48 protein-coding genes and 1 tRNA gene (1 of these 49 cut by a window edge) are annotated in these 54,964 nt (G+C 68.8%); 31 read left to right on the top strand and 18 right to left on the bottom strand.

The annotated features are described in order from the left end of the window. Positions 1 to 88 precede the first annotated feature (88 nt). From PYV00_RS15810 to PYV00_RS15785, 6 genes are all read left to right on the top strand, one after another. Positions 89 to 1,120: a glycosyltransferase gene (locus tag PYV00_RS15810; RefSeq protein WP_342803818.1), complete on the top strand. Its 1,032-nt coding sequence runs from the start codon at positions 89 to 91 to the stop codon at positions 1,118 to 1,120. A gap of 62 nt (positions 1,121 to 1,182) precedes the next feature. Further along, complete coding sequence (locus tag PYV00_RS15805) at positions 1,183 to 2,652, top strand: oligosaccharide flippase family protein (RefSeq protein WP_275229266.1); 1,470 nt, start codon at positions 1,183 to 1,185, stop codon at positions 2,650 to 2,652. 20 nt (positions 2,653 to 2,672) lie between these two features. Then, positions 2,673 to 3,587, top strand: coding sequence for a beta-1,6-N-acetylglucosaminyltransferase (locus PYV00_RS15800; RefSeq protein ID WP_275229265.1), 915 nt, complete (start codon positions 2,673 to 2,675; stop codon positions 3,585 to 3,587). A gap of 47 nt (positions 3,588 to 3,634) precedes the next feature. Further along, on the top strand, positions 3,635 to 4,558 hold the full coding sequence (locus PYV00_RS15795) for a retroviral-like aspartic protease family protein (RefSeq protein ID WP_275229264.1): 924 nt from the start codon (positions 3,635 to 3,637) through the stop codon (positions 4,556 to 4,558). 91 nt (positions 4,559 to 4,649) lie between these two features. After that, entirely contained in the window at positions 4,650 to 6,470 is a 1,821-nt protein-coding gene (locus PYV00_RS15790) for an ABCB family ABC transporter ATP-binding protein/permease (protein ID WP_275229263.1), read from the top strand. 42 nt (positions 6,471 to 6,512) lie between these two features. Continuing rightward, on the top strand, positions 6,513 to 7,286 hold the full coding sequence (locus PYV00_RS15785; RefSeq protein WP_275229262.1) for a hypothetical protein: 774 nt from the start codon (positions 6,513 to 6,515) through the stop codon (positions 7,284 to 7,286). 31 nt (positions 7,287 to 7,317) lie between these two features. Here the strand turns inward: PYV00_RS15785 and PYV00_RS15780 are convergent, their stop codons facing one another. The 4 genes from PYV00_RS15780 to PYV00_RS15765 form a co-directional block, all read right to left on the bottom strand. Next, positions 7,318 to 7,521: a DUF1737 domain-containing protein gene (locus PYV00_RS15780; RefSeq protein ID WP_275229261.1), complete on the bottom strand. Its 204-nt coding sequence runs from the start codon at positions 7,519 to 7,521 to the stop codon at positions 7,318 to 7,320. Between the two features lie 38 nt (positions 7,522 to 7,559). Further along, a complete protein-coding gene (gene hslU / locus PYV00_RS15775) occupies positions 7,560 to 8,861 on the bottom strand; it encodes an ATP-dependent protease ATPase subunit HslU (RefSeq protein WP_275229260.1) in 1,302 nt (433 codons plus the stop codon). Positions 8,862 to 9,005: 144 nt separating this feature from the next. After that, a complete protein-coding gene (hslV, locus tag PYV00_RS15770; RefSeq protein ID WP_275229259.1) occupies positions 9,006 to 9,566 on the bottom strand; it encodes an ATP-dependent protease subunit HslV in 561 nt (186 codons plus the stop codon). Between the two features lie 71 nt (positions 9,567 to 9,637). Further along, positions 9,638 to 10,126 (bottom strand): outer membrane protein assembly factor BamE, encoded by a 489-nt coding sequence (locus PYV00_RS15765; protein ID WP_275229258.1) that lies wholly within the window; start codon positions 10,124 to 10,126, stop codon positions 9,638 to 9,640. Positions 10,127 to 10,301: 175 nt separating this feature from the next. On the opposite strand from PYV00_RS15765, the gene PYV00_RS15760 reads away from it, so the two are divergent. Together PYV00_RS15760 and PYV00_RS15755 are read left to right on the top strand one after the other, a co-directional pair. Continuing rightward, complete coding sequence (locus tag PYV00_RS15760) at positions 10,302 to 10,814, top strand: ubiquinol-cytochrome C chaperone family protein (RefSeq protein ID WP_275229257.1); 513 nt, start codon at positions 10,302 to 10,304, stop codon at positions 10,812 to 10,814. After that, positions 10,811 to 11,326 carry a YceD family protein gene (locus tag PYV00_RS15755; RefSeq protein WP_275229256.1) on the top strand — a complete coding sequence of 172 codons (516 nt, stop codon included), beginning with the start codon at positions 10,811 to 10,813 and terminating at the stop codon, positions 11,324 to 11,326. The genes PYV00_RS15760 and PYV00_RS15755 overlap by 4 nt, the downstream gene beginning before the upstream one ends. A 156-nt stretch (positions 11,327 to 11,482) precedes the next feature. Here PYV00_RS15755 and ssb read toward each other — a convergent pair whose 3' ends face one another. From ssb to PYV00_RS15730, 5 genes are all read right to left on the bottom strand, one after another. Continuing rightward, a complete protein-coding gene (ssb, locus tag PYV00_RS15750; protein ID WP_275229255.1) occupies positions 11,483 to 12,040 on the bottom strand; it encodes a single-stranded DNA-binding protein in 558 nt (185 codons plus the stop codon). 22 nt (positions 12,041 to 12,062) lie between these two features. Further along, positions 12,063 to 13,904, bottom strand: a complete 1,842-nt coding sequence (feoB, locus tag PYV00_RS15745) for a ferrous iron transporter B (protein ID WP_275229254.1) — start codon at positions 13,902 to 13,904, stop codon at positions 12,063 to 12,065. Beyond that, positions 13,901 to 14,140 (bottom strand): FeoA family protein, encoded by a 240-nt coding sequence (locus tag PYV00_RS15740; RefSeq protein WP_275229253.1) that lies wholly within the window; start codon positions 14,138 to 14,140, stop codon positions 13,901 to 13,903. The genes feoB and PYV00_RS15740 overlap by 4 nt, the downstream gene beginning before the upstream one ends. Positions 14,141 to 14,215: 75 nt before the next feature. Continuing rightward, on the bottom strand, positions 14,216 to 14,890 hold the full coding sequence (locus tag PYV00_RS15735; RefSeq protein ID WP_275229252.1) for a COQ9 family protein: 675 nt from the start codon (positions 14,888 to 14,890) through the stop codon (positions 14,216 to 14,218). Positions 14,891 to 14,894: 4 nt separating this feature from the next. Continuing rightward, positions 14,895 to 15,524: an ankyrin repeat domain-containing protein gene (locus PYV00_RS15730; RefSeq protein ID WP_428981648.1), complete on the bottom strand. Its 630-nt coding sequence runs from the start codon at positions 15,522 to 15,524 to the stop codon at positions 14,895 to 14,897. A gap of 85 nt (positions 15,525 to 15,609) precedes the next feature. Here PYV00_RS15730 and PYV00_RS15725 point away from each other — a divergent pair, with 85 nt between their 5' ends. The 6 genes from PYV00_RS15725 (at position 15,610) to PYV00_RS15700 (ending at position 19,583) form a co-directional block, all read left to right on the top strand. After that, positions 15,610 to 16,245, top strand: coding sequence for an SCO family protein (locus tag PYV00_RS15725; protein WP_275229251.1), 636 nt, complete (start codon positions 15,610 to 15,612; stop codon positions 16,243 to 16,245). After that, the gene (locus tag PYV00_RS15720) at positions 16,233 to 16,727 is read left to right on the top strand and encodes a YcgN family cysteine cluster protein (RefSeq protein WP_275229250.1); all 495 of its coding nucleotides are present in this window, start codon (positions 16,233 to 16,235) and stop codon (positions 16,725 to 16,727) included. Before PYV00_RS15725 ends, PYV00_RS15720 begins: the two co-directional genes overlap by 13 nt. Before the next feature lie 5 nt (positions 16,728 to 16,732). After that, positions 16,733 to 17,458, top strand: coding sequence for a M48 family metallopeptidase (locus tag PYV00_RS15715; protein WP_275229249.1), 726 nt, complete (start codon positions 16,733 to 16,735; stop codon positions 17,456 to 17,458). A gap of 67 nt (positions 17,459 to 17,525) precedes the next feature. Next, positions 17,526 to 18,011, top strand: a complete 486-nt coding sequence (locus PYV00_RS15710; RefSeq protein ID WP_275229248.1) for a hypothetical protein — start codon at positions 17,526 to 17,528, stop codon at positions 18,009 to 18,011. Next, complete coding sequence (gene ribD, locus PYV00_RS15705; protein ID WP_275229247.1) at positions 18,004 to 18,981, top strand: bifunctional diaminohydroxyphosphoribosylaminopyrimidine deaminase/5-amino-6-(5-phosphoribosylamino)uracil reductase RibD; 978 nt, start codon at positions 18,004 to 18,006, stop codon at positions 18,979 to 18,981. Before PYV00_RS15710 ends, ribD begins: the two co-directional genes overlap by 8 nt. Beyond that, positions 18,966 to 19,583 (top strand): riboflavin synthase, encoded by a 618-nt coding sequence (locus PYV00_RS15700; RefSeq protein WP_275229246.1) that lies wholly within the window; start codon positions 18,966 to 18,968, stop codon positions 19,581 to 19,583. Before ribD ends, PYV00_RS15700 begins: the two co-directional genes overlap by 16 nt. A gap of 30 nt (positions 19,584 to 19,613) precedes the next feature. On the opposite strand, the gene PYV00_RS15695 is transcribed toward PYV00_RS15700, so the two are convergent. The 3 genes from PYV00_RS15695 to PYV00_RS15685 form a co-directional block, all read right to left on the bottom strand. Then, complete coding sequence (locus PYV00_RS15695) at positions 19,614 to 20,156, bottom strand: GNAT family N-acetyltransferase (protein WP_275229245.1); 543 nt, start codon at positions 20,154 to 20,156, stop codon at positions 19,614 to 19,616. Positions 20,157 to 20,172: 16 nt separating this feature from the next. Further along, on the bottom strand, positions 20,173 to 21,351 hold the full coding sequence (locus PYV00_RS15690) for an aromatic amino acid transaminase (protein ID WP_275229244.1): 1,179 nt from the start codon (positions 21,349 to 21,351) through the stop codon (positions 20,173 to 20,175). A 101-nt stretch (positions 21,352 to 21,452) separates the two neighbouring features. Continuing rightward, the gene (locus PYV00_RS15685; protein WP_275229243.1) at positions 21,453 to 22,241 is read right to left on the bottom strand and encodes a DUF1134 domain-containing protein; all 789 of its coding nucleotides are present in this window, start codon (positions 22,239 to 22,241) and stop codon (positions 21,453 to 21,455) included. Between the two features lie 269 nt (positions 22,242 to 22,510). On the opposite strand from PYV00_RS15685, the gene PYV00_RS15680 reads away from it, so the two are divergent. The 3 genes from PYV00_RS15680 to PYV00_RS15670 all read left to right on the top strand — a co-directional run bounded on the left by PYV00_RS15680 (position 22,511) and on the right by PYV00_RS15670 (position 24,826). After that, positions 22,511 to 22,602: transfer RNA gene (locus PYV00_RS15680), tRNA-Ser, on the top strand. Between the two features lie 284 nt (positions 22,603 to 22,886). Continuing rightward, positions 22,887 to 23,204 (top strand): 2Fe-2S iron-sulfur cluster-binding protein, encoded by a 318-nt coding sequence (locus tag PYV00_RS15675; RefSeq protein ID WP_275229242.1) that lies wholly within the window; start codon positions 22,887 to 22,889, stop codon positions 23,202 to 23,204. 62 nt (positions 23,205 to 23,266) lie between these two features. Next, positions 23,267 to 24,826, top strand: coding sequence for a cytochrome P450 (locus PYV00_RS15670; protein ID WP_275229241.1), 1,560 nt, complete (start codon positions 23,267 to 23,269; stop codon positions 24,824 to 24,826). A 66-nt stretch (positions 24,827 to 24,892) separates the two neighbouring features. Here the strand turns inward: PYV00_RS15670 and PYV00_RS15665 are convergent, their stop codons facing one another. Both PYV00_RS15665 and PYV00_RS15660 read right to left on the bottom strand, forming a co-directional pair. After that, positions 24,893 to 26,284: a sensor histidine kinase gene (locus PYV00_RS15665; RefSeq protein ID WP_275229240.1), complete on the bottom strand. Its 1,392-nt coding sequence runs from the start codon at positions 26,282 to 26,284 to the stop codon at positions 24,893 to 24,895. After that, positions 26,281 to 26,937 carry a response regulator transcription factor gene (locus PYV00_RS15660; RefSeq protein ID WP_275229239.1) on the bottom strand — a complete coding sequence of 219 codons (657 nt, stop codon included), beginning with the start codon at positions 26,935 to 26,937 and terminating at the stop codon, positions 26,281 to 26,283. Before PYV00_RS15660 ends, PYV00_RS15665 begins: the two co-directional genes overlap by 4 nt. 115 nt (positions 26,938 to 27,052) lie before the next feature. Here PYV00_RS15660 and PYV00_RS15655 point away from each other — a divergent pair, with 115 nt between their 5' ends. The 5 genes from PYV00_RS15655 (at position 27,053) to PYV00_RS15635 (ending at position 36,934) form a co-directional block, all read left to right on the top strand. Beyond that, a complete protein-coding gene (locus tag PYV00_RS15655) occupies positions 27,053 to 28,192 on the top strand; it encodes an efflux RND transporter periplasmic adaptor subunit (protein WP_275229238.1) in 1,140 nt (379 codons plus the stop codon). Positions 28,193 to 28,196: 4 nt separating this feature from the next. Next, positions 28,197 to 31,334, top strand: a complete 3,138-nt coding sequence (locus PYV00_RS15650) for an efflux RND transporter permease subunit (protein ID WP_275229237.1) — start codon at positions 28,197 to 28,199, stop codon at positions 31,332 to 31,334. Then, a complete protein-coding gene (locus PYV00_RS15645) occupies positions 31,327 to 32,562 on the top strand; it encodes a TolC family protein (RefSeq protein WP_275229236.1) in 1,236 nt (411 codons plus the stop codon). The genes PYV00_RS15650 and PYV00_RS15645 overlap by 8 nt, the downstream gene beginning before the upstream one ends. Before the next feature lie 84 nt (positions 32,563 to 32,646). Next, a complete protein-coding gene (locus PYV00_RS15640; RefSeq protein WP_275229235.1) occupies positions 32,647 to 33,963 on the top strand; it encodes an Hsp70 family protein in 1,317 nt (438 codons plus the stop codon). 352 nt (positions 33,964 to 34,315) lie between these two features. Further along, complete coding sequence (locus PYV00_RS15635) at positions 34,316 to 36,934, top strand: TonB-dependent receptor (RefSeq protein ID WP_275229234.1); 2,619 nt, start codon at positions 34,316 to 34,318, stop codon at positions 36,932 to 36,934. Between the two features lie 19 nt (positions 36,935 to 36,953). On the opposite strand, the gene PYV00_RS15630 is transcribed toward PYV00_RS15635, so the two are convergent. Next, positions 36,954 to 37,850 (bottom strand): LysR substrate-binding domain-containing protein, encoded by an 897-nt coding sequence (locus PYV00_RS15630; RefSeq protein WP_275229233.1) that lies wholly within the window; start codon positions 37,848 to 37,850, stop codon positions 36,954 to 36,956. Between the two features lie 254 nt (positions 37,851 to 38,104). On the opposite strand from PYV00_RS15630, the gene PYV00_RS15625 reads away from it, so the two are divergent. The 3 genes from PYV00_RS15625 to PYV00_RS15615 are packed head-to-tail and all read left to right on the top strand — an operon-like array spanning position 38,105 to position 43,932. Continuing rightward, positions 38,105 to 41,299: an efflux RND transporter permease subunit gene (locus PYV00_RS15625; RefSeq protein ID WP_275229232.1), complete on the top strand. Its 3,195-nt coding sequence runs from the start codon at positions 38,105 to 38,107 to the stop codon at positions 41,297 to 41,299. Beyond that, a complete protein-coding gene (locus PYV00_RS15620) occupies positions 41,292 to 42,536 on the top strand; it encodes an efflux RND transporter periplasmic adaptor subunit (RefSeq protein ID WP_275229231.1) in 1,245 nt (414 codons plus the stop codon). The genes PYV00_RS15625 and PYV00_RS15620 overlap by 8 nt, the downstream gene beginning before the upstream one ends. Continuing rightward, the gene (locus PYV00_RS15615; protein ID WP_275229230.1) at positions 42,526 to 43,932 is read left to right on the top strand and encodes an efflux transporter outer membrane subunit; all 1,407 of its coding nucleotides are present in this window, start codon (positions 42,526 to 42,528) and stop codon (positions 43,930 to 43,932) included. Before PYV00_RS15620 ends, PYV00_RS15615 begins: the two co-directional genes overlap by 11 nt. Before the next feature lie 29 nt (positions 43,933 to 43,961). On the opposite strand, the gene PYV00_RS15610 is transcribed toward PYV00_RS15615, so the two are convergent. Next, positions 43,962 to 44,855, bottom strand: a complete 894-nt coding sequence (locus PYV00_RS15610) for a LysR family transcriptional regulator (RefSeq protein WP_275229229.1) — start codon at positions 44,853 to 44,855, stop codon at positions 43,962 to 43,964. A 129-nt stretch (positions 44,856 to 44,984) separates the two neighbouring features. Here PYV00_RS15610 and PYV00_RS15605 point away from each other — a divergent pair, with 129 nt between their 5' ends. After that, entirely contained in the window at positions 44,985 to 45,968 is a 984-nt protein-coding gene (locus PYV00_RS15605) for an aldo/keto reductase (protein ID WP_275229228.1), read from the top strand. Positions 45,969 to 46,002: 34 nt separating this feature from the next. After that, the gene (locus PYV00_RS15600) at positions 46,003 to 47,067 is read left to right on the top strand and encodes an NAD(P)-dependent alcohol dehydrogenase (protein ID WP_275229227.1); all 1,065 of its coding nucleotides are present in this window, start codon (positions 46,003 to 46,005) and stop codon (positions 47,065 to 47,067) included. Positions 47,068 to 47,157: 90 nt separating this feature from the next. Here PYV00_RS15600 and PYV00_RS15595 read toward each other — a convergent pair whose 3' ends face one another. Then, on the bottom strand, positions 47,158 to 47,790 hold the full coding sequence (locus tag PYV00_RS15595) for a TetR/AcrR family transcriptional regulator (RefSeq protein ID WP_275229226.1): 633 nt from the start codon (positions 47,788 to 47,790) through the stop codon (positions 47,158 to 47,160). Positions 47,791 to 47,895: 105 nt separating this feature from the next. Between PYV00_RS15595 and PYV00_RS15590 the strand changes: the two genes are divergently transcribed. The 3 genes from PYV00_RS15590 to PYV00_RS15580 are packed head-to-tail and all read left to right on the top strand — an operon-like array spanning position 47,896 to position 53,674. Continuing rightward, positions 47,896 to 49,044: an efflux RND transporter periplasmic adaptor subunit gene (locus tag PYV00_RS15590; RefSeq protein ID WP_428981647.1), complete on the top strand. Its 1,149-nt coding sequence runs from the start codon at positions 47,896 to 47,898 to the stop codon at positions 49,042 to 49,044. 6 nt (positions 49,045 to 49,050) lie between these two features. Next, positions 49,051 to 52,236, top strand: a complete 3,186-nt coding sequence (locus tag PYV00_RS15585) for an efflux RND transporter permease subunit (protein ID WP_275229225.1) — start codon at positions 49,051 to 49,053, stop codon at positions 52,234 to 52,236. Between the two features lie 4 nt (positions 52,237 to 52,240). After that, a complete protein-coding gene (locus tag PYV00_RS15580; RefSeq protein ID WP_275229271.1) occupies positions 52,241 to 53,674 on the top strand; it encodes an efflux transporter outer membrane subunit in 1,434 nt (477 codons plus the stop codon). Positions 53,675 to 53,963: 289 nt separating this feature from the next. On the opposite strand, the gene PYV00_RS15575 is transcribed toward PYV00_RS15580, so the two are convergent. Further along, positions 53,964 to 54,344: a hypothetical protein gene (locus PYV00_RS15575; RefSeq protein WP_275229224.1), complete on the bottom strand. Its 381-nt coding sequence runs from the start codon at positions 54,342 to 54,344 to the stop codon at positions 53,964 to 53,966. A 215-nt stretch (positions 54,345 to 54,559) separates the two neighbouring features. Between PYV00_RS15575 and lptB the strand changes: the two genes are divergently transcribed. Then, a protein-coding gene (gene lptB, locus PYV00_RS15570) for an LPS export ABC transporter ATP-binding protein (protein ID WP_275229223.1) crosses the window boundary here: on the top strand, positions 54,560 to 54,964 show its 5' portion. 396 nt of this gene lie beyond the right edge of the window; 405 of the gene's 801 nt are visible here — the first part of the coding sequence; its start codon is at positions 54,560 to 54,562; its stop codon lies beyond the right edge, outside the window.

The raw sequence follows: 54,964 nt of genomic DNA, 5'->3' as shown, positions 1-54,964 counted from the left end.
ATCCCGGCGGTCGAATCGCGCCTGCCCGCGGGGCCCCGGGATCATGGTTTGTTTACCCTGTTCGCGTAGGGCCCAAGGCTCGGGACGTATGACGAAAACCCTAGGAAATCCGGGACAAAACGCAGGCATGACGATACCGGCGATCAGCGTTGCAATGAGCGTCTACAATGGCGAGCGCTTCCTTGCCGAATCCATCGAGAGCGTGCTCGCGCAGGGATTCGGCGATTTCGAATTCCTGATTCTCGATGATGGCTCGCGCGATGCCACCCCGGACATCGTGCACCACTATGCGGATCGCGATTCCCGCATCCGCCCGATCATCCGCGAGAACCGTGGCCTGATCGCCAGCCTCAACGAGATGCTGGCCCGCGCCCGCGCGCCGATCATCGCGCGCATGGACGCGGACGACATCTGCCGGCCGCAGCGCTTCGAGAAGCAGATCGCCTTCCTGGCCGATCATCCCGACTACGGCGTGGTCGGCACCTGGACCGAGGACATCGACGAGGCCGGCGCCCCCTATTCGCTTTCGGGCAACGATCACCCGACCAGCCACGAAGGCTTCCTTCGCGCGATCGAGACCGGATCGCCACTGATCTGCCATCCCGCCGCGATGTTCCGGCGCGAGGTCGTGCGGTCGGTCGGCGATTATCACGCCGCCTTCCGCCACTGCGAGGACTACGACCTGTGGCTGCGCCTCGCGAGCGTGACCAAGCTGTGCAGCATTCCCGAACGGCTGATGCGCTACCGCCATTACGAAAACCAGGTTTCCAGCCGGCACGCCACCGAACAGCAGATCGGCGCCGCCGTTTCCTACCTTGCCTATCGCGAGCGCCTTGCCGGGCGCCCGGACCCGACCGCGAATCTGGAGCGGCTGCCCCCCATCGACGAGCTCGACGCGCTGTTCGGCCGCGAGGGCATCGCCCGCCAAGTGCGCGCCAGAGTCGCGCCCGGCCTGCTCTATTCGCGTGCCAGCCTGCGCGATGACGGTTTCGACCTGCTCTGCCGCTATCTGCGCGAGGGCGGGCGGCGCGACGGGATGTGGCGCGTCGTCGCCCGGCTCGTGCGCTTCGGCGAGCCGGTGCGCGCGGCGCGGCTGGCCGCCACGCTGGCCATGGGCTGAACCGCATGGACACGTCCCCACCGCCGCCCGAAGCGCCCCGGCCACCCGCTGAGGAGACGGCGATGAGCGTGCGCGGCGCGGCGGTCTGGGCCATGGTGGCGCAATACGCCTCCTTCGCCATCCAGTTCGCCAGCTCGGTGATCATCTCGCGCTTCTTCATGGCGCCGGCGGAAGTCGGGCTGTTCTCGATCGCGCTGGCGGCGGCGCTGCTGGTCGCGATCCTGCAGGACTTCGGGCTGTCACGCTATATCTCCGGGCTCGCCGAGCTGGATCGGGACGAAGTGCGCCGCTGCAGTTCGGTGGCGCTGCTGTTCTCGCTCGCCATCGCGGCCGCCATCGCCGCGCTCGCCTGGCCGATGGCCGCGACCTACCGGCAGCCAGATCTCGGCCCGATCCTCGCGATCATCGCGGCGAGCTATCTGTTCCTGCCGCTTTCGGTCGTGCCGATGGCGCTGATGGCCCGGACCATGCAGTTCCACCGGCTTGCCGCCGTCAATGTCGGCGCGGCGGCGATCCAGGCCGGCGTCGCGCTGACGCTCGCCGCGCTGGGCTTTTCGTCCTTCGCGCTGGCCTGGGCCACGGTTGCGGCGGGCATCGGGCGCGGCCTGATCGCGCAGGCGCTGCGCCCCGCCCCGCCCTGGCCGCTGCGCTTCGACAGCCTGCGCGAAGTGCTGAGCTTCGGCACGCGTTCCAGCGTGCTCTATCTGTCCGGCGCGCTCGGCACGCGCACGCCGGACCTCATCGTCGGCAAGCTGCTGACGCTGACCGCCGTCGGCCTCTACAGCCGCGCCACGAGCCTTTCCGACCAGTTCCGCCAATTGATCTCGGGCGCCATCGGCAGCGTGATGTATCCCGCCTTCGCGCGTATGCGGGACCGGGGCGAGCCGCTCGGCCCCGCTTACCTGCGGGTCTGCGCCGGCTATTCGGCGGTGATCTGGCCGGGGATGACCGGGCTGGCGCTGGCGTCAGAGCCGATCGTGCGGCTGCTCTATGGCGAGCTGTGGATGGGCGTGGCGCCGCTGCTGGCGATGATCGCGCTTACCGAGCTGATGCTCGTCGCGCTGCCGCTGGTGATCGACTTGCCGATCCTGCTGGGCAAGCTCAACCGGCTGCTGGCGCTCAACCTGGTCGATACGCTGCTGTCGATATCGCTGCTCGCGATCGGCTGCCTGTGGGGCGTCGAAGGCGCGGCGGCTTCGCGGCTGATCTACGGCGCGGCGTGGCTGTGCCTCTATGCGCGCTTCATCCACCGCCTCGTCGGCTTCGACGCGCGGGCGCTGCTGGCGATCTATGCGCGCAGCGGCGCGGCCACGCTGGTGGCGGTAACGCCGCTGGCGCTGGCCTATCTCTTCTGGATGCCGCCCGCGACGATCACGTTTCCCGTACTCCTGGTCGCGGTGGCGCTGGGCGTGGCCGGCTGGTTCGCGACGCTGTTCATCGTCCGCCACCCGGCGCTCGACGACTTGCTGGGGCTCGCCGCCTCGCTGCCGGTGATACGCGTCATCGGCCGGCGGCTGGCCGCGCTGCACTGACCGGGGCCCGGGCGATGCGGATGGCCTACCTGATCCTGGCGCACGAGAACGCAGCGCAGCTGGACGCGCTGCTGTCCGTGCTGGTGCCGCCGGCATCGCCCGACGTGGCCATCGTCCATGCCGACAAGCGATCGGCGCTGTGGCAGGCGCTGCGCCGGCGGCCGGCCGATCCGTCCGGGCGCGTGCGCGTGATCGCCGATCCGGTCGCGGTGCGCTGGGGCCACATGAGCCAGGTGGAGGCGATCGCCCGGCTGGTGCGCGATGCCGCCGGCACCGGCTGCGACTATGCCCACCTGATCAGCGGGGCGGACTGGCCCGCCGTGACGCGCGCCGACCTGGCAGCGCAGCTCGCCAGCAGCGGCGGGCTCTGCCATGTCGAGGCCATCCCCGGCCATCACGAGGAGCGGATGGAAACGTTCCGCTTCGATACGCCCTGGCTGCGGCTCGATCCCCGGCGCGATGCCCGCGCCTATGCGGTGACGTGGGAGCTGCGCCGCCTGGCCCGCTGGCTCGATGCGGCACGCGCGGCGATCGGCGCGCGCCGATCGCTGCCTTACGGGCGCTGGCACTACGGCTCGCAATGGTGGTCGCTGCCGGCCGACGCGCTGGCGCTGCTGGCGCGCGAGTTGCCGCGCCTCCTGGCCTCGACGCGGCTGTGGGGCACGGTCTGTTCGGACGAGCACGTCGTGCCCACGATCATCGCCCAGGCCTTTCCGGCAAGGCTGGCCGGCCACCGCCGCTTCATCCGTTTCCCACCCGGCCAGTCGAGCCCGCGCCTGCTCGATGCGGGCGACCGCCACGCCATCGCCGAGAGCGAGGCCTGGTTCATCCGCAAGGTCGCGACCGCGCACGATCCTTTCTTCCTGACCATGCCGGCGGCAATAACCCTGCCCGAACCGATCTCGGTTCGTGACGAAAGCATCTTCAGGGTGTAATCTGCGCTCTCCCCCGGCCACGATGCCACGTGGGAGGGAGAGAACCGATGTCGGGAATTGCCGCAGCGCTTGCCTTGCTGATCGCCGACCCCGTGATTCTGGGCGCCGATCAGGTGCCGCTGACCGGGGAAAGCGAGCCGCAGGACATCATCCAGACGCGCGACGACGGGCACGAACGGATGACCGTTCCCGTCGCGGTCGAAGGCAGCGGACCATACCGTTTCCTGATCGACACCGGATCGCAGCGCACCATCGTCTCGAGCGCGCTGGCCAGCAATCTCAAGCTGGCGCCCGGGCCGACCGTGCGGGTGATCGGCATCGCCGGATCGGACCATGTCGCCACCGCGCAAGTCGGGCAGATGGCCTTTGGCGAACAGACGCTGTTCGGCCTCACCGTGCCGCTGCTGGAAGACCAGCACATGGGCGCTGACGGCATCGTCGGCACCGACAGCCTGCAGGACCGGCGCGTGCTGCTCGATTTCGCGCGCGATACCATCGCCATCGGCGATGCCAGGACGCTGGGCGGCAATCGCGGCTATGAGATCGTGGTGCGCGCGCGGCGCAAGTCGGGCCAGCTCATCATGACCGACGCGATGATCGACGGGGTCCGCACCAACGTGGTGATCGATACCGGCGCCAGCGTCACGGTGGCCAACCGGGCCTTGCAGCGCGCGCTGCGCGAGAAGCGGTTCGGGCAGGCGACGCTGGCCAGCGTCACCGGCCAGACGCTGGTGGCCGACGTCGGCTTCGCGCGCGAGCTGCGGATCGCCGGTCTCAACATCAACAACATCCTGCTGGCCTTCGCCGATACCCCCGCTTTCGCCCAGCTCGATCTGGAAAAGCGCCCCGCGATCTTCCTGGGGATGCGCGAACTGCGCGCGTTCAACCGCGTCGCGATCGATTTCGATACGCGCCGGGTGATGTTCGACGTCGAGAAATCGACGCCGAGAATACCGCCCCTGGATTTCTGACGGATAAGACGCGCGCCCGAAATCCGGCCTGGGACGCATGGCCGCGCCGGCCTGCCTTTCGCTTTTCCGCGCGCGGCTTACATTAAGGGCCATGCCACCCGAAACCGTCGCCCCCAATCCGAACGCCCGCCATGACGGCTGGCACACGGTCGCCCGCTTCCTGCCCTACCTCTGGCCGGCCGACAACGCGGGGCTGCGCGCGCGAGTCGCCATATCGGTCGGGCTGATCCTGGCGGCCAAGGGCATCACGCTGGCCCTGCCTTTTTTCTACAAGCGCGCGGTCGATACGATGACCGTGGGCGGCGGGCCGGTGCTCACCGTCGCGCTGGCCTTCGTGCTGGCCTATGCGCTGGGCCGCTTCGCCTCGGTGCTGTTCGAGAACCTGCGCAACATCGTGTTCGAGCGAGTCGGGCAGGAAGCGACGCGCGCGCTGGCCGAGGACGTGTTCGGCCGGCTGCACCAGCTCAGCCTGCGCTTCCACCTGGGCCGCCGCACCGGCGAAGTGACCAAGGTGGTCGAACGCGGAACCAAGAGCATCGACGTGATGCTCTATTTCCTGCTGTTCAACCTGGCGCCCACGGTGATCGAGCTGATCGCGGTGGCGGTGATCTTCTATTTCCACTTCGGCCTGGGGCTGGTCGTCGCCACGGCCGTTTCCGTGATCGCCTATGCCGCGATCACGCGCTGGATCACCGAATGGCGTTCCAAGCTGCGCGAGAAGATGAACCGGCTCGACGGGCAGGCGCTGTCGCGCGCGGTCGATTCGCTGCTCAATTACGAGACGGTGAAATACTTCAACGCCGAATCGCGCGAGATCGCGCGCTATTCGCAAGCGACCAGCGCCTATGCCAAGGCGGCGGTGACGTCGGAGAACTCGCTGGGCCTGCTCAACATCGCGCAGGCGGTGATCGTCAACCTGCTGATGGCGGGCGCGATGGGCTATACCGTGTGGGGCTGGTCGCAAGGGCGGATGAGCGTGGGCGATCTCGTCTTCGTCAACACGTACCTGACGCAGCTTTTCCGCCCGCTTGACATGCTGGGCACCGTCTATCGCACGATCCGGCAAGGGCTGATCGACATGGCCGAGATGTTCCGGCTGATGGATACCGATGTCGAAGTGAGGGATGCGCCCGGCGCCCCCGCGCTCGTCATCGCGCGGCCGAGCGTCGCCTTCGAGGACGTGGTGTTCGGCTATGAGCCGGACCGCACGATCCTGCACGGCCTGTCGTTCGAAGTGCCGGCGGGGCAGCATTTCGCCATTGTCGGCCCGTCGGGCGCGGGCAAGTCCACCATCGCGCGGCTGCTGTTCCGCTTCTACGATCCGCAATCCGGCCGCATCCTGATCGACGGGCAGGATATCCGCGCGGTGACGCAAGCCTCGCTGCGCGCGCAGATCGGCATCGTCCCGCAGGACTCGGTACTGTTCAACGAATCGATCGGCTACAACATCGCCTATGGCCGCGACTGCGCGAGCGCGGCCGATGTCGAGGCGGCCGCGCAGGGTGCCGCGCTGATGGGGCTGATCGAGCGCTTGCCGCAAGGCTTCGATACCGAAGTGGGCGAACGCGGCCTGAAGCTTTCGGGCGGCGAGAAGCAGCGCGTCGCCATCGCGCGCACGCTGGTCAAGAACCCGCCGATCCTGCTGCTCGACGAAGCGACCAGCGCGCTCGACACCCGCACCGAGCAGGACATCCTGGCCACGCTGCACCGTGTTTCGGCCAACCGCACCAGCATCTCGATCGCGCACCGGCTCTCCACCGTGGCGGACGCCGATCGCATCCTGGTCCTGCAGGATGGCCGGCTTGCCGAAAGCGGCAGCCATGCCGCGCTGCTGCGCCGCGATGGACTTTATGCCGAAATGTGGGCACGGCAGGCAGCGGACGCGGAAGAACTCGGCGAAGCGGCCGAATAAGGGCCCAAGCTCGGGCCAGAGCGCCGGATAAAGGTAAAATACGTGTCACGACTGATTCTGGCCACGGCGCTGATCGCGCTGGCGGTGTCCGCCTGTGACCAGGCCGATCCCTTCGGGGAGACCACCGGCCCCGCATCGCAGGCGCCCGGCCCCGCGCCGACCGACAACGGCATCGTCACCCGAAGCGGCGAGGGGCACTGCTCCGACGATGGCCCGCGCCTGGCCGGCAGCGGCATCTGCGTGAGCCGCGCGGTCAATTACATGGACTATCCGGCCGCCGAGGTGCCCACGCCGCCGGGCTGCGCATGGGTGGTCAACGAAACCGCGCTGCCCGATGAAGAATGGCTGATCTACCGCGCGCTGAGCTGCAAGGGCGTGACCACCACGCTCGCCTTCTCGGGCGGCAAGCGGCGCGCCCAGCTGACTTACGTGAAATCGGCGCTGGCCGGCGATGCCCGCAAGAACGAACGCGCCGCCAGCGTGATCGGGGCCGATCCCGACGCGAAGAACGCGATTCGCAATTTCGCCCGCGCCGCGATCGGCAACCCGGCGCAGGCGCGCGATTGCGACGTCCGCCCCGCCGGTGTCGAGGGCTGGCCCGCCGATGCGCTGGTGGTGGATGTCAGCACCGCCGCAGGCGCCACCGCCGATGGCCCCCGCGCCGCTTGCGGCCCTTATGGGCTGGACGAAGACGCGATGTCGTTCTGGCGCCCGATCGGCGAGATGGCGGTGTTCTTCACGCTGGGGCAGGATGCGATGGAAGTCGAGCCCGGCTCCTTCGCGATTGTCGAAGCGGAGCGGAAGGAACCGAAGTAAGGGCCCGGCGCGAGGCGCCAGGCCGCGAATCTCAGGACTTCACGACGTCCGCGTCCTTCCACACCACGGCCTGCGCCGCCTTCATGCAGTTTTCGGCCGTGTCCCAGCTGATCGTGGGCGAGCCATAGAGCCGCCAGCCCTGTTCCAGCGCTTCGGACACCCGCTCGCAAAAGGCGCGGTCGTCCTTGCCGGTAAGCAGGCGGTACACGGGGCGATCGTCGGGCGGGATGGACATGGGAGAGGTCTAGCGCGTTGGCGCCCCTCCCCCAAGTATCAAAGGATATACTTCGACAAGTCGCTGTCACCCGCCAGGCTCGCCAGCCGGTCGCGCACATAGGCCGCGTCGATCGTCACGGTTTCGCCCACACGGTCCTCGGCCTCGAAGCTCAGCTCTTCCAGCAGCTTTTCCATCACCGTCTGCAAGCGGCGCGCGCCGATGTTCTCGACGCTTTCGTTCACTTGCGCGGCGATCCGGGCGACTTCGCGCACCGCGTCGGCGCCGAATTCCACCGTCACTTGCTCGGTGCCGAGCAGCGCCTTGTACTGCGCCACCAGGTTCGCGCGGGTCTCGGAAAGAATCCGCACGAAGTCCTCCTCGCTCAGCGCCTTCAGCTCGACGCGGATCGGCAGGCGGCCCTGCAGTTCGGGCAGCATGTCCGAAGGCTTGGCGATATGGAACGCGCCGCTAGCGATGAACAGCACATGGTCGGTCTTCATCGGGCCGTACTTGGTCGAAACCGTGGTGCCCTCGATCAGCGGCAGCAGATCGCGCTGCACGCCCTCGCGGCTGACCGAGCCACCGCGCACGTCGGACACCGCGATCTTGTCGATCTCGTCAAGAAAGACGATGCCGTTGGTCTCGGCATTGGCCAGCGCGACGCGCGCGACATCGTCCTGGTCCATGCGCTTTTCGGATTCCTCCTCCAGCAGCTTTTCCCAGGCTTCAGGCACGCGCAGCTTGCGGCGCTTGAGCTTCTGCTGGCCGAAGGCCTTGCCCATGATGTCCGACAGGTTGATCATGCCGACCGAGCCGCCCATGCCGGGGATCTCCATCGGCATGGAGGGGCTGTCCTCCACCTCGATCTCCACCTCGGTCGCGTCCATCGAGCGATCGCGGATGCGCGCGCGGAAGCTCTCGCGCGTGGCTTCGGAGGCATTGTCGCCCACCAGCGCGTTGAGCAGGCGCTCCATCGCCGCCTTGGACGCGGCGTCCTTCACCGATTCGCGGCGCCGGTCCTTTTCCAGCCGGATCGCTTCCTCGACCAGATCGCGCGCGATCTGCTCGACATCGCGGCCGACATAGCCGACCTCGGTGAACTTGGTGGCTTCCACCTTGACGAAGGGCGCGTCGGCCAGCCGGGCGAGGCGGCGGCTGATCTCGGTCTTGCCGCAGCCGGTGGGGCCGATCATCAGGATGTTCTTGGGCGTCACTTCGTCGCGCAAGTCATCGGACAGGCGCTGGCGGCGCCAGCGATTGCGCAACGCCACGGCGACCGCGCGCTTGGCCTCGGTCTGGCCGATGATGTGCTCGTCGAGCGCGGCGACGATCGCCTTGGGAGTCAGGTTGTCGTTCATTCTTTTCTCGATGCTCTCTCCCCGGCCAGGGGAGAGATACGCAGACTTTCCCGCATCGCGGGCCAGTCGAAGTTGAGAGGGGGGCGGCTTGGCGCGTTCCCCTCTCCCAACCCTCTCCCCTGAAGGGGCGAGGGCTTTATCGGGTCAAACCGTTTCCACGGTCACGCGGTCGTTGGTGAAGACGCAGACTTCGGCCGCCACCTGCATCGCGCGGCGCGCGATCCGTTCGGCATCGTCCTCGTAATCGGTCAGCGCGCGCGCGGCGGACAGCGCATAGTTGCCGCCAGAGCCGATCGCGGCGATGCCGCCTTCGGGCTCCAGCACGTCGCCATTGCCGGTGATGACCAGCATCGTCTCTGCATCGGCGACGATCATCAGCGCTTCCAGATTGCGCAAGTACTTGTCGGTGCGCCAGTCCTTGGCGAGTTCCACCGCCGCGCGGGTCAATTGCCCGGAATACTGCTCCAGCTTCTTTTCCAGCCGCTCGAACAGCGTGAAGGCATCGGCGGTGGCGCCGGCGAAACCGGCGATCACCGACTCGCCCTTGCCGATGCGGCGCACCTTGCGCGCGTTGGGCTTCATCACCGTGTTGCCCATCGTGACCTGCCCGTCACCGGCGATGACGGTCCTGCCGCCCTTCTTCACGCCGATGATGGTGGTTCCGTGCCACTGGAGAAGGCCGTGGCTCGCCCCGTTGTTATCCATGCGCGGGATATATGCCGCGCCGAGCGCGGTTCAAGCCGGGGCGGCCCAGGTCTTGACCCCGGATCCTGACGCTAGCTTCCGTTCGGCCCCGGCCCGGTCGGCGTCTGGCCCATGCCGCCGGCCCCCACCGAGCCGACATTGCCGAACAGATCCTCAAGGAAGCTGCGATGGCGGCCCAGCGTCGGCGTCTTGTCGCCTTCAGGGCCGATCCGCGCGACCTGCTCCACGCCGCGCTTGTCGACCCCGGTGACATTGCCGGCCGGATCGAAGCGCACGCGCATCACCATCTGCGAGGCGGTGCGCGGCCGGCTGAACGGCGGCGTGCGGACGTTCTGCGAAACGTAGTACCAGTCCTGCTGGCCGAACTGGCTGACGAAAGTGGGGCGGCCCAGCGTGCGTTCCACCGAGGTGCGATTGTCGATGCCCGGCTGGACCGCGTCGATCAGCATGGAATCGACGATATAGCCGCGATGGTCCCGGATGGAGGTGCAGCCGCCGGCCAGCACCGCAAGCCCCAGCGCCAGGCCCGCCGCCCATGCCTTTTGACCGTTGATGCGCATCCGAATACTCCAAACCCGGCGCGCGCCCCCGAATGACCATATTGGGAATGGCCATATTGCCAGAGGGTACGCCGCCCATATATCGGCATGGAGCCTTAGGGCCCCGTGCCGCCTCGCGCAATGGCGTTGGGGCCGCCCGATTGAATTGCCGCTGAACGAAAGGTCGCCCATCCCCGTGACATTCCTGACTCGCCTCTTCGCCAAGCGTGACGACCGCGCGACGGTCCGCCCGCTGTGGCATCGCACGGTGGAGATCGCGCGCGAGAAAGCCTGGTATGCCGAATGCGGCGTGGCCGATACGGTGCCCGGCCGGTTCGACGCGGTGACGCTGGTGCTGGCGCTGGTGATGCTGCGCATGGAGCGCGACAAGACGCTGATCGCCCATTCAGTGCGGCTGACCGAGCTGTTCGTTGACGATATGGACGGCCAGTTGCGCCAGAGCGGCGTGGGCGATCTCGTGGTCGGCAAGCGCATGGGCAAGCTGATGGGCGTGCTGGGCGGGCGCATCGGCGTGCTGCGCGAAGCGCTGGCGCAAGGCCGCGAGGCGCTGGTGCCGGTGCTCGAACGCAATGTCACGCTGATCGCGGGCGCGGACAAGGACAGGCTGGCCGCCGCGGTGCTGGCCCTGGCCGGCCAGCTTGACGCGGCGAGCGACGAGGATCTGCTGGCCGCAAGGATCGCGCGGTGACGACGCCCGAATTCTCGCGCCCGATCGATATCCGGCAGGCCGACGGCAAGGACATGCATATCGCGGCCGATGCCTCCGAACGCGCGGCGCTGGCCCGGCGCTTCGGGCTGGTGCGGATCGATCGGCTGGAAGCCCGGGTCTCGCTGTCGCGGCGCGACCGCACGGTCGATGCCACGGGCCGGCTCAGCGCCGACATCGTCCAGAGCTGCGCGGTCTCGGCCGAGGATCTGCCCGTCGCGGTGGCGGAGGACTTCGCCTTCCGCTTCGTGCCCGAGGCAAGCGGCCACCTGCCGGACGAGGAAATCGAGCTGGATGCCGAGGACTGCGACGAGATCGAATATGCCGGCACCCATTGCGACATCGGCGAAGCCGTCGCGCAAAGCCTGGCACTGGCGATCGACCCGTTCCTGACCGGGCCGAACGCGGACGAAGCCCGGCGCAAGGCCGGCATCGTCGCCCCGGAAGACAACAGCCCGTTCGCGGTGCTCAAGGGATTGCAGCCGAAGGAATAGGGCGCGCGGAGCGGGTTTACTGATGCGCCATCGGCGCATGGCGGCACCTGCCCCCGCCCGGCCTCCCACAGCGTGTCATTCCGATGGGACGCCGGGTGGGGGCGCGGGCCGGTGCCGCCAGGAAATGCGCTCTTCCGCGCATTTCCCGACAACCTCTCAGAACGGGATATCGTCGTCCAGGTCGTCGCCAAGGCCGCCACCGCCGCCGGTGCGGCCCCAGTCGCCGCCACCTGACGAGGAACCGCCCGCGCCGCCGGACGAACCGCTCGAACCGCCCCAGTCGTCACCGCCCGAGGAACGGCCACCGCCGCCGCCAAAGCCGCCACGCGCGCCGCCGCCCCCGCCGGCACCACCGGCACCGGGCGCGCCGTCCAGCATGGTCAGCACACCGCCGATGCCGCCGACCGAGATTTCGGTGGTATAGCGATCCTGGCCGGACTGGTCCTGCCATTTGCGAGTGCGCAGCTGGCCTTCGATATAGACCTTGGAACCCTTGCGCAGGTAACGCTCGGCCACGCCGACCAGCCCGTCGGACTGCAGCACCACGGTGTGCCACTCGGTGCGCTCCTTGCGCTCGCCGGTCTGGCGGTCCTTCCAGCTTTCCGACGTGGCGATCCGCAAGTTGGCGATGCGCCCGCCGTTCTGGAACGACTTCACCTCGGGATCGGCGCCGAGATTGCCGATAAGAATGACCTTGTTGACGCTGCCTGCCATGAATTCCTCTCTTCGCGGGAACCTACAATCCGAGCGCGACCGCGCTCCAGTAGGTGATTCCGGCGAAGATATAGGCGAGCCCGAACAGGTAAGCCAACATGAACGCCGGCCATTTCCACCCATTCGTTTCGCGGCGGGTGACGGCGATGGTCGACATGCACTGCGGCGCGAAGACGAACCAGGCCAGGAAGGCCAGCGCGGTCGGCAGGCTCCAGCTCGCCTTGAGCCGGTCGGTCAGCGCCATCGCCTGCGCGTTCTCGTCGTCGTTCGAAACGGCATAGCTGGTCGCGAGCGAGGACACCGCCACTTCGCGGGCGGCCATCGCCGGGATCAGCGACAGCGCGATATCGCGGTTGAAGCCGATCGGCCGCACCACCACGGCCAGGCCATTGGCGAGATGCCCGGCGATCGAGGCGTCGACCTGGTCCTGCCCCGGCTCGGCGCGCGGGAAGTTGAGCAGGATCCAGAGCACCACCGTCACCGTGAAGATGATCGTGCCGGCGCGGCGCAGGAAGATCCACGCGCGCTGCCACAGGCCGATCGCCAGATCGCGCAGGCGCGGAAGCTGGTACTTGGGCAGTTCCATGATGAAGCCGCTGGCCGCGCCTTTGGTCAGCGAACGGCGCAGCACCAGCGCCGCCAGCATCGCGCCGACGATGCCGATCACATAGAGCCCGAACAGCACCAGCCCCTGCAGGCCGATGCCCAGTCCGACCGTGCGCTGGGGAATGAAGGCGGCGATGATCACCGCATAGACGGGCAGCCGCGCCGAACAGGTCATCAGCGGAGCGATCAGGATCGTGGTCAGCCGGTCCCTGGGATCGGCGATGCTGCGCGTCGCCATGATGCCCGGAATGGCGCAGGCGAAGCTGGACAGCAGCGGGATGAAGCTGCGGCCCGACAGGCCGACGCCGGCCATCATCCGGTCCATCAGGAAAGCCGCGCGCGCCATGTAGCCGGACGCTTCCATCGCCAAGATGAAGGCGAACAGGATGATGATCTGCGGCAGGAACACCACGACCGAACCGACGCCGGCCAGGATGCCGTCGGTCAAGAGATCGCGCGCGAGGCTGGGCGGGACGATCTCGAGCACGACGCCGGTGAGCCAGCCGACGGCAGCTTCCAGCGCATCGGCGAACGGCGTCGCCCAGGCGAACACCGCCTGGAACACCACGAACAGCAGCGCGAACAGGATCAGCGGCCCCACCCAGGGATGGAGCAGCAGCCGATCGAGCCGGGCGTGCAGCCGGTGGCGCTTCGATTCGGACAGGATCGCGCCTTCGGCCATCGCATGGGCGGCCACGCGCCGCTCGGTCAGCCCCAGCGCGGTCTGCCCCGGCCCCGGATGGCGCGTTTCCGCCTGGGCCAGCGCTTCGGCCAGCTCGGCCAGGCCGCGCCGGCGCACCGCCACGGTGGGCACCACGCGCACGCCCAGTTCCTCTTCGAGAATCGTGGGATCGAGCACCAGCCCGTCCCGCTCGGCCAGATCGACCATGTTGAGCGCGACGACGGTGGGCTTGCCCAGCGCGATCACTTCCTGCGCGAAGACCAGGTGCTGTTCGAGGTTCGAGGCATCGAGCACCACCACCAGCGCATCCGGCTCCGCCTCTCCCACGAACTGGCCGCGAATGACCTTGCTGGTCACTTCCTCGTCCGGGCTGGTGGGATCGAGCGCATAGGCGCCGGGCAGGTCGGTCATCTCCACCGGCTCGCCTGTGGGCAGCACCATCCGGCCCGATTTGCGCTCCACCGTGACGCCCGGATAATTGGCGATCTTCTGCCGCGCGCCGGTGAGCGCGTTGAACAGCGCGCTCTTGCCCGCATTCGGATTGCCGACGAGGGCGACCTTGCGCTGGCGGCTCACAGCTCTTCCACCTGCATCGCGGCGGCGTGGGCGCGGCGCAGCGCCACCGTCATCCGCCCGACCGCGACCGCGATCGGATCGCGCCCGCCGAACACGCCGCGATGCGAGACCGAGACCTTGGCCCCTTCCTCCAGCCCGAGCGCGCGCAGGCGGCCAGCCTCCTCCTGCACGAGACTCGGCCAGTCAACGGCAACGATACGGGCGGGCCGATCGGCGGGAAGCATATCGAGAGTCATGGGAATCGCGCTGCCAGATTACACGGGGCCTTGCAACTAATTCGCAATAACCCATGCGGCCGTCATTGATGGGCGTCAATTCGCCGGATAGCGCAGCCGGCCCAGGAAACGCGCCATGCTGAAGCGCTCTTCAGGCCGGCGCAGCAGCGCGGCCTTGGTCTTTTCGAACCGCATGATCCCCGCGATCCGCCGGTCGAGGAAGGCCCATGTCTCGGCCTTGCCCTCGCTCTCGTCGCTGGCGAACACGCTCAGCGTCGCGGCGTAGATCGCAGCCAGGATCGCGCGCTTGGTATAGTGGTTGTAATCGGTGGCGGTATCGCCCGCGAGCCGCCACATGCGATCGGCGCTGCGCCAGCCGAGCCGGGCCGCCCGCGCCGCGTTGCGCGGCAGCGCCATCGTCGCCAGCGCGCGCGAAAGCGCTTCCTCCAGCCCGATCTGCGCATCGAGCCGAAACCGCACCAGCCGGCGGATCCGTTCGCGCACCGGCAGCGTGGCCAGCTGTTCGGGCGGAAAGGCGATCGCCATCGCGACATCGAGGTGGCCGATCCACGCCCCGATCATCTCCATCGCGCCACCCCGGAAGGCATAGGCGGCGACATCGGCATCGACGCCGGTGGCATCGGCCGCCTGCTTCACCGCGTCCGCGCTCCAGCCGTCGAACACGGCGGCGGCGGCGATCGCGGGCGCGAGGCGTTCGCGGATCGCGTCCAGCGTCCGATCCTCGCGCGGCTGGCTTTCCCCCGGCGCCATCGGCCTAGAACACCGGGCCGTAAGTTGCTTGCGAGGCCGCCTTGGCGCCCTTCTTCGCGTATGTGTCGATCGCCTGGAGCAAGGCGCTGCCCTTGCCGTCCAGCTTGGCATAGTCGCGCGCGCTGCGGCCCGAATTGTCCGCCCGGTCAGGATCGGCGCCGGCTTCGAGCAGGATGCGCATCAGTGCGGTATCGCGCTGGTGCACCGCGCTGATCAGCGGCGTTTCGCCAGCGTTGTTCGTCTCGTCCAGCTTGGCCTTGCGGCCCACGAGGTATTCCACCCCTTCGCGCCAGCCCAGGCTCGTGGCGATCTGCAGCGGCGTCTGCCCGCGCCCGTCGCGCGCGTTGACGTTGGCCCCGCGCCCGGCGAGATATTGCAGCCAGGTCAGGTCGCGCCGCTGCGTGACGATGTGCAACGCGGTTTCCCCGTTCGACACGTCGCGCGTGTTGATGATCGTGGTGCCCGGCTCGTTGAGCGCGTCCTCCACCTTCTGCCCCTCTTTCTTGCGCACCGCGTCGAGGAACTTGTACCCGTCGGAAAACTGGGCCTGCGCCGGGCTGGCCAGGCACGCCATGCCCACCAGAACCGGCAGGACGACCCGCGCCAGGGCCTTCATCCAGGAAACCCGCCGCATCATCACCTTGCCAACCCTTTCGCCTGTTGCTCACCAGCGCGCACTTCGCCGCGCGGCCACCTTGCATACGGGCGCTTAGCAGAGCATGAACCGCCACGCCATGACCTACCACCGCACTCTTGCCGCGCTGCTGCTGCCCCTGCTGCCGCTTGCGCTCACCGCCTGCGGATCGGGCGGCGCGCCCACCGCCCCGGCCCAGCGCCCCCCGCTCGAAGGCGCCGCGATCGGCGGACCGTTCACGCTGGTCGACAAGGATGGCAAGACGGTGCGCTGGCAGGATTTCGCCGGAAAATACCGCATCGTCTATTTCGGCTACACCTTCTGCCCGGATGCCTGCCCGTTCGATGTCCAGGCCATGATGATGGGCTTCAACCGCTTTGCCCAGGCGCATCCCGGCGAGGCGGCGAAAGTCCAGCCGATCTTCATCTCGATCGATCCGCGGCGCGATACGCCCGCGGTGGTCGGCCAGTGGACCGCGGCCTTCTCGCCGCGCCTGCTGGGGCTCACCGGCACGCCCGAGCAAGTCGCCGGCGCGGCCAAGGCCTTCGCCGTCTATTACGCCAAGGGCAAGGACACCACGGGCGGATACCTGATGGATCACAGCCGCATCGCCTACCTGATGGACCCCGAAGGCAAGCCGCTGGCGATGCTGCCGGTGGACAAGGGCGTTGCCGACAAGGGTGCGGCGGTTGCCGCCGAACTGGAAAAATGGGTGAAGTAGAAACCCCCGCCCCGTTCTGGGAGCGTCCGATCGAACTGCTCGATCGCGCCGAATGGGAAGCGCTGTGCGACGGCTGCGGCCAGTGCTGCCTGCACAAGCTGGAAGATGCCGATACCGGCGAATTCTATAACACCAATGTCGCCTGCAAGCTGCTCGACCTCAGGACCGCGCAATGCAGCGACTATCGCCACCGCCGCACTTACGTGCCCGATTGCATGCGCCTGACCCCGCGCAATGCGGCCAGCCTGGAATGGCTGCCCCGGACATGCGCCTATCGCCTGCGCGCCCATGGCGAGCCCTTGCCCCCATGGCATTACCTGGTGTGCGGAGACCGCGCGGCGGTGCACGCGGCCGGTATCTCGGTGATCGGCAAGGTGGTGAGCGAGACCGTGGCCGGCCCGCTGGAGCACCACATCGTCTGGCCCGGCGAGGATGACGAGGACGAGGACGACGGGGCCCGCGACGAAGCCGGCGAGGCGTGACCGCGATGCTCGAATGGCTGCGCCGCGATCCGCGCGCGGAACCGGCGATCGAGATCGGCGACCGGCGCTTGCCGGTGGTGGTGCGCCGGCTCGCACAGGCCCGGCGCATGACCATGCGGCTGGCGCCCGACGGCAGCGAGGTGCGCATCTCGATCCCGCGCTGGGGCCGCGCCGCCGATGCGCTGGCCTTTGCCGAATCGCGCCGCGAATGGATCGCACGCCAGCTGGCCGCGCTGCCCCGCGCCGAGCCGCTGGGCACGGGCGGCGTGCTGCGCTTCCGGGGCGAGGCGCTGGCGCTGCGCCATGATCCCGCCGCGCCGCGCCGCCCGGTGGTGGAGGCCGGCACGATCCGCATCGGCGGCCCGGAAACCGCGCTCGCCGCGCGCCTGCGCCGCTGGCTGCATGGCGAGGCGCGCGAGCTGCTCGCCGCCGACCTTGCCGAATACTGCGCGCGCGCCGGCCGGCCGGTGTCCGCCCTGGCGCTGTCCAACGCGCAGCGCCGCTGGGGAAGCTGCGCGCCCGACGGCACGATCCGCATCAACTGGCGGCTGATCATGGCACCCGATTTCGTCCGCCGCTCGGTCGTCGCGCATGAAGTGGCCCATCTCGTCCATTTCGATCACTCGCCCGCGTTCCACGCCGCGCTGGCGCGGCTGTTCGAAGGCGACATCGCCGAGGCCAACCACTGGCTGAAGCGCGAGGGGCGCGGGCTTTACCACCCGCTGGGCTAGAGTCCGAGTTCAGCGCTTCAAGCTCCGCGGGCTGGCGCTCCGCCGCGCAAGGCTCTATCTAGCGCGCATGAGCCTCTTCAAACGCTCCGGTTACTGGCAGGACGTCAATCCCACCGGCATGATCGCCGACTTCCGCGAAGTCTGGCGGCAGGCCGGCCGCAACCGCTGGCGCTTCGCCGCGATCTCGGCCGCCTGCACTTTCGCGGTGTTCTACCTGATGAGCACGCAGGAAGCCAAGGCACCGCACCTGCCGCCCAAAGTGACCTATATCACCGTGTTCCCCGCGCACCGCACCGACGCGGAAATCATCGCCTCGAACATCGAGAACCAGAAGCGCAAGGAAGCCTTCGCGCGCGAGCAGGCCAAGCGCGACGAGGAAGTGCGCGCCATCTACAAGTCGATCGGCCGCTGGTCGGGCATGGATGTCGACAAGATCGCGCGCGAAGCCGATGCCGAACGCGCCGCCGAGGAACAGGCCGAGCGCGATGCGATCGCGAAACGGCGCGCGGCGGCCAACGCGGCGCAGCAAAAGGCGCAAGCCGCGCGTGAATGACGATGCCCGCTGGCTGGCCGCCGCCGCCAGCCTGGCCGCGCGCGCCCGTCCGCTGAGCCGCCCCAATCCCGCCGTCGGCGCGATCGTGGTCAGGGACGGCAAGGTTGTCGCGCGGGGCTGGACCCGGCCCGGCGGGCGCCCCCATGCCGAAGCTGTCGCGCTGGCCGCCGCCGGCGAGGCGGCGCGCGGCGCCACGCTCTACGTCACGCTCGAACCTTGCGCGCACCGCTCCGAGCGCGGGCCGGCCTGCGCCGATCTGGTCGCGGCATCGGGGCTGGCCCGCGTCGTCGTCGGCTGCGGCGATCCCGATCCCCGCACCGCCGGCAGCGGCATCGCCCGCATCCGCGCGGCGGGAATCGCGCTCGACCTGCTGGCCTCGCCGCAAGCCGAAGCCAGCCTGTCCGGCTACCTGACGCAAAAGCGCCTTGGCCGCCCCGAAGTCACCCTCAAGCTTGCCATGTCGCTTGACGGCTGCATCGCGCTGGCGAACGGCGAGAGCCAGTGGATCACCGGCGAGGCCGCGCGCGCGCATGTCCACGCGATGCGCGCGCGGGCCGACGCGATCCTGGTGGGCGGCGCCACGCTGCGCGGCGACGCCCCCCGGCTCGACGTGCGCCTGCCCGGCCTGCAGGCCCGCGCCCCCGAACGCTGGGTGCTGACGCGCGGCGAAGCGCCAACGGGATGGCGCGCCCTGCCCTCGCCCGAGGCGATCGCCGGGATGGCGGGCGTGCAGTATCTTTTCGTCGAGGGCGGGGCGGATGCCGCCGCCGCCTTCCTGCGCGCCGGGCTGGTCGATCGCCTGCTGCTGTACCGCGCGCCGATCCTGATCGGCGGCGGCCGGCCCGCGCTGGCCGATTTCGGCCTTGCCGCGCTGGCGCGGGCGCACGGGCAATGGCGGCGGGATGCACAGCACCCGCTTGGCAGCGACACGCTCGAAGTCTACACGCGCATCCCATGTTCACCGGAATAGTCACCGCCATCGGCACGATCCGCGAAGCGCGCAAGACGGGCGATCTGCGCGCGGTGATCGCGTGCCCGTTCGATCCCGCGACGATCGCCATCGGCGCCTCGATCGCCTGTTCGGGCGTGTGCCTGACCGTCGTCGACAAGGGCGGCGTGGCGGGCGACGCATGGTTCGCGGTCGATATCTCGGCCGAATCGGTCGCGCGCACGGTGCCGGGCCGCTGGGAGGAAGGCACGCGCCTCAATCTCGAACCGGCGCTGCGGCTGGGCGATGAGCTGGGCGGGCACATCGTCACCGGCCATGTCGATGGCGTGGGCGAAGTCCTGGGCCTGTGCCCTGAAGGCGATTCGCGCCGGATCGGCTTTGCCATCGGCGCGGAGCTGGCGCCCTACCTCGCCCCCAAGGGCTCGATCACGGTGGACGGCGTTTCGCTGACGGTGAACGAAGTGGCCGACCAGCCGGACGGCACATGCCACTTCGCGGTCAACATCATTCCGCACACCGCCGAAGTCACCACGCTCGGCGCGCTGGCGGCGGGCGACAAGGTCAATCTGGAGATCGACGTGCTGGCGCGCTATCTCCAGCGGATGCAGAGCCTGCGCGGCTGAGGTTCGCCACCCGCGCGCGGCGGCCCGGCTTCAACCCGCCAGCGGCCCCGCCGCGAAGCTTTCGCGCGTGATCGCATAGATCACATGGTCCACCATCACGCCACAGCGTTCATAGCGGCGCGCACGGTCGGTCAGCTCGCCGCCGATGTTCGCCATCGCCTTGCGCGAGATCACGTTGTCCGCGCCCACCTGGAAGATCACCCGCCGGTAATGCGCCAGCGCATGGGCGAGCATCAGCCGCTTGAACTCGGCATTGTAGCCGCGCCCCCAGAAGGCGCGCGCCAGGAACGACCAGCCGATCTCGATCTCACCAGCCGCTCCCGCCTCCGGCGCGCCATAGCGCGAGGAGCCGATCACCGCGCCGCTCGCCTTGTCGATCACCGCGTAGGCGCTGCCGCCGGCCATGGCCTCGGCGAAGAACACGCGGAACACCGGCTCCTGCCAGCGATCGTGCGAAGGGTGGCGCGCCCAGATCTCCGGGTCCGACGCGACGGCGAACAGCGCATCCCAATCGTCATGGCGCAACGGGCGCAGCAGCAGCCGCTCGCCCTCCAGCGTCGCCTGGCGATCCACCGTTGCCCGCCCGCCGTCAGGCGGCCACGGCGGCGACGGCGGCGATGAACTTGTCGATATTGCCCGCGGTCAGCCCGGCGATGTTGATGCGGCCCGAACCGGCCATGTAGATGCCATGCTTCTCGCGCATTTCGAGCACCTGCTCCTTGCTGAGCGGCACGATCGAGAACAGCCCGTTCTGCCCGCCCATCGGCGCGAGATCGACCGTGCCGGCCTTGCCGGCGGCGGCCAGCCGGGCGCGCACCTGGCGCATCCGCTCACGCATCTGGTCCAGCTCGTCGAGCCACTGCGCGGTGAGCGTCTCGTCCTCCAGCACCAACCGCACCGCGGCGGCGCCGTGATCGGGCGGCTGCGACCAGTTGGCGCGGGCCAGCGCGTGGGCGTTCGACATGATCCGGGGCAAATCCGCCGGCTCGGCCGCCATCACGTAGAACGCGCCGACGCGATCGCGATAGAGGCCGAAGTTCTTGTCGCACGAATAGCACACCAGCGCCTCGGGCACCGCGACCAGCACGCGGCGCAGGCCATAGGCATCCTCGTCCATGCCCATGCCCAGCCCCTGATAGGCCAGATCGATGATCGGCAGGATCTTGGCTTCGGACACCAGGCCGGCGATCTCGTCCCAGTCGCCGGGCGAATAATCGATGCCGGTGGGGTTGTGGCAGCAGCCGTGCAGCAGGATCGCGTCCTCGGCGCCGGCGCCCGCCAGCGCGGCGCGCAAGGCATCCATGTCCACCGTGCCGTCGGCCCGCGCATGGTTGAACTCGACCACCTCGAGCCCGAGATCGGCGCAGATCTGCGCGTGGTTCGGCCAGCTCGGCACGCCGACAATGATCCGCTTCACGTTCGCGCGGCGCGCCAGCGCCAGCGCCAGGCGCAGCGAGCCGGTGCCACCGGGCGCCTGCATCCCCTCGATCCGGCCACCCATGTCGGGGCTGTCCTTGCCGAAGACATAAGGCATCAGCGCCTCGACAAAGCCCATATCGCCCTCGGGGCCGAGATAGGCCTTGGAATCCTGCTCTTCCACCAGCTTGCGCTCCGCCGCCTTGATCGCGCCGAACACGGGGGTTTCGCCCTGCCCGGTGCGATAGACGCCGACGCCCAGGTCGATCTTGTCGGGCCGCGGGTCCGCGTTGTGGAGCTTGATCAGCGCAAGAAGCGCGTCGGCGGGCTGTTGCTGGAGGTTGGTAAGCATGGCGCGCGGGCCTTAGCGCCGGGGCCGGTGGCGTGCAAGGTGGTGGGTGGGTTTGGCTCGCCCGCGGCGACCGGATGGACCAGCGCCCCGCCCTCACTCCGTCAGAACGGCAGCCACTTCTGGTCGTGCGAGAACTTCATGTAGCCGATGTTCGCGCCCAGCCGCACGCCGGCGCCCATGCGCACCGGGATCAGCACCACATCGCCGCGCCGCAAGTAGCTGACATTGAAGCCGCCGACGAGATAGGCCTGCCCCTCGCCCGCCGCATAGCGGTGGTAGAGGTCTTCGGTATCGTAGAGATTGTAGACCAGCACAAAGGCATTGCCCGCGTTCAGCCCGACATCGAAGCCCAGCGAGGGCCCGGTCCAGTAGACCGGCCGGGTGCCTTCCACCTTGTGATGCAGCGTGCCCGAGCCATAGCGCAGGCCGAAGGCGATCGCGCCCGAACCTTCGCGGCCGATGATATAACCATTCGGCTCGCCCTGCTTGCGCAGCAGATCCTCGATCACGCCGGCGAGCCCTTCGGCGCCCTTGCCGAACACGCCTTCGGCCGCGCCGATCAGATCGTCCTTGCGATAGGTCTGCTGGCTGGCCGTGGTGGCCGTGCCGTCCGCACCGAGATCGCGCGCTTGCCAGTTCTCCACGCCGCTGGCCGATTCGGTTGGCGTTCCGTTGCCGGCGACGGGATCGGCACCGACGGAGATCGACGGCGCGGGTGCCGGGGAGGCCACCGGCGCCGGCGCGCTGGTACGGCTCGACAGGTCCCCGTCGATCGCCGCCGCGTCGGGATCGACCGGACGCACTTGCGCCAGCGCCGGCGCGGACAGCGCGAAGGCGGCCAGCAGCGCCAGCGCCTTTGCCACGAGCGAGTTGTTCTTGCGGACTAGCATTTTCCCGAGGATCCTCCACGCAACCGCCATCAGGCGCAGTGGCCCGCGCGGCTTCCGATCGCACAAGACCGGCCCCCTTAAAGAATCCAGCGGGCCTGACCCCGCAATGAACGGTCGACAGAGCGAGTCCGTTTTGCGGCCAGCCGAATCCCGAGCGCGGCAAAAGCCCGCATCTGCAAGACGAACGCAAAACATCGCCACCGCCCCTCGCAGGCCCTTGCCGCTCCTGAACACCATCGCTATAGCCCGGCGCTCGCAGGCCGCGAACCGGAGACGTGGGTGAGTGGCTGAAACCAGCGGTTTGCTAAACCGTCGTGCCCTTAAGGGGGCACCCCGGGTTCGAATCCCGGCGTCTCCGCCATATTTTCGCTCGCGGCAAATTCGCTTCGCTCATTGCCTCCGCTGGGGCGGGCGAAAGCCCGGGCCGCAGTCGCGGCCCTTGGCTCAGAATTCGAACTTCGTCCCGAACTCTCCGCCATTCCCCTGATCGCATGACAATTCGCCTCGGTCATCCCCGCGACGCCTTCGCGGGCGATCCGGCGCGCTGGCCATGCGCGGCGCGAATTCCCCGTTGACGCGCCCACCCTCGCACAGATATGAGCCACAATGTCTCACAGACTTGCGAGACGTCTGCAGGAGTATCTCATGCCATCTCTCGTCATTGTCGACCGTTCGGGAGCGGAGCGCGCGGTCGCGGCAGGGCCGGGGCTCACGGTCATGGAAGTGATCCGCGATGCCGGTTTCGATGAAATGCTGGCGCTGTGCGGCGGCTGCTGTTCGTGCGCGACGTGCCATGTCCACGTCGATCCCGCCTTCGCCGGCCTGATCGACGCGATGGGCGCGGATGAGAACGACCTGCTGGACGGCTCTGCGGATCGGGACGCGAATTCCCGCCTGTCCTGCCAGATCCGCTTCACGCCGCAACTCGACGGAATGCGCGTCACACTGGCGCAGGACGACTGACCGGCCCCTTATCCCAGCCCGCCTGCCGGCACCGGCGGCACTCCCATTCGAGGCGCTTTGACATGACCCAACTGGCCGACCGCGACTATTTCACCGATTACCAGATCCTCAAGGACCCTTACGCCTATTTCGAGGCGGTGCGCGAGCACGGGCCGGTCTACCAGCCCGAAGGCCGCGACTTCCTGATCGTGACAGGCTTCGAGGAACTGCTCGAAGTGATGCGCAACTCGGCCGATTTCTCGGCGATCATCGGGCTGCAGGGCGCCGCCTTGCCCTTGCCCTTCACGCCCGAGGGAAGCGACATCACCGACCAGATCGAGCAACACCGCCATGCCTTCCACGGCGGTGACCTGCTGGTCAATCTGGACGACAAGCCGCACACCAACATGCGCGCGCTCGTCAACACGCTGTTCACGCCTTCGCGGCTCAAGGCGAACGAAGCCTATATGGCCGATTTCGCCGATCGCATGGTGCGCGGCGCGGTGGCGAAAGGCGCGATCGACCTGGTCGATGAGATCGCCACCCCGTTCGTGACCTGGGTGGTGGCCGACCTGCTCGGCGTGCCGAACGAGGATCGCCAGATGTTCATGGACAAGATCCGCGAAGCCCCCTGCCCCGGCAACCTCGAAGGCGACATGGCGCTGGACGAGGCGGATCATCCGTTCGCCGTCATGGGCGCCTACTTCGCCGGCTATGTCTTCGACCGGGTGGCCCATCCGCGCGAGGACGTGCTGAGCGAACTGGCCAATGCCACTTATCCCGACGGAACCCGGCCCGATCCGGCCGACATCGTCAAGCTGGGCATGTTCATGTTCGGCGCGGGCCAGGACACCAGCGCCAAGCTGCTGAGCAACGCGATGCGCTACATCGTCGATCAGCCGGGCCTGCAAGCCCGGCTCCGCGCCGACCCGTCGTTGATTCCGGCACTGCTGGAAGAAGTGCTGCGCCTCGAAGGCTCCACCAAGCAGACCGCGCGGCTGGCCCGGCGCGACACCAGCATCGGCGGGCGGCCAGTCAAGGCCGGAACCAGGGTGCTGCTGGCGATCGCCGCCGCCAACCGCGATCCCAAGCGCTGGGACCAGCCGGAAGCCTTCATCCTCGGCCGCCCCAGGATCAAGGAACACGTCGCCTTCGGCCGAAGCGCCCACACCTGCGCGGGCGCGCCGCTGGCCCGGGCCGAAGTCCGTGTCATCCTTGAGAAGTTCCTCGAACACACCGCGCATATCGACATCGACGAGGCCCGGCACGGCCCCGCCGGCGCCCGCGCGCTCGACTACGAGCCGAGCTTCATCATTCGCGGCCTGTCCGAACTCCACGTCAAGCTGACGCCTTCGGCCAGCTTCACGCCACTCGAACCGGCACCGGCCGACGCCGAGCGCAAGGCCGACACGCCGGCTATCGCCGCGATCTCGACCGGGGACACCAGGCTGGCCGACCTGCTTGACAACCCCTCGGCACGAGAACTGATCGACCGGCATTTCCCCGGCATCAGCGAGGACCAGCGCATCGGCATGGCCAAGGGCATGACCCTGCGCTCGATCCAGAAATTCGCGCCGGACCAGTTCACCGACGCCGCGCTGGATGCGCTCGATGCGGACCTTGCCGCGATACCCGCGCAATGACCGCCTTCAGGCGCCGGGCCTGAGCAGGAGGGGACCGGCCGCCGCGAGCGCGCGGATCGAAACGCCTCAGGCCCCGTCCGGCAAGGCGCTGAGGCGGGCTTCCAGGCCGCTGGCTCCATCTGCGCGGGGGGAGAGGGTCAGGCGCAGGCCGTAGGCGCCGGCGATCTCGCGAGCGATGGCCAGGCCCAGGCCGGAGCCGGGCATGGCGGTGTCGAACCGCGTGCCGATGTCGCAGGCGCGGGCGATCTGGTCGGGAGTGAGGCCGGGGCCATCGTCGATCACGGCAAGCTCGGGCAGGTCCGGCTCGGCGGCCAGCTCGACGCGCACCTGGTGCCTGCTCCACTTGCCGGCATTGTCCAGCAGGATCGAGAGCAGCTCGGCAAGGTCCACCGGATCGACCGGCCAGACCGCGCCGGTGCCCGTCGGCGCGCGCAGCAGGAATTCGCGGTCCGGGTGCAGCCGCCGCATCGCCGAGAGAATGGGCGTGAGCACCTCGCCGATCTGGCTGGCCGTGCCGGGACCGCGCGCGCCGGCGGCGGAACTGGCGCGGGCAAGCTGGTATTCGATGTGCTGCGCCATCACCTGCCCCTGTTCAAGCAGGATGCGGCCCGCATTGCGCGTCGTCTCCCTGTGCGCCAGCCGCTCCGCCTCGTCGGTCATCACGGCCAGCGGCGTGCGCAGCGCATGGGCCAGGTTGCCCGCTTCCACCCGCGCGCGCTCCACGGTCTGGCGGTTGTGGTCGATGAAGGCATTGAGATCGCCGACCAGCGGCGCCAGCTCGGTGGGATAGTCCCCTTCGAGGCGCGCGGCCGCGCCGGCGCGCAGGCGCGCGGTTGCCCGCGCCAGCCGGTCGAGCGGCCTGAGCCCGACCGAGACCACCGCCAGCCCGGTGGCCACCAGCGCCAGCGCCAGTGCGCTGAGCCAGACGGTAAGCTCACGCGTGAAGCGGGTGATCGCCTCGTCCAGCAGGCGCTCGTCGGTGGCGATGGCATAGTGCACCTGGCCCGCGCCGGGCGCATCGCGCAGGAAGCCGTAAGTGATCGCGGGGCCGGTCGGCCCGTCCTCGATGTGGTGGTGGATCGTGCTGTCGTGCGCGACGCTCTGGTCCAGCCGGCCGCGCGTCATCGAGGCCGAACGGATGGTCTCGCGCCCCGGCAGGCTGACTTGCCAGTAATAGCCCGAAAGCGGGACGAGGTAGCGCGGATCGGACAGCGGGCGGTCCATCCTCAGGCGCCCGTCCGGCGCCACGCGCACCAGCCCGGCCAGTTCCTTGATGTGGACTTCCAGTTCCTCGTGATACTGCTGCTCGACATGCTTGGCGAACAGGCGCGTGGCGGAAAACCAGATGCCGCCGATCCCCAGCGAGACCCACAGCAGCACCGCCAGCAGGATGCGCAGGCGCAGCGAGCGCCAGTGCCAGCGGCGGGCCGGGCCGGCAGGCGCGAAAGCGGCGCTCATTTGCCGAACCTGTAGCCCAGGCCCCGCAAGGTCTGGATTCGCCCCGTCCCGATCTTGCGGCGCAACCGCGAGACGAGCACTTCGACGGCGTTGATGTCGCGGTGGCTTTCGAGGTCATAGAGATGCTCGACGATATCGCCTTGCGACAGCACCTGCCCCGGCCGGCGCATGAACAGGTTGAGCAGGCGGAACTCCTGCTTGGACAGCGAAAGCGCGCGCCCGTCGCACTCCACCTCGCGCGCGATGGGATCGAGCCGGATGCCGGCTTCCTCGATCCAGGTGTCGCGGCTGCCCGACTGGCGGCGCAGCAGGGCATGGAGCCGGGCGAGCAGCTCCTCGAAGCGCACCGGCTTGACCACGAAATCGTCTGCCCCGGCATTGAGCCCGACGACCTTGTCCTGCCAGCTTCCGCGCGCGGTCAGGATCAGGATCGGGCAAGCGAGGCGCCGCTCGCGCCAGTGCCGGAGCAAGTCCATGCCGCTGCCGTCGGGCAGGCCGAGATCGAGCACGACGGCGGCCATCTTGTCCATGTCGGGCCAGGCCGCGCCCTCTTCGCGCCCGCGCGCGACGTCGACCGCGAAGCCCGCGTCGCGCAGCCGGTCGGACAGGCGGGCCGCCAGTTGCGCGTCGTCCTCCACCACCAGAAGCCGCAAGCTCCACCCTTTCCCGTTCGCATTCCCGTTCGCACCGGCCCCAGGCAAGTGCACCGCTTTTACGAAACTGACGATAGACAGCCAAACTGACAAGGTTCTGTCAGTTTGGCCCGCCATGTCCACGCGCATGGACAAGAAGATCATGGCGGGCGCCGGCACGGCGCTGATCGCGCTCGCGTGCCTGGGGTACTATTTCGTCGGAGGCACCGGCCAGCCTGACGGCGCGCCCGCGCCGCAGGCCCCGGCGGCACAGCCCGGCGCGCTGAGCGCGCAGCAGATCGCCAGGCTGGGCATCCGCCTGGAAGCGGCGGCACCGGCCGAAGGCGTGCCGCTGGGCACCGTGCCGGGCCAGGTCACGCTGCCGCCGCAAGCGCGCGTGGCGGTGACGGCGCCGTTTGCCGGCGTGGCCGTGCGCGTGCTGGTGCTGGAAGGCGAACAGGTGGCGGCGGGCCAGCCGCTCGCGATGGTGCGCGCCGCCCAGCCCGTGCAGTTCGGCGCCGAGCTGGCCCGCGCGAAGGCCGATCTGGCGGTGGAGCGCGCGCAGGCGGAACGGCTGGCGATGCTGGCGCGCGAAGGCATCGTCGCCGGCGCGCGCGCCGACGAGGCGCGCGCGGCTATGCGGCGCACCGAAGCGACGATCGCGGAAAACCGCCGCCTGCTCGCGCTGGGCGGCGCGGGGCGCGACGGCAGCGCCGTGCTCCACGCGCCAATCGCCGGGCGCGTCGCCAGCGTCGCGGTCGAGACTGGCGGGCCGGTCGGCGGCGACAAGGCGCCATTCGTGATCGAGAACACCGCGCGCCTGACGCTGGACCTCCAGCTTCCCGAGCGGCTGGCCAACACCGTGCGGCCGGGCATGGCGGTGGACGTGCCCGCGCCCGGCGCGGCCGGCGGCAAGCTGACCGGCCGGATCCTTTCGGTCGGCGCTTCGCTGGACCCGGCCACCCGCTCGATCCTCGCCAAGGCGAGCCTGCCGGCCGCGCCGGGGCTGGTGCCGGGGCAAAGCGTGATGGCCGTGATCCGCGCGACCGACAGCGCGCCCCGCCGGCAAGGTGTCTCGGTGCCCGTGGAGGCGGTGACGCGGATCGACGGGCAGGACTGCGTCTTCGTGCGCCAGGGCACGCGCTTTGCCCGCCGCAAGGTCACGGTCGTTGCGCAGGCCGATGGCCGGGCGGTGATTTCCACCGGACTGAACGCCGGGGAAGCGGTGGCGGTCAGCGGCGTCGCCGAGCTCAAGTCGCTGCTGGGCGGGGAATAGGGCCATGCTCGCCAAGCTCGTCGAACGCGCGCTGGCCTTGCGGCTGGCTGTCATCGGCCTCGCGCTGGGGCTGGCCGGGCTGGGCGCCTGGGCATTCCTGCGCCTGCCGATCGATGCCTTTCCCGATATCAGCTCCACCCAGGTCAAGATCATCCTCAAGGCGCCCGGCATGACGCCCGAGGAAGTCGAGAGCCGCGTCATCACGCCGATCGAGATGGAAATGCTGGGCATCCCGCAACAGGCGACGCTGCGCTCGGTGGCCAAGTACGCGATCGCCGATATCACGATCGATTTCGCCGAAGGCACCGACATCTACTGGGCGCGCAGCCAGGTGGCCGAACGGCTGAACGGCGTCACGGGCGATCTGCCCGCGAGCGTGAGCGGCGGCATGGCGCCGATCTCCACCCCGCTGTCCGACATGTACATGTTCACGATCGAAGGGCCGCAGAGCCTTGCCGAAAAGCGGCGCACGCTCGACTGGGTGATCCGCCCCGCGCTGCGCACGGTTCCCGGCGTCGCCGATGTCAACGCGCTGGGCGGCTATGTCGAGACGTTCGAGGTGGTTCCCGACGTTTCCGCGCTGGCGGCGGCGGGCCTGGCCGTGACGGACCTGGCCGCCGCGATCGAGGCATCGAACCGCAACGACGGCGCGGGCCGCCTGGTTTCCGGCGAGGAAGCGCTGATCGTGCGCGCCAGGGGCGCGATCGCCACGCCGGACGATCTCGCCGCCATCGTCGTGCGCGGCGACGGCGGCCGGGTCGTGCGGGTAAGCGATGTCGCGCGCGTACGCACCGGCAGCCTGACGCGCTATGGCGCCGTTTCGCACAACGGCAAGGGCGAGGCCGTGGAAGGGCTGGTGATCGGCCTGCGCGGCGCCGACGCGGCGCTGGTCGTCGCCGGCGTCAAGGAGCGGCTGGCCGAAGTGGAGGCCAGCCTGCCCAAAGGCATGACGGTTTCGGTCTTCTATGATCGTTCGCACCTGATCGAGCACGCGGTCGGCACGGTGGAGGAAGCGCTGCTCGAAGCGACGCTGCTGGTCGTCGTGCTGCTGCTGCTGTTCCTGGGCGACGTGCGCGCATCGCTGATCGTGGCGCTGGCCCTGCCGATGGCGGCGCTGCTCACCTTCATCTTCATGCACGCCATCGGGCTGACCGCCAACCTGATGAGCCTGGGGGGCCTGGCCATCGCCGTGGGCATGTTGGTGGATGGCGCGGTGGTGGTGGTGGAGAACGTGGTCGAGCGGCTGTCCGATCCCAGACACGCGCGCATGGGCAAGCTGCACAACGTGTTCGTCGCCGCCACCGAAGTGGCCAAGCCGGTGGCATCGGGCATGGCGATCATCGCGCTGGTGTTCCTGCCGCTGTTCACGCTGCAGGGGCTGGAAGGCAAGCTGTTCTCGCCCGTGGCGCTCACCATCGTGCTGGCGCTGCTCTCGGCGCTGGTGCTCTCGCTCACGCTGGTGCCGGTGCTGGCCTTCTACGTGCTGAAAGTGAAAGCCGGCGATGCGCATCACGAACCCTGGCTGATGCGCCAGATCGGCCCGCGCTATCACGCCTTGCTGGCGGGCGCCTTCCAGCGGCCCAGGCTGGTCTACACCGTTGCCGGGATCTCGCTGCTCCTCACCGTCGGTGCCTATTCGGTGACGGGCAAGACCTTCCTGCCGACGATGGACGAAGGCTCGATCATCGTCCAGCTCACCAAGCTGCCGTCGATCTCGCTCGATCACAGTGTCGAGGGCGATCTCAAGGTGCAGCGCGCGATCCTGTCGCAAGTGCCCGAAGTCACCGAGGTGGTCGCCCGCGTGGGCTCGGACGAACTCGGCCTCGATCCGATGGGCCTCAACGAGACCGACAGCTTCCTCAAGCTCAAGCCGCGCGAGGAATGGCGCGTGGCCGACAAGGACTGGCTCGTCGAGCAATTGCGCCAGGCGCTGGCCGGGCTGCCGGGGATCGAGCCCAGCTTCACCCAGCCGATCGAGATGCGGATCTCCGAAATGCTCACCGGCGCGCGCGGCGATCTGGCGATCAAGATCTTCGGGCCCGACCTTGCCGAGCTGGCCCGGCTGGCCGGCCAGATCCAGACCCGGCTGGAAGCCATACCCGGCACCAGCGAGGCGATGACCGTGGCCAACGACCGGGTCGACTATCTCCAGCTCGATATCGACCGCGTCGCCGCCGGCCGCGCCGGAATGCCGGTGAGCGACCTGCAGGACGCGATGCGCGCGCAAGTCGAAGGTGTGCGCGCCGGCGTGGTGGCCGATGGCGTGCGCCGGGTGCCGATCGTGATCCGGGGCGAAGGGCAGGCGCTGGGCGCGCAGGACTTCGCCGACCAGCTCTATCGCACGCCCACCGGCCAGCTGGTGCGCGCCAGCGACGTCGCCCGCGTGGAGCGGACCGAAGGCCCGGTGAAGCTGGAGCACGAAAACGGCTCGCGCTTCGCCATGGTGCAGGCGTTCGTCTCGGGCCGCGACCTGGTCGGCTATGTCGAGCAGGCCAAGGCCGACGTCGCCACCCATGTCACGCTGCCGCAGGGCTACCGCATCGTCTGGGGTGGGCAGTTCGAAAACCAGCAGCGCGCCTCGGCCCGGCTGATGGTGGTGCTGCCGATCTCGCTGGTGATGATCTTCATCGTGCTTTACGCGACGCTCGGCTCGGTGCGCGCCTCGCTGCTCATCCTGGTCAACATCCCCTTCGCGCTGGTCGGCGGGATGCTGTCGCTGGCGGTTTCGGGCGAATACCTGTCGGTGCCCGCCTCGGTCGGGTTCATCGCCCTGCTCGGCATCGCCGTGCTCAACGGCCTGGTCATGGTCAGCTACTTCCGCCAGTTGCGCGAGGGCGGCGTGCCGCTGGCGCAGGCGGTGCGGCGCGGAGCGGAACGGCGCCTGCGCCCGGTGCTGATGACCGCGACGATCGCCGCCTTCGGCCTGGTGCCGCTGCTGTTCGCCAGCGGGCCCGGATCGGAAATCCAGAAGCCGCTGGCGATCGTCGTCATCGGCGGGCTGATCTCCTCCACGCTGCTGACGCTGATCCTGCTGCCGATGCTGTACGAACGCTTCGGCGAAAGCCGGGCCGAACGCGAGGCGGGCGACCGCGCGCACCCGCTGACGACCGGCGACACGAGCGGGGAGACGGCCGATGCGTAAGGCGATCCTGCTGGCCGCCGCCGCGCTCACCCTCCCCGCCGCGCTGCGGGCCGAGCCCGGCCTGCCCGATCCGGCCGCGGTCATCGCCGCGCTGGATGCGCATCCCTCGGTCCAGGCCGCGCAGGCGCGAACCGGGGCGGCCAGGGCCGAGGCGCGGGCCCTGGCGCGCGGCAGCCACGAGATCACGCTGAGCGGCAGCTACGTCAACCGCGCGGTCGATCGCGAAGGGCATTACGACGAATACGACGCGCAGCTCCTGCGCGCGGTCCGCCTGCCCGGCAAGGCCCGGCTCGATCGCGAGATCGGCGCGTTCGGCGTCGCCGCCGCCGAGAACCGGGCCGAGGACGTGCGCCACCAGACGGCGGTGCTGCTGTCCGAAAGCTGGTGGGACTGGCTGGGCGCCGCGCAGGAAGCGCGAGTCGACCGGCAGGCGGTGGAAAACTACGCCAAGCTGCTCGACGCGGTGCGCCGCCGCGTCGCCTTGCGCGACGCGGCGCAGCTTGAGGCCGACCAGACCGAAGCGCTGCTAGGTTCGGCGCGGCTGGCCGCCGAACAGTCGCAAGGGCGCGAGGCGCTGGCCCGTGCGCGGCTGGCCGCGCAGTTCCCCACGCTGCCGCTGCCCGCAAGCCCCGAGCCGGTGCCCCAGCCCAGCCTGCCCGAAGCCGGCCTTGCCGCGCTGGGGCAACTCGTCATCGCGCGCAGCCACGAGATCGCCGCCGCCGACGCGCAGGCATCGCGCACCGATGCCGCCGCCCGACGCGCGCGGGCCGATCGCGTGGCCGACCCCTCACTGGGGGTGCGGCTGTTTTCCGAGCGCGAGGGCGCCGAACGCGGCGCGGGCGTGCTCTTCTCGATCCCGCTGGGCGGCGGCCACCGGCAAGCGCTGGCCGACCAGGCCGAGGCCGAAGCCAGCGCGGCCCGCGCCGATGTGACCGCGACGCATTACGCGGTGACGGAAATGGCCGAAGGCGACATGGCGCTGGCGCGATACAGCTTCGCCGCCTGGCAGCGCGCCCGCGAAGGGCTGGACGCCCAGATCGCCGCGCTGACCAAGCTGCGGCTGGGCCACAAGGCCGGCGAGATCGACCTTGCCGACGAACTGCTGGGCGAACGGCAAGTCCACGATGCGTTCCGCGCCGAAGCCCAGGCCCGCACCGAGGCCATGCGCGCGCTCACCCGGCTGCGCATCGATTCGCATGAGATATGGATCGGCGAGGAGGCCGGATGAACCCGCGCCGGCCGGCACGGTTGCGCGATCGCCGCCACGCTGCCATAGGCGCCGGCCGCTCCGCTTGTAGAAGGACGTTCAGCCATGCCCGTGGGCCGGCCGGGTGCACGCACCATCGGGATCGATTTCGGCACCACCAATTCGGTCGTCGCGCTGGCGACGGGCGACGGGGACGCGCGGCTGGTGGACTTCGCCGCGCCCGATGGCACGGGTTCGGTGTTCCGCTCGGCACTGTGCTTCTGGCAGGATGAGGCCCGGCGCGGCGGCCTTGCCCATGAAGCCGGGCCCTGGGCCATCGCCGAGTTCCTGGATTTTCCGCAAGGCAGCCGCTTCCTGCAATCGTTCAAGTCGATGGCCGCCAATGCCACGTTCGAGCACGCGACCGTGTTCGAAAAGCGCCTGCGCTTCGAGGAGCTGGGGCGCATCTTCCTGGAACACCTGCTGGCCCATGGCGGCGCGGACATGCGCGCCCGGCCCGAGCGCATCGTGGTGGGCCGCCCGGTGCGCTATGTCGGCGCGCGCCCGGACCCGGCGCTGGCGCGGGCGCGCTATGACGCGATGTTCGCGCTGTTCGGGTGCGAGATCCACTATGTCTACGAACCGCTGGGCGCGGCCTATGGCTTCGCCTCGCGCCTGAACGATGCGGCCACCCTGCTGGTGGCGGACTTCGGCGGCGGCACCAGCGACTTCTCGATCGTGCGCGTCGAGGCGCCCGGTGCCGCGCGCCGCTGCGTTCCGCTCGGCTCGGCCGGCGTCGGCATCGCCGGGGACAGGTTCGACTACCGGATCATGAACCAGCTTGTCCTGCCGATGCTGGGCAAGGGCGGCACTTATCGCTCGTTCGACAAGGTGCTGGAAATCCAGGAAGGCTATTTCACCGATTTCGGCGACTGGTCGCGCCTGGCGCTGATGCGCAACCGCCGCACGCTGGCCGAGCTGGCGCGGCTGCAGCGCAGTGCCACCCAGCCGGCCGCGATCGGGCGCATGATCGCGGTGATCGAGAACGAGCTGGGCCACGCGCTCTACGAAGCGGTGGGCCAGGTGAAGCGCGCCCTTTCGAGCGAGACCCACGCCGTCTTCCGCTTCGCGGGGCCCGACCTGGCGATCGAGGCGGAGGTGAGCCGCGAGGAATTCGAAAGCTGGATCGCGCCCGATCTCCAGCGCATCGCCGAAGCGGTCGATACGGCGCTGGCCGGCGCCGGCTTGCGCGCCGACCAGATCGACCATGTGTTCCTGACCGGCGGCTCATCGCTGATCCCGGCGGTGCGCCGCCTGTTCGAAAGCCGCTTCGCGCAAAGCCGGATCGACAGCGGCGACGAGCTGACCTCGATCGCCCACGGCCTGGCGCTGGTGGGCGAAGACCCAGACTTGCCAGCCTGGACCGCGCCGGCCGGGGACTAGTCGGGCTGGCGCAGTGGCTCTGCCGGCCAAGCAATCCCCCATATACAATAGGTTATTCGTGACGGCCGGCGATCCTAAGCGACTGTCAAAATTCCTTCTCGACAACACCGGCTTTCTGATCCAACCTGACGCATATGAGACGGGCGACAGCCCGCATTGGGAGAGTGGATGCCTTGCGCGGATTCGGTGGCGGAGCCAGCCGGATCGCCATGCATCCCGGATACATTCGTGGGGGCCCCGGCCCTGCCCCGCCTGTTCGTGAGCGGGCAAGGCATGGGACATCGACGCATGTAGCCGCGCGCCGCGCAAGGGCGGCTTCTCCCCGGTGAGGTTCTTGCAAGGGAGAGGCGAGATGCATTCCAACATGACCGTGACGGGCGGGAAACGCCGTAACGCAAGCTGTTTTGCGATCAGGGCCGCGCTGCTGGGCGCCGGCTCGCTCGCCGCGTTCGCGTCCGGCGGCGCGGCGCTGGCCCAGGAGCGTCCCGCCAGCGACCGGGAGAGCCGCCCGGCGGCCAGTTCCAGCCCCGGCGAGATCATCGTCACCGCGCGCAAGCGGCAGGAGACCATGCTCGACGTGCCGGTGATCGAAAAGGTCGTGACCAGCGAGATGCTGGCGCGGCAGCAGACGCTGGACCTCAAGGATCTGACCAAGCTCACGCCCGGCCTGATGATCGGCACGGCGGTGCTTTCGATCGGCCAGCAGGTGACGCTGCGCGGCGTGGGCACCAGCTCGTTCGATCCGGGCATCGACCAGTCGGTGACACTCAACATCGATGGCCTGCCGCTGGGCCAGGGCCTCGCCTTTTCCAGCGGCATGTTCGATGTCGGCCAGGTCGAAGTGCTCAAGGGCCCGCAATCGCTGTTCTACGGCAAGAGCAGCACCGGCGGCGTCATCTCGATCCACACCGCCGATCCGACTTACGAGCTGGAAGCCAAGGCGACCGCCGCCTACGAGGCCGAGGCCCATACCCGGCGCTTCGAAGGCTTCGTTTCGGGGCCTGTCTCCTCCACGCTCAGGATGCGGCTTGCCGGCATGTATTCGAAGAGCGACGGCTATTACTACAATCGCGCGGTGGTGCCGGCCGACGCGACCTTCAGCCCGGCGCCGGGAGTGAACCTGCCGGTATCGGCGCTGGGCGGGATGACGCCGCGCCACAGCCGCACGGGGCATGGCGAAAACTACCAGATCCGCGGCACCGTGATCTGGGAGCCGAGCGAGGACTTCTCGGCCAAGCTCAAGGTCAACTACGTCCACGACAACACGATCAACGCGGAAAACGGCCAGCTCAAATCGTGCCCCGATGGCGTCGCCGGGGTGCCGGCCTTCGGCAATGCCCCCTTCATCAACCCGAGCGACACCTGCAAGCTGGACCGCGTGGGCTACACCGTCGACATGAACCCGGCCAATTTCGTCAACATGGAACCGGCGAACGGCATGTCCTTCGTGGAAAGCAGCCAGCGCTACGGCACGCTGGAGCTTAACTACAACCTGCTCGACCGCGTCACCGTGACCTCGCTGACGGGGTACTACAACCTGCATTCGCACAGCCTGTTCAACACCTCGTTCGCGGCCCTTTCCGGGCCGCTGCTCTCGGTCTCGAACCCGCGCTTCCGGCGGCGTGACTTCACCGAGGAAGTGCGCGTCAACAGCGATTTCGAAACGCCGTTCAATTTCACCATCGGCGGCTTCTACCAGACGGGCAAGGTCTCCGATCGCATCACCTTGTTCCCCAACACCTTCTTCATCGCGGCGGGCGCCTCAGGCATCCCGCTGCAGGACGGGGTGAACCGCTTCACCATCTCGTCCTGGTCGGCCTTTGGCCAGGTGCGCTACCGGATCGTGCCCGATGTCGAGCTTTCGGGCGGCCTGCGCGTGACCAACGAGACCCGGCGGCAAGACCCCTACCTGTTCAACTCGCTGACCCTGCTCGGCAATATCGCCGCCGGCCTGGCGCCGGCCAGCGCGGCCGGCGGCTATGCCCCGCCGACGGCGACGCCGCGGATCGGATCGACCCGGACATCGCCCGAACTGACGATCACCTACAAGCCGACGCCGGACCTCAACCTGTTCGCCTCCTACAAGATCGCCTACAAGTCCGGCTCGTTCAGCATCGCCACGCCGCCGACGCTGGAAGGGCTGAACACTTATCTCGACAACTCGTTCGGCGACGAGAAGGTCAGCGGCATCGAAGGCGGCATCAAGGGCCGCGCGCTGGACAACCAGCTCAATTTCAGCCTGGGCGCGTTCAACTACAAGTACACTGGCCTGCAAGTCGGCGGCATCGAGCCGACGGTGGGATCGCTGCCGGTCATCCGCACGGTCAATGCCGGCAGCGGGCGCAGCTATGGCGCCGAGATCGAAGCGCATTTCAGCCCGCGCGCGATCGACGGGCTGACGCTGAACGGCGCGGTCAACTATACCCATGCGCGCTTCAAGCGGCTGGACAACGTGCCCTGCTATGGCGGGCAGACGTTCGAGGCGGGCTGCAACCAGCAGCTTGCGTCCAACGGGCTCTATTTCGCGCAGGATCTTTCGGGCGCGCCGTTCCTGCGCGCGCCGGACTGGAGCGGCAATGCCGGCTTCGATTACGAGCTGCCGGTGGGCAACACGATGAACCTGGTGCTGAGCAACAACACCTACTTCACCTCGAAATTCCTGTCCGGCCCCGGCATCCGCGAGGACTTCTACCAGAAGGGCTATGTCAAGTTCGACGCGGGCATCACGCTGAAGGACAAGGACGATCGCTGGGAAGTGGCGCTGATCGGCAAGAACCTGACGCGCGAATACACCGCAAGCAATTGCTCCCCCTCCAACTTCCAGAACGGCCTGCTCGGCGGCGAGATCACCGGCGCCTCGGCCAGCACGCCGGGCGGCCAGGTGGGGCCGGCGGGCACCGACGAGATGCTCTGCTACATGGACCCGGGCCGCGAGCTGTGGATACGCCTGACCCTGCGGCCGTTCGGCTGAAGCGCCGGCGGATCGGCCCCTAGAGCCGCTCGCCGCTGGCGGCCATGGTATCGCGGAAGGCCTGCGCGGTGGGCGAAAGCTCGTGCTTGTGGATCATCCACAGCCGGCTCATCACCGGGACGGAGAGCGAGCGCAGGACCAGGTTGTCCATCTGCAGCCGGGCCAGCGATTGCGCCAGCACCGTGGGTCCGAAACCGGCCGCGACCAGCCCGAGCAGGGTGGCGAAGCTGCTGGCCTCCAGCGCGACGCTGGGGCGGAAGCCGGCCTGTTCGCACAGGGCGAAGAAATGCTCGTTGAAGCCGGCGCCGTTGGCCGCGTTGTACAGCACCAGCGGCACCCCGGCGAGATCGGCGATGGCCGGGTCGGCCTCGCACCGCGCCAGCGGATGGTCCTGGCGGACGGCCAGCAGCATCTCCTCCTGGACCAGGCATTCGAACGCCATGCCCGCCGGCAGCAGCGGCGGCTCGAACGTGCGGATGATGCCCATGTCCAGCTCGCCGCGCTCGATCCGGGCGATCTGCGCGTCGCGCCCCAGTTCCTGCAAGGCCAGCTCCACTTGCGGGTGTGACTGCCGGTACCGGTAAAGCGCGTCGGCGACGCGCGCGACGAACGGCGCCGAGGCGGTGAAGCCCAGCGCGAGCCGCCCCAGTTCGCCGCGATGCGCCAGCCGCGCCACCTGCACCGCACGCTCGGCCTGGGCCAGCGCCTGCCGCGCTTCGGGCAGGAAGCGGCGCCCGGCCTCGGTCAGCCGGACCCGGCGGCTGGTGCGTTCGAACAGGCGCGCGCCCAGTTCCTCCTCCAGGGCGCGGATCTGCTGGCTCAGCGGCGGCTGCGACATGCCGAGCCGCTGCGCGGCGCGGCCGAAATGCAGCTCTTCGGCAACGTGGAGGAAATAGCGAAGGTGGCGAAGGTCCATGGTATCCAGACTTGTTGCATATCAATCAAGCCATATTAGATATTGGACACAAAACAACCGGTCACGCATTGGCGTTCACGCAGCGGTGTTGCGCAACGCGTCCGCAGCCAATCATCATAAGATCGCGGGCACGGCTGGCAAAGCCAGTGCAATCGGATGCCCGCGCGGTCCGTCTTGGAGGATGCCGCTGAGAAGTGGCCAAATTCATGCCTCCCGGTGGCTTGGGCCAACGGCGATGGCGGCGGGAGTCGTGAATGATCGGGATTGTCAGGATAGCGCTGCATCGCCCGCTGACCTTTGTGGTGATGGCCATCCTCATCGCCATCGGCGGAACGCTGGCCGCGCTGCGCACGCCGGTGGACATCTTCCCCGACATCCGCATCCCGGTGATCGGCGTCGCCTGGCAGTACGCCGGCCTGCCGCCCGAGGACATGGCCAGCCGCATCCTCAACCCCTACGAACGCAGCCTGAGCACCACGGTCAACGATATCGAGCATATCGAAAGCCAGTCGCTGCCGGGCATCGGCGTGGTCAAGATCTACCTTCAGCCCAATGCCGATATCCGCACCGCCACGGCCCAGGTCACGGCGATCTCGCAATCGGTGCTGCGGCAATTGCCGCCGGGGGCGACGCCGCCGCTGGTGATCAACTACAGCGCTTCCACCGTGCCGATCGTGCAGCTCGCGCTGTCGGGCCAGGGCCTTTCGGAGCAGGAACTGTTCGATATCGGCCAGAACCAGATCCGCCCGCAGCTCGTCACCGTGCCGGGCCTGGCCATGCCGTTCCCGTCGGGCGGCAAGCAGCGCCAGATCCAGGTCGATCTCGACCCGCTGGCGCTGCAATCGAAAGGCCTGACCGCGCAGGACGTGGGCGCCGCCATCGCCGCGCAGAACCAGATCAATCCGGCCGGCTTCGTCAAGATCGGCCCCACGCAGTATGCCGTGCGGCTGAACAATGCCCCCGATTCGATCGAGGGGCTCAACGACTTGCCGGTCAAGGTGGTGAACGGCGCCACGATCTACATGCGCGATGTCGCCCATGTGCGCGACGGCAACACCCCGCAGACCAACATCGTCCATGTCGATGGCCGCCGCTCGGCGCTGCTGACCGTGCTCAAGAACGGGCAGACCTCCACGCTCGCCATCGTCAACGGCGCCAAGGCGGCGCTGCCCAAGATCGCCGAGACGCTGCCCGTTACGCTCAAGATCCTGCCGGTGGGCGATCAGTCGCTGTTCGTGAAGGCGGCGGTGGCCGGCGTCATCAAGGAAGGCGTGATCGCCGCGGCGCTGACCTCGCTGATGATCCTGCTGTTCCTGGGATCGTGGCGATCGACCGTGATCATCGCGCTGTCGATCCCGCTGGCCATCCTGGCCGCGCTCGGCGCGCTGGCGGTGTTCGGCCAGACCCTGAACGTGATGACGCTGGGCGGGCTCGCGCTCGCGGTCGGCATCCTGGTCGACGACGCGACCGTGACGATCGAGAACATCAACTGGCATCTCGAACAGGGCAAGGGCGTGAAGCAGGCGATCCTCGATGGCGCCGCGCAGATCGTCACTCCGGCGTTCGTCTCGCTGCTGTGCATCTGCATCGTCTTCGTGCCGATGTTCTTCCTGCCGGGCGTCGCAGGCTTCCTGTTCGTGCCGATGGCGCTTTCGGTGGTCTTTGCCATGATCGCCTCGTTCGTGCTGTCACGCACGCTGGTGCCGACGCTGGCGATGTACCTGCTGCGCCCGCACGGCCACACCAGCGAGGAACTGCACCTTGCCGGCAAGCCCGGCTCGCACAATCCGCTGATCCGCTTCCAGCGCGGGTTCGAGCACCGCTTCGAACGCGTCCGCCTGGGCTATGTCGGGCTGCTCCAGCGCGCGCTGCGGGCACGCCGGCCGTTCGTGCTGGGCTTCATGGCCGTCACCCTGCTTTCGTTCGGGCTGATGCCCTTGCTGGGCAGCAACTTCTTCCCCAGCGTCGATTCGGGCCAGATCGCCATGCACGTGCGCGTGCCGGTGGGCACGCGGATCGAGGATACCGCCGCCCGGTTCGATCGCATCGCCGGGGCCGTGCGCGAGATCGTGCCGCCCGATGAGCTGGCCTCGATCACCGACAACATCGGCCTGCCGGTCAGCTCGATCAACACCGTCTACAACAACAGCGGCTCGATCGGTTCGCAGGACGGCGACATGATGATCACGCTGAAGGAAGGCCATCGCCCCACCGACGAGATCGTCGCCACGCTGCGCCGCGAACTGCCCCGGCGCTTCACTGGCACGACGTTCGCCTTCCTGCCCGCCGACATCACCAGCCAGATCCTGAACTTCGGCGCGCCGGCGCCGATCGACGTCCAGATCTCCGGCAAGAACGTCGCCGCCAATCGCGCTTATGCTCAGGAACTGCTCGCCCGCATGGCCAAAGTGCCGGGGTTGGCCGATGCCCGCATCCAGCAGCCGGCCAGCTCGCCGCAGATCAGCGTCGATGTCGATCGCTCGCGCATCGGCCAGTACGGGCTGACCGAGCGCGACGTGACCAACAACCTGGCCACCACGCTGGCCGGCTCGTCGCAATCCGCGCCGGTGTTCTATGTCGATCCCAAGAACGGCGTGTCCTATCCGGTGGTGTCGCAGGCGCCCGAGCACCTCGTCGGCTCGATGAGCGACCTGACCAACGTGCCGGTCGCCGGCGCGGGCGGCGCCGTGTCGCAGCCGCTGGGCGCGCTGGCCGAGATCAGGCGATCGGCGACGGTGCCGGTGGTCAGCCGCTACAACCTCTCGCCGGTGATCGACATCTATGCCACGCCGCAGGGCCGTGATCTGGGCGCGGTGGCGGGCGACGTGCAGGACATCATCGCGTCGATGAAAGACAAGGAGCCCAAGGGCTCGACCATCGCCATCCGCGGCCAGTTCGAAACGATGAACACCGCCTTTTCGGGCCTGGGCTTCGGCCTCGCCGCCGCGATCCTGTTCATCTACCTGCTGATCGTCATCAACTTCCAGAGCTGGGTCGATCCCTTCGTCATCATCACCGCGCTGCCGGCGGCGCTGGCCGGCATCGTCTGGGTGCTGTTCGGCACCGGCACGACGCTGTCGGTGCCTGCGCTCACCGGCGCGATCATGTGCATGGGCGTCGCCACCGCCAACTCGATCCTGGTGGTCAGCTTCGCGCGCGAGCAGCTGGCCCAGCACGGCGACGGCCTTCGGGCCGCGATCGAGGCCGGGCGCGTGCGCTTCCGCCCCGTGCTGATGACGGCGCTCGCCATGGTCATCGGCATGGCGCCGATGGCGCTGGGCCTTGGCGAAGGGGGCGAGCAGAACGCCCCGCTCGGCCGCGCCGTGATCGGCGGGCTGATCTTCGCCACGATCGCCACGCTGTTCTTCGTCCCCACTGTCTTCAGCCTTGTCCACCGGCGCCCCCGCGCCGATGCTTCGTCCACGGAACTTCAGCCCAGCCATGCCTGAGACCCTCCCTCCCCAAGATCCCGCCACCGACGATGCGATCCCCGCCGGCCCCGATGGCCGCACGCTGCGGCGCATCGGCATCGGCGCCGCCGCCGTCGCGCTGGCGGTTGTCGTCATCGGCACCGCATCGCGCATCAACGCGGTGGACGAACAACGCGCCACCGCCGCGCAAGCGGCCATCCCCACCGTGACCGTGCTGACCCCGGAGGCCGACGCGGGCGGCGGCACGCTGGTGCTGCCCGGCACGATCCAGGCCTTCAACAGCGCGCCGATCTATGCCCGGACCAATGGCTATGTCCGCCGCTGGCTGGTCGACATCGGCGATCACGTGCGCGCCGGCCAGACGCTGGCGATCCTCGACGCGCCCGAGATCGACCAGCAGCTCGCCCAGGCCGAAGCCGATTTCCAGACCGCCCGCGCCAACCAGGGGCTGGCGGCCACCACGGCCCGGCGATGGGACGCGCTGCTGGCGCAGGATGCCGTCTCGCGGCAGGAAGCGGACGAAAAGCGCGGCGATCTGGCCGCCCGATCGGCGCTGTCGAACGCCGCGCTGGCCAATGTCCGCCGGCTGCGGGCGCTGCAGGGCTTCACCCGCCTGTCCGCGCCCTTCGCCGGTGTCGTCACCAGCCGGTCGGCGCAGATCGGCGCGCTGGTGGTGGCCGGCAATGCCGCCTCGCAGCCGCTGTTCACCGTGTCCGACGTATCGAGGATGCGGATTTTCGTGCGCGTGCCGCAAGGCAATTCCGCCTCGGTCAAACCGGGGATGAGCGCCACGCTCTCGCTGCCCGAGTTCCCCGGCCGCAGCTTCACCGCGACGATGACGCGCAGCGCCCAGGCGGTCGACGCGCAATCGGGCGCGGTGCTGGTCGAACTGCAAGCCCCCAATCCCGACGGCGCGCTGAAGCCCGGTGCCTATGCGCGGGTCAGCTTCGCCACCAGTGCCGGAACGGGCCAGGCGGCAGGCGCGACGCTGTCGCTTCCGGGCAGCACGATCCTTTACGGCAACGACGGTCCCAGGCTGGCGGTGGTCGATGGCCGCAACCGGGTCTCGCTCAAGCCGATCACCATCGTGCGCGACGATGGCGCCAAGGTGTTCGTCTCGGGCGCCATCTCGGCCAGGGACCGCGTGATCGACACCCCGCCCGATTCGATCCGCGACGGCGACGAGGTGCGCGTGCAGAAAGCGCCGGCGGCCCCAGAGAAGAGCCCAGCGAAAGGCCCGGCGAGTGCGCGGTAAGCGGCTGGCGGCGCTGGCGCCGGCCCTGCTTGCCGGCTGCTCGCTGGCCCCGGACTACCGCCCCCCGGAAACCGCCGCACCGGCCGCCTACAAGGAAACCGCCGGCTGGACCGCCGCCACGCCGATGGACACCGCCTTGCGCGGCGACTGGTGGCGGATGTTCGACGATCCGGTGCTGGACGATCTGGAAGCGCGCGCCGCTGCCGCCAGCCCGACGCTGGCTGCCGCGCTCGCCCGCTATGACCAGGCGCGCGCCGCCGCCCGGATCGACCGCTCGGAGCTTTTCCCGCAAGTCGCCGCCACCGGCGATGCCAGCCGCCAGCAGGTTTCCGGCAATCGCCCGCTCGCCGACGGCACGCCCCGCACGTACAACGACTACGCGGTGGGCGGCGTGCTCGATTACGAGATCGACTTGTGGGGCCGCATCCGCAACGGCCTGAGCGCATCGCGCGCCGAGGCCGATGCGAGCGCGGCGGACCTCGTTTCCGCGCGGCTCAGCCTGCAGGCGGCGGTGGCCGATGCCTATATCCGCCTGCGCGGCCTCGATGCCCAGGCGGCGCTGCTGGATCGCACGGTCGCCGCCTTCGACCGCGCCTACCAGCTTACCCGCACCCGGCATGACGGCGGCATCGCCTCGGGCATCGACGTCAATCGCGCGCGCACGGCGCTCAGCAATGCGCGCGCGCAGGTTTCCGCCATCGCCAGCGATCGCGCCGCGACCGAGCATGAACTGGCCGCGCTGGTCGGCGCGGTGGCTTCGGACTTTGCCGTGCCCGCGCGCGTCCAGCCGCTGACCGCGCCCGAGATCGCCACCGGCGCGCCTTCCGCGCTGCTGCAGCGCCGGCCGGACGTGGCGGCGGCCGAACGCCGCATGTTCGCGGCCAACGCGCGCATCGGCGTGGCGCGCGCCGCGTTCTTCCCCACCGTCACGCTGGGCCTGGCCGGCGGCTGGGAAACCACGCACGGCGAATTGCTGAGCACGCCCAACAGCTTCTGGGGGCTGGGCCCGCTGGCGACGGCGCTTTCGCTGTTCGACGGCGGACGCCGCAAGGCGCAAGTCAAGCTCTCACGCGCGGAATATGACGAAATGGCCGCGGGCTATCGCGACACCGTGCTCACCGCCTTCCGGCAGGTGGAGGATGGCGTCGCCGCCATGCGCCAGCTTGCCGCGCAGCTGGTCGACCAGCGCGAGGCGGCCCAGGCGGCGGAGCGCACCAGCGACCTGGCCATGATCCGCTATCGCGACGGCGCTTCGGACTACCTCGAAGTGGTCATCGCTCAGACCGACGCGCTCGACGCGCAGCGCGCGCTGCTGGCGGTCGAGGTGGACCGGATGCGGGTGAGCGTGGCGCTGGTGAAGGCGCTGGGCGGTGAGGCCGGGCCGCCTCCCGCCTGACGGGCGGCACCTGACATACGGCCACAGCCTCACCCGCGATGGATCAGTTCCTCGATCAGCAGGGCAAAGGCCGGGCGGGGCTGGCGGCGGCTGGGGTAGTAGAGGTGATAGCCCGGAAACGGCGGGCACCAGTCTTCCATCACGCGCACCAGCGTGCCGGCGGCGATTTCGGCCAGCACATAGTCCTCGGGCACGAAGGCGAGCCCCAGCCCGGCGACCGCGGCGCCCACCACCATGCGCACGTCGTTGGAGATGAACTGCCCTTCGACGCGCACGTTCAGGCTGCGCGTGCCCTGTTCCAGTTCCCAGGCATAAAGGCCGCCCGATGTCGTCATCCGCAAGTTGACGCAGCGATGCGCGGCTAGGTCCTGCGGTGTCCGGGGCATGCCGTGGCCGGCCAGATAGGCCGGCGCGGCCACCGCGGCCATGCGCAAGTCCGGGCCGATGCGCACCGCGATCATGTCGCGCGCGACCTGCTCGCCCAGGCGCACCCCGGCATCGAAGCGATCCGCCACGATATCGCGCAGCGCGGGATCGACGCTGATCTCGATGGCGATCTCCGGGTAGCGGCGCATGATCCGGCACGCCGCCGGCCAGAGCACAGTCTGGGCGGCATGGGCCGGCGCGGTGATGCGGATGGTGCCGGCCGGCCGCTCGCGCAGTTCGTTCAGCATCGCGAGCTGCTGGTCGATCTGGTCCAGCGCCGGGACCAGGCTTTGCAGCAGGCTTTCCCCGGCATCGGTGGGCGATACGCTGCGCGTGGTGCGCGAAAGCAGGCGCACGCCGATGCGGCCCTCCAGCCGCCGGATCGCATGGCTGAGCGCCGATTGCGACAGGCCCAGCCGCGCCGCCGCGCGCGTGAAGCTGCGTTCTTCGGCCACGGCCAGGAAAGCATTCAGGTCGATGAGGTCGTCGCGCTGCATTCATGAATCCAGTGAATAGGTCCATGCAATTCTTATGATCTAATCGGCACGAGGAAAACGGCCTATCTGCACGGCATCCTCACACCAGGCCGGGGCGATCACGCCTTGCGCCAGAACGGGAGTTCCCACATGCAAACCCGCATTCTCGGCACGCACGGCCCTGAAGTTTCCGCCATCGGGCTCGGCTGCATGGGCCTGAGCTTCGGCTATGGCCCGGCCGTCTCGACCGCAGACGGCATCCGCCTGATCCGCACCGCCCACGAACAGGGCGTGACCTTCTTCGATACGGCCGAGGCCTATGGCCCCGGCGACAACGAGGAACTGGTCGGCCAGGCGCTCGCACCCGTGCGCGACGAAGTCGTCATCGCCACCAAGTTCGGCTTCAGGAACGGCCGCCCCGGCGACGGCCTGGACAGCCGGCCCGAGCGTATCCGCGAAGTGGCCGAAGCCTCGCTCAAGCGGCTGGGGACCGACCGGATCGACTTGTTCTACCAGCACCGGGTCGATCCCGCCGTGCCGATCGAGGATGTCGCCGGCACGGTGAAGGACCTGATCGCGCAAGGCAAGGTCAAGCATTTCGGCCTGTCCGAAGCGAGCGCCGCGTCGATCCGCACGGCCCATGCGGTACAGCCGGTCACGGCGCTGCAAAGCGAATATTCGCTGTGGTGGCGCGAACCGGAAAAGGACGTCCTGCCGACCTGCGAGGAACTGGGCATCGGCTTCGTGCCGTTCAGCCCGCTCGGCAAGGGCTTCCTCACGGGTGCCATCGACGCGCACACCACGTTCGCGGACGGCGATTTCCGCACCAGGGTTCCCCGCTTCGAGGAAGCCAACCGCGCGGCGAACGCGGCGCTGGTGGAACGGCTCAGGACCATCGCCGAAGCGCGCGGAGCCACGCCGGCGCAGATCGCCATCGCCTGGCTGCTGGCGCAGAAGCCCTGGATCGTGCCGATCCCCGGCACGACCAAGCTGCACCGGCTGACGGAAAACCTCGGCGCCGCGCAAATCGCGCTTTCGGCCGGGAACCTTGGCGAGATCGCCGCCGCGCTGGCCGCGATCCCGGTCCAGGGCGAACGCTACCCGGCCGAGATGGCCGTGTTCGTCAACCGCTGATCCCCCTCCCCGCTTGAGAAACGAGACCAAGATCATGACTGTCAAAGCTTACGGCGCCTATGCCGGCGACAAGCCGCTCGAACCCATGGCGATCGAACGGCGCGAACCGGGCCCGCGCGACGTGCGCATCGCCATCGCCTATTGCGGCGTGTGCCATTCCGATCTCCACACCGTTCGCGACGAATGGCAAGGCACCCTCTACCCCTGCGTTCCGGGGCACGAGATCGTCGGCACCGTCACCGCGGTCGGCGGCGACGTGACGCGCTTCGCGGTGGGCGAGACGGTGGGCGTGGGCTGCCTTGTGGGAAGCTGCGGCCATTGCGGATCGTGCGCCGAAGGGCTGGAGAACTATTGCGAGAACGGCTGGACCGGCACGTACAACGGCGCGATCGCGGAGGCGCCCGGCCACACCCTGGGCGGATATTCGCAGGCGATCGTCGTCGATGAGCACTTCGTCCTGAAGATCCGTCACCCGCACGAACAGCTCGCCGCCGTCGCGCCGCTGCTGTGCGCCGGCATCACCACTTATTCGCCGCTGCGCCACTGGGGCGCGGGACCGGGCAAGAAAGTGGGCGTGGTCGGCATCGGCGGGCTGGGCCACATGGCGATCAAGATCGCCCATGCCATGGGCGCCCACGTGGTCGCCTTCACCTCCACCGCCGCCAAGCGGCAGGACGCGCATGACCTTGGCGCCGACGAAGTGGTGATCTCGCGCGATGCGGACGAGATGGCCGCCCATGCCGGCAGCTTCGACCTGATCATCGATTCGGTCGCGGCCTCGCACGATCTCGATGCCTATACGGCGATGCTCCACCGTGACGGCACGCTGGTGCTGCTGGGCGTGCCCGATCACCCGCACCCCACGCCGAACTTCGGCAACCTGGTGTTCGGCCGCAAGACCATCGCCGGCTCGCTGATCGGCGGCTTGCCCGAAACGCAGGAAATGCTCGATTTCTGCGCCGAGCACGGGATCGTCTCGGATATCGAGATGATCGCGATCCAGCAGATCGACGAAGCCTATGACCGGATGCTGCGCAGCGACGTGCGGTATCGCTTCGTCATCGACAACGCGACGCTGGAAGCCGGCCCCGCCGCCTGACCCGCCTGTCGCCCTGACCCGCCTGTCGCAAAGGGCGCGGGGGGTGGCCTGAGGATCAGGCCCCCCTCGCGCCCTCGCGGCAACGCGCCCTCAAAGCCGCTCGGCCATGGCCGTCGGGGGAGAATCCGCCGCGGCATGGCCCAGCGCGCTCAGGATCATGCCGGTGATGATCCGCGCGGCTTCGTCCGGGTCCAGCCGGGGCCGGATCAGCGTGCGGTGGCCCAGCCCGAACAGGCAGGCGATCATCAGTTCCTCGGCCGCGTCGAGCTCGCGTTCGGACAATCGCGGATTGGCCAGGCCGACAAGCCGCCGGACGATCTCACGATAGCGCGCGAAGAAATGGCCGATCAGCGCGGCGACCTTTTCATCGCGGTGCGCTTCGGCCAGCGCCTCGTGCACCAGCGCGTCGGCCTGCTCGGCCAGATGGCGCTCGACGATCTGCTCGATCACCGCTTCCACCGGCGCCTCGCCGCTCAGCGCCCGGTCGATATCGTGGTTCAGTTCGGCGAAGATACGCTCCGAATCGGCGACGATGATGGCCCGGATGATATCGGCCTTGCCGGCAAAGACGCGGTAGATCGTGCCGACGCTGACTTGCGCCTCGGCGGCGAGATCGGCCATCGCGGTCTGGTGAAATCCCCGCGCGGCGAAAAGCCGCCGCGCCGCCGCCACCACCCGGTCCGTAACGCAGCCTTTTTGCTGCTCTGCAACATTTTCGCCCACGACCCTCTCCATATGGCTTGACCCTATCATCGCGCGGGGGCTATGGGAAACAAAAATGGAATGAACGTTCATTCCGCTTCGTCAATCCGTTTGACCGGGAACCCGATGCATCGCCAAGCCCCCCTGCCGCTGCTCGGAGCGATGGCGCTCCTGGCCGCCTGTTCGGCCCAGTCGCCGCCACCGCCCGCCCCGCCCAAGGTCGGCGTGGTGACATTGCGGGCAGAGCCGGTGGAGCTGACCGCCGACTTGCCGGGCCGCGTGGCGGCGGCGGAAACCTCCGAAGTGCGCCCCCAGATCAACGGCGTGATCCGCGCCCGCCTGTTCACCGAGGGCAGCATGGTGCGCGCCGGACAAGTGCTCTACGAGATCGAGGACGCGGCCTACCGCGCGGCGCTCGGCACCGCGCAGGGCAACCTTGCCCGGGCCGAGGCGACGATCGGATCAACCACCGCGCTGGCCCGGCGCTATCGCGGGCTGGTCGATATCAACGCCGTCAGCCAGCAGGAGCTCGACAATGCCGATGCCGCCGCGCGGCAGGCCCGCGCCGATGCCGCGGCGCAGCGATCGGGCGTGCAGGCGGCGCGCGTCAACCTGGATTTCACCCGCATCCGCGCGCCCATCTCGGGGCGGATCGGGCGTTCGTTCTACACGCGCGGCGCCCTGGTCCAGTCCGGGCAGGCCGATGCGCTGGCCACGATCATGCGCACCGATACGGTCTATGTCGACGTGACGCAGTCCGCCGCGCAGTTGCTGGACCTGAAGGACGCGATCGCCGCGGGCGGGCTCAGCAACCAGGGCCGGGAAAGCGCGCGGGTGCGGCTGATCCTGCCCAACGGCAAGACCTATCCGATCGAGGGGCGGCTGGAATTCTCCGAAGTCGCGGTCGATCCGCAGACCGGCAGCGTCACCTTGCGCGCCACCTTCCCCAATCCGCAAGGGCTGCTGCTGCCCGGCATGTTCGTGCGCGCGCGGCTGGTGGAAGGCGTGCGGCAGAACGCCATCCTGGCGCCGCAGCAGGGCATCACCCGCGATCCGCGCGGCCGGGCGACCGCGCTGGTGGTCGATGCCGCGAACACCGTGGTGTCACGCCGGGTCATCGCCGAACGGCCGGTGGGGGACAAATGGGTCGTCACCAGCGGCCTGGCGCCGGGCGACCGGCTGATCGTCGAAGGGCTGGTCGCGGTCAAGCCGGGGATGAAGGTCAGCGTCGGCAAGCCGGCGCAAGTCACCGCCGCGCCCGGCGCGGGGCGCTGACCGCCCATGTCGCGCTATTTCATCGACCGGCCGATCTTCGCCTGGGTTATCGCCATCGTCGTCATGCTCGCCGGGCTCATCGCCTTGCGCGGGCTGCCCGTGGCCCAGTTTCCCGAGATCGCCGCCCCGGCGGTGACGATCAGCACGCTCTATCCCGGCGCCGATGCCCAGACGCTGGAGAACACCACCACGCAAGTGATCGAGCAGCAGATGAAGGGCATCGATCATCTGCGCTACTTCTCGTCCACCAGCGATTCGGCAGGCAATCTCACGGTCACGCTGACGTTCGACCAGGGCACCGATCCCGACATCGCGCAAGTGCAGGTGCAGAACAAGCTGGCGCAGGCAACGCCGCTGCTGCCGCAGGAAGTGCAGCGCGCGGGCGTGCGCGTGGCCAAGGCGGCGGCCAGCTTCCTGCTGATCGTCGCGCTCTATTCCGAGGACGGATCGCACGACCAGATCGACCTGGGCGACTATATCTCGTCGAGCCTGCAAGACCCGATCAGCCGGGTCGATGGCGTGGGCGACACGCAAGTGCTGGGCGCGCCCTATGCCATGCGCATCTGGCTCGATCCCTACAAGATGGCGAGCCTGGGCGTCACCGTTTCGGACGTGACCGCCGCGATCCAGGCGCAGAACGCGCAAGTTTCCGCCGGCCAGGTCGGCAGCCTGCCCGCGCGCAAGGGGCAGGCGCTGAACGCCACGGTCACGGCCCAATCACGCCTGCGCACGCCCGAGCAGTTTCGCGACATCGTCCTGCGCGCCGGGAACGACGGGGCGATCCTGCGCCTGTCCGACGTCGCGCGGGTGGAACTGGGGGCGGACAACTACAGCTTCATCGCCCGGTTCAACGGCAAGGCTGCCGCGGGCCTGGCCATCCGGCTGGCGCCCGGCGCCAACGCGCTCGACACCGTCGATGGCGTCAAGGCCAAAGTGGCCGAACTGTCCCGCCAGTTTCCCGCGGACGTGCGGATCGACTATCCGATCGACAATTCCACTTACGTGCGCCTTTCGGTCAAGCAGGTGGTGCACACGCTGATCGAGGCGATCATCCTGGTCTTCGTGGTGATGTTCCTGTTCCTGCAGAACTGGCGCGCCACGCTGATCCCGACGATCGCGGTGCCGGTGGTCCTGCTGGGCACGTTCGCGATCCTGGCGGTGGCGGGCTTCACCATCAACACGCTCACCCTGTTCGGCATGGTGCTGGCGATCGGCCTGCTGGTCGATGACGCGATCGTCGTGGTCGAAAATGTCGAGCGGCTGATCCAGGAGGAAAAGCTTTCGCCCAAGGATGCCGCGAAGAAATCCATGGACGAGATCAGCGGCGCGCTGGTCGGCATCGGGCTGGTGCTTTCGGCGGTGTTCCTGCCCATGGCCTTCTTCGGCGGTTCCACCGGGGTGATCTTCCGCCAGTTCTCGATCACGATCGTTTCGGCGATGGCGCTTTCGGTCATGGTCGCGCTGATCCTGACGCCGGCCCTGTGCGCCACCATCCTGGGCGCGGCCAACCATAACCACGGTGAGCGCGGCGGCTTCTTCGGCTGGTTCAACCGCACGTTCGACCGGGGGCGGGAACGCTATGCCGGCGGCCTGCGCGGGATCGAGCGCCACTGGGGGCGCACCATCGTGGTCTATGTGCTGATCGTCGCGGGCATGGGGCTGCTGTTCTGGCGCCTGCCCGGCGGCTTCCTGCCCGACGAGGACCAGGGCGTGATCTTCAGCCAGGTCGCCATGCCCGCCGGCACCACGATCGAGGAAACCGAACGTACGCTCGGGCGCGTGCGCCATCATTACCTTGTCGATGAAAAGGCCGCGGTCGAATCGGTCTTCACCATCAGCGGCTTCGGCTTCGTCGGCCAGAGCCAGAACGTGGGCATCGCCTTCGTGCGGCTGCGGCCCTGGGAAGAGCGCACGGGCCACGACATGGGTGCTGGCGCGATCCAGCAGCGGGCCAATGCCGCGTTCCAGAAGATCGCCGCCGGCCAGATCTTCGCCTTCGCCCCGCCGGCGATTTCCGAGCTGGGCAACGCGACCGGCTTCGACTTCGAGCTGAAGGACGAGGCGGGCCTGGGCCATGACGCGCTGATCGCGGCGCGCAACCAGTTGCTCGGCATGGCCGCGCAGGACCCCCGGCTGGCGCAAGTGCGCCCCAACGGCATCGAGGACGGCCCCCAGCTCAAGCTCGATGTCGATCAGGACGCCGCCGCCGCATCGGGCCTGTCGCAAGCCGAGATCAACGCTACGGTGAGCACCGCGTTCGGCGGCAGCTACATCAACGATTTCATCGACCGTGGCCGGGTCAAGCGCGTCTATGTGCAGGCCGACAGCGATTTCCGCACCGAGCCTGCATCCCTGGGCGATTTCTTCGTGCGCGGCGCCTCCGGTGCGATGACGCCGATCGCGGCATTCGCCAGCACGGCCTGGACGCACGGATCGGCCCGGCTGGAACGATACAACGGCGTTTCGGCGGTGCAGATCCAGGGCGCGCCCGCGCCGGGGCTGAGCACCGGCACCGCGCTGGCGGCGATGGAGGAGATCGCCGCGAAGCTGCCGGCCGGCATCGGCTATGAATGGACCGGCATCTCCTATGAGGAAAAGCTTTCGGGCGGGCAGGCGCCCACGCTCTATGCGCTTTCGCTGCTGATCGTGTTCCTGTGCCTGGCCGCGCTGTACGAAAGCTGGTCGGTGCCGATCGCGGTGCTGCTGGTCGTGCCGCTCGGCGTGTTCGGCGCGGTCATGGCGGCGATGCTGGCCGGGCTGAACAACGACATCTACCTGCAGGTGGGCCTGATCACCACGATCGGCGTCGCGGCCAAGAACGCGATCCTCATCGTCGAATTCGCCGAGGAGAAGATGCGCGAGGGGCTTTCGGCCGGGCAGGCCGCGATCGAGGCGGCGCGGCTGCGCCTGCGGCCGATCCTGATGACCTCGTTCGCCTTCATCTTCGGCGTGCTGCCGCTGGCCCTGTCCACCGGCGCGGGCGCGGGTGGGCAGAACGCGATCGGCTGGGCGGTGGTCGGCGGGATGCTTTCGGCGACGGTACTGGCGATCTTCTTCGTGCCTTTGTTCTTCTTCATCGTGAAGCGCCTGTTCCGGCAGGACCGCGCCGCCGCCCACGCCGAGGCGCCGGCCGCTGTGCCGGCCAACGGGGCTCCAGCCGATACAGGCGGCGAAGCGCCGCAGCAGGCCTGACATGATGCGATCCTCTCCCCGCTTCCTGATGCTCGGCGCGGCGCTCGCGCTGGCGGGCTGCAACATGGCGCCGCGCTATGTCCGGCCCGGCCTGCCCGTGCCGCCCGAAACCCCGCGCGGAGAGGCTTACGGGCCCGGCGATCCCGCCGCCGCGCCAGTCGATCTGGCGGCCACAGCCTGGACCGAGTTCTTCGCCGAGCCGCGCCTGCGCGAAGTGATCGGCCTGGCACTGGCCAACAACCGCGACTTGCGCCTGGCGCTGGCGCGGGTCGAACAGGCGCGCGCGCAATACCGCGTGCAGCGCGCCGATATCTTCCCGACGCTGGGTGCCGATGCCGGGGCGACGTTCCAGAAGTCACCGCTGGGCGCCGGGTCGGCCGGCGGCGCGCAAGGCGCCGTCACCGGGCGCGCCGACATCTATTCAGCCTCGCTGGGCGTTTCGGCCTGGGAAGTCGATCTCTTCGGCCGCCTGCGCAATCTGACCGAGGCGGCGCAGGAACAGTTCCTGGCGGCGGACGAGAACCGCAAGGCGGCGCAAGTCGCGCTGGTCGCCGAAGTGGCCACCGCCTGGCTGACACTGGCGGCCGATCATGACCGGCTGACGATCGCGGGCATGACGGTGCAGGCCTATGGTGAAACCGTCGCGCTCAACGAAGCGCGGTTCAAGGCCGGCGTCGCTTCGGAGCTCGACGTGCGGCAGGCGCGCACCGGACTGGACCAGGCGCGCGCCGACAAGGCCGCGCTGACCACGCAAGTCGCGCAGGACCGCAACGCGCTGGAGCTGCTGGCCGGCACCCCGATCGAGGACCGGCTGCTGCCCGACACGCTGCCCGCGCGCGGCGTGACGATCGAGCGGCTGCCGGGTGATCTGCCTTCCGAGATCCTGCTGCGGCGCCCCGATATCGCCGCCGCCGAGCACCAGCTTATCGCCGCCAACGCCAATATCGGCGCGGCCCGCGCGGCCTTTTTCCCGCGCATCTCGCTCACCGTCGCGCTGGGGACGATCAGCCTGGGCCTGTCGAACCTGTTCCAGAACGGCAGCGAGACCTGGTCGGTGGCGCCTTCGGCCAACCTGCCGATCTTCGATTTCGGCCGCAACGCGGGCAATCTCGCTTATGCCAGGGCCACGCGCGAGGCGATGCTGGCGCAATATGAAAAGACGGTGCAGACCGCGTTTCGCGAAGTGGCCGATGCCCTGGCGCGCCGGGGCACGATCGACGAGCAGCTGGCCGCGCAGGTTTCGCTGGAAGACAATGCCCGCACCGCCTTCCGCCTGTCGGACGCGCGCTTTCGCGCCGGGGTGGAGCCTTACCTCACCACGCTGGACGCGCAGCGGACATATTACGCGGCGCAGCAATCGCTGGTGGGAACGCTGCTGGTGCGCGCGGGCAATGCCGTGGAGCTCTACCGTGCCACCGGCGGCGGGCTGGCGCCGTAACGAAATGCGCCTGTCGGCGCGTTTCCAAACAGACCCTCAGCGCAGCAAGTGCCAGTACAGGATGTAGGCGACGCCCGAAACGCTCAAGGCGATGCAGATACGGTTGCCGAGATAATCAATGATGCTCATGAACCCTCTCCAGGATCATCTTATTTTTGGGCATCGTATCACACTTGCGGACGGAATCCAGCGATAGCCGCAAGAATTCGCGCGCGCCGGCAAGGCCCGGCACGCCATGGCCGCACCATGCCGGCCACGGCCGGAACGCAGGGGCTAGAACCCGAGAATGTCAGGCAAAAAGGAGCGCGAGGCCCTTGAACAGTCCGGTCAGCGCGAAAGGCAGGCCGATGGCCAGCAGCCAGAGCGCCAGCCGGTCCCGCCGGTAATAGGATGCCAGCGCCGGATCGGCGGCCTGCTGATCGTTCAGCCGGTTCCAGCGCCGTTCGAAGCTGCGGCAGGCCGGGATGATCGCGACGACGAGGATGACCAGCGCAAGATAAGGCAGCAGCGATCCGCCCTCGGTCTTGAGCGCGCCAATCGTCACGAAGATCTGGAGGGCCGTATAGACCAGCAGCGCATAAGCGATATGATCGCTCATCTTGCGGCGCCAGTCGGTGACGTGGGAATGCCCCTGCGTTGCCAGGCCACCATGCTGCGTGATCTTGTCCATTCGGTGACCCTCTCCAATGAATTACCGAGCAAACCACTAGAACATCGAATGGCTCCGGGATCAAGCGCGGTTACGCCATCCGCGATTCCGGCGCGCCGGCAGTACCATGGCGAGACAGGCGCGCGGCAAACCATGCATGAAACCTGCCAATCGGATCGGCTTGCGGGAAATGCCCGCTTGCCGTTCGGGCAAGGCGTGCGTACATCGCGCAGGAGATGACGGAATCGACCGAAATTTCGCGGAATCCCGGCTTGCACACCGCCGAAGCGGTCGATGCGGCGGCGATTGCCGAGCGCGGCGGCCTTGAAGTGATCTCGATCGCCAAGAGCTATGACAAGCGCGCGGTGCTCACCGATATCTCGCTGTCGGTGGCCAAGGGCGAAGTGCTGGGCCTGCTGGGCCCGAATGGCGCGGGCAAGACCACCTGCTTCTATTCGATCATGGGGCTGGTGCGCCCCGATTCGGGCCGCATCCTGATGGACGGGGTCGATGTGACGAAGCTGCCGATGTATCGCCGCGCGGTGCTGGGGCTGGGCTATCTGCCGCAGGAGACCTCGATCTTCCGGGGGCTTTCGGTCGAGCAGAACATCGACGCGGTGCTTGAGCTGATGGAGCCCGAC

Origin of the sequence: Novosphingobium album (ex Liu et al. 2023), assembly GCF_029076845.1 — a bacterium.
Classification (GTDB): domain Bacteria; phylum Pseudomonadota; class Alphaproteobacteria; order Sphingomonadales; family Sphingomonadaceae; genus Novosphingobium.
The sequence above is the reverse complement of the archived record's forward strand: the minus strand, read 5'-3'. Positions and strand labels throughout refer to the sequence as shown.

Excerpts from the sequence above, each read along its gene's own strand:
- PYV00_RS15765 (WP_275229258.1), bottom strand. The coding sequence starts at position 10,126 with ATGCGCATCAACGGTCAAAAGGCATGGGCGGCGGGCCTGGCGCTGGGG.
- PYV00_RS15780 (WP_275229261.1), bottom strand. The coding sequence starts at position 7,521 with ATGTCCATCCCGCCCGACGATCGCCCCGTGTACCGCCTGCTTACCGGC.
- PYV00_RS15670 (WP_275229241.1), top strand. The coding sequence starts at position 23,267 with ATGACCCAACTGGCCGACCGCGACTATTTCACCGATTACCAGATCCTC.
- PYV00_RS15625 (WP_275229232.1), top strand. The coding sequence starts at position 38,105 with ATGATCGGGATTGTCAGGATAGCGCTGCATCGCCCGCTGACCTTTGTG.
- PYV00_RS15655 (WP_275229238.1), top strand. The coding sequence starts at position 27,053 with ATGTCCACGCGCATGGACAAGAAGATCATGGCGGGCGCCGGCACGGCG.
- PYV00_RS15630 (WP_275229233.1), bottom strand. The coding sequence starts at position 37,850 with ATGGACCTTCGCCACCTTCGCTATTTCCTCCACGTTGCCGAAGAGCTG.
- PYV00_RS15690 (WP_275229244.1), bottom strand. The coding sequence starts at position 21,351 with ATGCTTACCAACCTCCAGCAACAGCCCGCCGACGCGCTTCTTGCGCTG.
- PYV00_RS15610 (WP_275229229.1), bottom strand. The coding sequence starts at position 44,855 with ATGCAGCGCGACGACCTCATCGACCTGAATGCTTTCCTGGCCGTGGCC.
- PYV00_RS15665 (WP_275229240.1), bottom strand. The coding sequence starts at position 26,284 with ATGAGCGCCGCTTTCGCGCCTGCCGGCCCGGCCCGCCGCTGGCACTGG.
- PYV00_RS15685 (WP_275229243.1), bottom strand. The coding sequence starts at position 22,241 with ATGCTAGTCCGCAAGAACAACTCGCTCGTGGCAAAGGCGCTGGCGCTG.
- PYV00_RS15590 (WP_428981647.1), top strand. The coding sequence starts at position 47,896 with ATGCATCGCCAAGCCCCCCTGCCGCTGCTCGGAGCGATGGCGCTCCTG.
- PYV00_RS15805 (WP_275229266.1), top strand. The coding sequence starts at position 1,183 with ATGAGCGTGCGCGGCGCGGCGGTCTGGGCCATGGTGGCGCAATACGCC.
- PYV00_RS15580 (WP_275229271.1), top strand. The coding sequence starts at position 52,241 with ATGCGATCCTCTCCCCGCTTCCTGATGCTCGGCGCGGCGCTCGCGCTG.
- PYV00_RS15645 (WP_275229236.1), top strand. The coding sequence starts at position 31,327 with ATGCGTAAGGCGATCCTGCTGGCCGCCGCCGCGCTCACCCTCCCCGCC.
- hslU (WP_275229260.1), bottom strand. The coding sequence starts at position 8,861 with ATGAACGACAACCTGACTCCCAAGGCGATCGTCGCCGCGCTCGACGAG.
- PYV00_RS15600 (WP_275229227.1), top strand. The coding sequence starts at position 46,003 with ATGACTGTCAAAGCTTACGGCGCCTATGCCGGCGACAAGCCGCTCGAA.
- PYV00_RS15715 (WP_275229249.1), top strand. The coding sequence starts at position 16,733 with ATGCTCGAATGGCTGCGCCGCGATCCGCGCGCGGAACCGGCGATCGAG.
- PYV00_RS15675 (WP_275229242.1), top strand. The coding sequence starts at position 22,887 with ATGCCATCTCTCGTCATTGTCGACCGTTCGGGAGCGGAGCGCGCGGTC.
- PYV00_RS15740 (WP_275229253.1), bottom strand. The coding sequence starts at position 14,140 with ATGACTCTCGATATGCTTCCCGCCGATCGGCCCGCCCGTATCGTTGCC.
- PYV00_RS15795 (WP_275229264.1), top strand. The coding sequence starts at position 3,635 with ATGTCGGGAATTGCCGCAGCGCTTGCCTTGCTGATCGCCGACCCCGTG.
- PYV00_RS15725 (WP_275229251.1), top strand. The coding sequence starts at position 15,610 with ATGAACCGCCACGCCATGACCTACCACCGCACTCTTGCCGCGCTGCTG.
- PYV00_RS15710 (WP_275229248.1), top strand. The coding sequence starts at position 17,526 with ATGAGCCTCTTCAAACGCTCCGGTTACTGGCAGGACGTCAATCCCACC.
- PYV00_RS15800 (WP_275229265.1), top strand. The coding sequence starts at position 2,673 with ATGGCCTACCTGATCCTGGCGCACGAGAACGCAGCGCAGCTGGACGCG.
- hslV (WP_275229259.1), bottom strand. The coding sequence starts at position 9,566 with ATGGATAACAACGGGGCGAGCCACGGCCTTCTCCAGTGGCACGGAACC.
- PYV00_RS15605 (WP_275229228.1), top strand. The coding sequence starts at position 44,985 with ATGCAAACCCGCATTCTCGGCACGCACGGCCCTGAAGTTTCCGCCATC.
- PYV00_RS15640 (WP_275229235.1), top strand. The coding sequence starts at position 32,647 with ATGCCCGTGGGCCGGCCGGGTGCACGCACCATCGGGATCGATTTCGGC.
- PYV00_RS15700 (WP_275229246.1), top strand. The coding sequence starts at position 18,966 with ATGTTCACCGGAATAGTCACCGCCATCGGCACGATCCGCGAAGCGCGC.
- PYV00_RS15635 (WP_275229234.1), top strand. The coding sequence starts at position 34,316 with ATGCATTCCAACATGACCGTGACGGGCGGGAAACGCCGTAACGCAAGC.
- PYV00_RS15735 (WP_275229252.1), bottom strand. The coding sequence starts at position 14,890 with ATGGCGCCGGGGGAAAGCCAGCCGCGCGAGGATCGGACGCTGGACGCG.
- PYV00_RS15585 (WP_275229225.1), top strand. The coding sequence starts at position 49,051 with ATGTCGCGCTATTTCATCGACCGGCCGATCTTCGCCTGGGTTATCGCC.
- PYV00_RS15790 (WP_275229263.1), top strand. The coding sequence starts at position 4,650 with ATGCCACCCGAAACCGTCGCCCCCAATCCGAACGCCCGCCATGACGGC.
- PYV00_RS15720 (WP_275229250.1), top strand. The coding sequence starts at position 16,233 with ATGGGTGAAGTAGAAACCCCCGCCCCGTTCTGGGAGCGTCCGATCGAA.
- PYV00_RS15730 (WP_428981648.1), bottom strand. The coding sequence starts at position 15,524 with ATGCGGCGGGTTTCCTGGATGAAGGCCCTGGCGCGGGTCGTCCTGCCG.
- PYV00_RS15575 (WP_275229224.1), bottom strand. The coding sequence starts at position 54,344 with ATGGACAAGATCACGCAGCATGGTGGCCTGGCAACGCAGGGGCATTCC.
- ssb (WP_275229255.1), bottom strand. The coding sequence starts at position 12,040 with ATGGCAGGCAGCGTCAACAAGGTCATTCTTATCGGCAATCTCGGCGCC.
- PYV00_RS15650 (WP_275229237.1), top strand. The coding sequence starts at position 28,197 with ATGCTCGCCAAGCTCGTCGAACGCGCGCTGGCCTTGCGGCTGGCTGTC.
- PYV00_RS15810 (WP_342803818.1), top strand. The coding sequence starts at position 89 with ATGACGAAAACCCTAGGAAATCCGGGACAAAACGCAGGCATGACGATA.
- PYV00_RS15620 (WP_275229231.1), top strand. The coding sequence starts at position 41,292 with ATGCCTGAGACCCTCCCTCCCCAAGATCCCGCCACCGACGATGCGATC.